The 54923-nt window shown below is 72.6% G+C and carries 54 protein-coding genes and 1 pseudogene (1 of these 55 running past the window's edge); 34 read left to right on the top strand and 21 right to left on the bottom strand.

Annotated elements, in window-relative coordinates; translation table 11 throughout:
* Nucleotides 1–1036, bottom strand: partial view of a prolyl oligopeptidase family serine peptidase gene (locus tag ACZ4NT_RS24335; protein WP_467727568.1) — the start only. Its footprint begins 1124 nt before the window's first position; the window shows 1036 of its 2160 coding nt (coding positions 1–1036); it begins with the start codon at nt 1034–1036; its stop codon lies beyond the left edge, outside the window.
* A 175-nt stretch (nt 1037–1211) separates the two neighbouring features.
* Between ACZ4NT_RS24335 and ACZ4NT_RS24330 the strand changes: the two genes are divergently transcribed.
* The 8 genes and pseudogenes from ACZ4NT_RS24330 to ACZ4NT_RS24295 all read left to right on the top strand — a co-directional run bounded on the left by ACZ4NT_RS24330 (nt 1212) and on the right by ACZ4NT_RS24295 (nt 8920).
* The gene (locus ACZ4NT_RS24330) at nt 1212–1406 is read left to right on the top strand and encodes a hypothetical protein (protein ID WP_121405797.1); all 195 of its coding nucleotides are present in this window, start codon (nt 1212–1214) and stop codon (nt 1404–1406) included.
* Nucleotides 1407–1589: 183 nt separating this feature from the next.
* A complete protein-coding gene (mshB, locus tag ACZ4NT_RS24325; RefSeq protein ID WP_467727566.1) occupies nt 1590–2516 on the top strand; it encodes an N-acetyl-1-D-myo-inositol-2-amino-2-deoxy-alpha-D-glucopyranoside deacetylase in 927 nt (308 codons plus the stop codon).
* Nucleotides 2513–2932 (top strand): DUF6113 family protein, encoded by a 420-nt coding sequence (locus tag ACZ4NT_RS24320; RefSeq protein ID WP_121405799.1) that lies wholly within the window; start codon nt 2513–2515, stop codon nt 2930–2932. The genes mshB and ACZ4NT_RS24320 overlap by 4 nt, the downstream gene beginning before the upstream one ends.
* A gap of 159 nt (nt 2933–3091) precedes the next feature.
* Nucleotides 3092–5254: a hypothetical protein gene (locus ACZ4NT_RS24315; protein ID WP_467727564.1), complete on the top strand. Its 2163-nt coding sequence runs from the start codon at nt 3092–3094 to the stop codon at nt 5252–5254.
* Nucleotides 5255–5406: 152 nt separating this feature from the next.
* A pseudogene (locus ACZ4NT_RS24310) lies at nt 5407–6379 on the top strand (ABC transporter ATP-binding protein).
* Nucleotides 6376–7116, top strand: coding sequence for an ABC transporter permease (locus tag ACZ4NT_RS24305; protein WP_121405802.1), 741 nt, complete (start codon nt 6376–6378; stop codon nt 7114–7116). Before ACZ4NT_RS24310 ends, ACZ4NT_RS24305 begins: the two are co-directional and overlap by 4 nt.
* Entirely contained in the window at nt 7113–8309 is a 1197-nt protein-coding gene (locus ACZ4NT_RS24300) for a histidine kinase (RefSeq protein ID WP_121405803.1), read from the top strand. Before ACZ4NT_RS24305 ends, ACZ4NT_RS24300 begins: the two co-directional genes overlap by 4 nt.
* On the top strand, nt 8306–8920 hold the full coding sequence (locus ACZ4NT_RS24295; protein WP_121405804.1) for a response regulator transcription factor: 615 nt from the start codon (nt 8306–8308) through the stop codon (nt 8918–8920). Before ACZ4NT_RS24300 ends, ACZ4NT_RS24295 begins: the two co-directional genes overlap by 4 nt.
* Before the next feature lie 16 nt (nt 8921–8936).
* Here ACZ4NT_RS24295 and ACZ4NT_RS24290 read toward each other — a convergent pair whose 3' ends face one another.
* Nucleotides 8937–9788 (bottom strand): transglutaminase-like and tetratricopeptide repeat-containing protein, encoded by an 852-nt coding sequence (locus ACZ4NT_RS24290; protein WP_121405805.1) that lies wholly within the window; start codon nt 9786–9788, stop codon nt 8937–8939.
* A gap of 17 nt (nt 9789–9805) precedes the next feature.
* Nucleotides 9806–10846 carry a GNAT family N-acetyltransferase gene (locus ACZ4NT_RS24285; protein ID WP_121405806.1) on the bottom strand — a complete coding sequence of 347 codons (1041 nt, stop codon included), beginning with the start codon at nt 10844–10846 and terminating at the stop codon, nt 9806–9808.
* Nucleotides 10847–10986: 140 nt separating this feature from the next.
* Here ACZ4NT_RS24285 and fdxA point away from each other — a divergent pair, with 140 nt between their 5' ends.
* Entirely contained in the window at nt 10987–11307 is a 321-nt protein-coding gene (gene fdxA, locus ACZ4NT_RS24280; protein ID WP_019058397.1) for a ferredoxin, read from the top strand.
* 142 nt (nt 11308–11449) lie between these two features.
* Entirely contained in the window at nt 11450–12544 is a 1095-nt protein-coding gene (locus ACZ4NT_RS24275) for a bifunctional succinyldiaminopimelate transaminase/glutamate-prephenate aminotransferase (protein WP_121405807.1), read from the top strand.
* Between the two features lie 69 nt (nt 12545–12613).
* Here the strand turns inward: ACZ4NT_RS24275 and ACZ4NT_RS24270 are convergent, their stop codons facing one another.
* Both ACZ4NT_RS24270 and ACZ4NT_RS24265 read right to left on the bottom strand, forming a co-directional pair.
* Nucleotides 12614–13057: an ATP-binding protein gene (locus tag ACZ4NT_RS24270; protein ID WP_121405808.1), complete on the bottom strand. Its 444-nt coding sequence runs from the start codon at nt 13055–13057 to the stop codon at nt 12614–12616.
* A gap of 342 nt (nt 13058–13399) precedes the next feature.
* The gene (locus ACZ4NT_RS24265; protein ID WP_467727560.1) at nt 13400–14374 is read right to left on the bottom strand and encodes a VldE C-terminal domain-containing protein; all 975 of its coding nucleotides are present in this window, start codon (nt 14372–14374) and stop codon (nt 13400–13402) included.
* Between the two features lie 85 nt (nt 14375–14459).
* Between ACZ4NT_RS24265 and dapE the strand changes: the two genes are divergently transcribed.
* Together dapE and ACZ4NT_RS24255 are read left to right on the top strand one after the other, a co-directional pair.
* Nucleotides 14460–15539, top strand: coding sequence for a succinyl-diaminopimelate desuccinylase (gene dapE, locus ACZ4NT_RS24260; protein WP_121405809.1), 1080 nt, complete (start codon nt 14460–14462; stop codon nt 15537–15539).
* Between the two features lie 110 nt (nt 15540–15649).
* On the top strand, nt 15650–16408 hold the full coding sequence (locus ACZ4NT_RS24255; protein ID WP_121405810.1) for an LOG family protein: 759 nt from the start codon (nt 15650–15652) through the stop codon (nt 16406–16408).
* 33 nt (nt 16409–16441) lie between these two features.
* On the opposite strand, the gene folP is transcribed toward ACZ4NT_RS24255, so the two are convergent.
* Nucleotides 16442–17302, bottom strand: a complete 861-nt coding sequence (folP, locus tag ACZ4NT_RS24250; protein WP_467727557.1) for a dihydropteroate synthase — start codon at nt 17300–17302, stop codon at nt 16442–16444.
* A gap of 156 nt (nt 17303–17458) precedes the next feature.
* Between folP and ACZ4NT_RS24245 the strand changes: the two genes are divergently transcribed.
* Both ACZ4NT_RS24245 and ACZ4NT_RS24240 read left to right on the top strand, forming a co-directional pair.
* Nucleotides 17459–17809 carry a DivIVA domain-containing protein gene (locus tag ACZ4NT_RS24245; protein ID WP_121405812.1) on the top strand — a complete coding sequence of 117 codons (351 nt, stop codon included), beginning with the start codon at nt 17459–17461 and terminating at the stop codon, nt 17807–17809.
* On the top strand, nt 17806–18384 hold the full coding sequence (locus ACZ4NT_RS24240) for a DNA-3-methyladenine glycosylase I (RefSeq protein WP_121405813.1): 579 nt from the start codon (nt 17806–17808) through the stop codon (nt 18382–18384). The genes ACZ4NT_RS24245 and ACZ4NT_RS24240 overlap by 4 nt, the downstream gene beginning before the upstream one ends.
* A 25-nt stretch (nt 18385–18409) precedes the next feature.
* Here the strand turns inward: ACZ4NT_RS24240 and chcB are convergent, their stop codons facing one another.
* A complete protein-coding gene (chcB, locus tag ACZ4NT_RS24235; RefSeq protein ID WP_121405814.1) occupies nt 18410–19216 on the bottom strand; it encodes a 2-cyclohexenylcarbonyl CoA isomerase in 807 nt (268 codons plus the stop codon).
* Between the two features lie 363 nt (nt 19217–19579).
* On the opposite strand from chcB, the gene ACZ4NT_RS24230 reads away from it, so the two are divergent.
* A complete protein-coding gene (locus ACZ4NT_RS24230; RefSeq protein WP_003966491.1) occupies nt 19580–19747 on the top strand; it encodes a DUF3117 domain-containing protein in 168 nt (55 codons plus the stop codon).
* A gap of 144 nt (nt 19748–19891) precedes the next feature.
* Here ACZ4NT_RS24230 and ACZ4NT_RS24225 read toward each other — a convergent pair whose 3' ends face one another.
* Nucleotides 19892–20590: an O-methyltransferase gene (locus ACZ4NT_RS24225; protein WP_121405815.1), complete on the bottom strand. Its 699-nt coding sequence runs from the start codon at nt 20588–20590 to the stop codon at nt 19892–19894.
* Nucleotides 20591–20804: 214 nt separating this feature from the next.
* Between ACZ4NT_RS24225 and sigE the strand changes: the two genes are divergently transcribed.
* The 5 genes from sigE (at nt 20805) to ACZ4NT_RS24200 (ending at nt 26134) form a co-directional block, all read left to right on the top strand.
* Nucleotides 20805–21506 carry an RNA polymerase sigma factor SigE gene (gene sigE, locus ACZ4NT_RS24220; protein WP_121405816.1) on the top strand — a complete coding sequence of 234 codons (702 nt, stop codon included), beginning with the start codon at nt 20805–20807 and terminating at the stop codon, nt 21504–21506.
* Complete coding sequence (locus ACZ4NT_RS24215) at nt 21503–22483, top strand: anti-sigma factor (protein WP_121405817.1); 981 nt, start codon at nt 21503–21505, stop codon at nt 22481–22483. The genes sigE and ACZ4NT_RS24215 overlap by 4 nt, the downstream gene beginning before the upstream one ends.
* 161 nt (nt 22484–22644) lie before the next feature.
* Nucleotides 22645–24579, top strand: coding sequence for a S1C family serine protease (locus tag ACZ4NT_RS24210; protein WP_467727554.1), 1935 nt, complete (start codon nt 22645–22647; stop codon nt 24577–24579).
* Between the two features lie 195 nt (nt 24580–24774).
* Nucleotides 24775–25215 (top strand): sec-independent translocase, encoded by a 441-nt coding sequence (locus tag ACZ4NT_RS24205; RefSeq protein ID WP_467727552.1) that lies wholly within the window; start codon nt 24775–24777, stop codon nt 25213–25215.
* A 262-nt stretch (nt 25216–25477) separates the two neighbouring features.
* Nucleotides 25478–26134, top strand: a complete 657-nt coding sequence (locus tag ACZ4NT_RS24200; protein WP_121405820.1) for a hypothetical protein — start codon at nt 25478–25480, stop codon at nt 26132–26134.
* A gap of 87 nt (nt 26135–26221) precedes the next feature.
* On the opposite strand, the gene ACZ4NT_RS24195 is transcribed toward ACZ4NT_RS24200, so the two are convergent.
* Genes ACZ4NT_RS24195 through ACZ4NT_RS24185 form a run of 3 tightly spaced genes read right to left on the bottom strand, consistent with a single transcriptional unit; the run spans nt 26222 to nt 29272 of the window.
* On the bottom strand, nt 26222–27355 hold the full coding sequence (locus tag ACZ4NT_RS24195; protein ID WP_121405821.1) for an Mrp/NBP35 family ATP-binding protein: 1134 nt from the start codon (nt 27353–27355) through the stop codon (nt 26222–26224).
* Nucleotides 27356–27399: 44 nt separating this feature from the next.
* Entirely contained in the window at nt 27400–27984 is a 585-nt protein-coding gene (locus tag ACZ4NT_RS24190) for a DUF1003 domain-containing protein (RefSeq protein WP_121405822.1), read from the bottom strand.
* Nucleotides 27974–29272 (bottom strand): magnesium transporter MgtE N-terminal domain-containing protein, encoded by a 1299-nt coding sequence (locus ACZ4NT_RS24185; RefSeq protein WP_467727549.1) that lies wholly within the window; start codon nt 29270–29272, stop codon nt 27974–27976. The genes ACZ4NT_RS24190 and ACZ4NT_RS24185 overlap by 11 nt, the downstream gene beginning before the upstream one ends.
* Before the next feature lie 188 nt (nt 29273–29460).
* Here ACZ4NT_RS24185 and ACZ4NT_RS24180 point away from each other — a divergent pair, with 188 nt between their 5' ends.
* Entirely contained in the window at nt 29461–30219 is a 759-nt protein-coding gene (locus tag ACZ4NT_RS24180; protein ID WP_467727547.1) for a hypothetical protein, read from the top strand.
* A gap of 40 nt (nt 30220–30259) precedes the next feature.
* On the opposite strand, the gene ACZ4NT_RS24175 is transcribed toward ACZ4NT_RS24180, so the two are convergent.
* On the bottom strand, nt 30260–30805 hold the full coding sequence (locus tag ACZ4NT_RS24175) for a hypothetical protein (protein ID WP_467727545.1): 546 nt from the start codon (nt 30803–30805) through the stop codon (nt 30260–30262).
* A gap of 45 nt (nt 30806–30850) precedes the next feature.
* A complete protein-coding gene (locus ACZ4NT_RS24170; protein WP_121405825.1) occupies nt 30851–31963 on the bottom strand; it encodes a magnesium and cobalt transport protein CorA in 1113 nt (370 codons plus the stop codon).
* A gap of 517 nt (nt 31964–32480) precedes the next feature.
* On the opposite strand from ACZ4NT_RS24170, the gene ACZ4NT_RS24165 reads away from it, so the two are divergent.
* A complete protein-coding gene (locus tag ACZ4NT_RS24165; RefSeq protein ID WP_121405826.1) occupies nt 32481–33065 on the top strand; it encodes a suppressor of fused domain protein in 585 nt (194 codons plus the stop codon).
* Between the two features lie 42 nt (nt 33066–33107).
* On the opposite strand, the gene ACZ4NT_RS24160 is transcribed toward ACZ4NT_RS24165, so the two are convergent.
* Nucleotides 33108–34361, bottom strand: a complete 1254-nt coding sequence (locus tag ACZ4NT_RS24160) for an MFS transporter (RefSeq protein ID WP_467727542.1) — start codon at nt 34359–34361, stop codon at nt 33108–33110.
* 163 nt (nt 34362–34524) lie between these two features.
* Between ACZ4NT_RS24160 and ACZ4NT_RS24155 the strand changes: the two genes are divergently transcribed.
* The 3 genes from ACZ4NT_RS24155 (at nt 34525) to ACZ4NT_RS24145 (ending at nt 37229) form a co-directional block, all read left to right on the top strand.
* Nucleotides 34525–35166, top strand: coding sequence for a DUF6758 family protein (locus ACZ4NT_RS24155; protein ID WP_121405828.1), 642 nt, complete (start codon nt 34525–34527; stop codon nt 35164–35166).
* 130 nt (nt 35167–35296) lie between these two features.
* The gene (locus tag ACZ4NT_RS24150; protein ID WP_467727539.1) at nt 35297–36166 is read left to right on the top strand and encodes a PHP domain-containing protein; all 870 of its coding nucleotides are present in this window, start codon (nt 35297–35299) and stop codon (nt 36164–36166) included.
* A 457-nt stretch (nt 36167–36623) separates the two neighbouring features.
* Nucleotides 36624–37229 (top strand): MarC family protein, encoded by a 606-nt coding sequence (locus ACZ4NT_RS24145; protein WP_121405830.1) that lies wholly within the window; start codon nt 36624–36626, stop codon nt 37227–37229.
* Between the two features lie 127 nt (nt 37230–37356).
* Here the strand turns inward: ACZ4NT_RS24145 and ACZ4NT_RS24140 are convergent, their stop codons facing one another.
* A complete protein-coding gene (locus tag ACZ4NT_RS24140; RefSeq protein WP_121405831.1) occupies nt 37357–37509 on the bottom strand; it encodes a hypothetical protein in 153 nt (50 codons plus the stop codon).
* Between the two features lie 236 nt (nt 37510–37745).
* Here ACZ4NT_RS24140 and ACZ4NT_RS24135 point away from each other — a divergent pair, with 236 nt between their 5' ends.
* Nucleotides 37746–38642 (top strand): NYN domain-containing protein, encoded by an 897-nt coding sequence (locus ACZ4NT_RS24135; RefSeq protein WP_183116996.1) that lies wholly within the window; start codon nt 37746–37748, stop codon nt 38640–38642.
* Nucleotides 38643–38673: 31 nt separating this feature from the next.
* Here ACZ4NT_RS24135 and ACZ4NT_RS24130 read toward each other — a convergent pair whose 3' ends face one another.
* Both ACZ4NT_RS24130 and ACZ4NT_RS24125 read right to left on the bottom strand, forming a co-directional pair.
* Entirely contained in the window at nt 38674–39606 is a 933-nt protein-coding gene (locus tag ACZ4NT_RS24130) for an alpha/beta fold hydrolase (protein WP_467727536.1), read from the bottom strand.
* Between the two features lie 834 nt (nt 39607–40440).
* Nucleotides 40441–42879: a DEAD/DEAH box helicase gene (locus ACZ4NT_RS24125; protein ID WP_467727534.1), complete on the bottom strand. Its 2439-nt coding sequence runs from the start codon at nt 42877–42879 to the stop codon at nt 40441–40443.
* Nucleotides 42880–43154: 275 nt separating this feature from the next.
* Here ACZ4NT_RS24125 and ACZ4NT_RS24120 point away from each other — a divergent pair, with 275 nt between their 5' ends.
* Nucleotides 43155–43904, top strand: a complete 750-nt coding sequence (locus ACZ4NT_RS24120; RefSeq protein ID WP_121406424.1) for a ferritin-like fold-containing protein — start codon at nt 43155–43157, stop codon at nt 43902–43904.
* 157 nt (nt 43905–44061) lie between these two features.
* On the opposite strand, the gene ACZ4NT_RS24115 is transcribed toward ACZ4NT_RS24120, so the two are convergent.
* From ACZ4NT_RS24115 to ACZ4NT_RS24100, 4 genes are all read right to left on the bottom strand, one after another.
* Nucleotides 44062–44331, bottom strand: coding sequence for a hypothetical protein (locus tag ACZ4NT_RS24115; RefSeq protein WP_121405834.1), 270 nt, complete (start codon nt 44329–44331; stop codon nt 44062–44064).
* 170 nt (nt 44332–44501) lie between these two features.
* Nucleotides 44502–44729 carry a DUF3107 domain-containing protein gene (locus tag ACZ4NT_RS24110; RefSeq protein ID WP_121405835.1) on the bottom strand — a complete coding sequence of 76 codons (228 nt, stop codon included), beginning with the start codon at nt 44727–44729 and terminating at the stop codon, nt 44502–44504.
* Nucleotides 44730–44872: 143 nt separating this feature from the next.
* On the bottom strand, nt 44873–45514 hold the full coding sequence (locus tag ACZ4NT_RS24105; RefSeq protein ID WP_121405836.1) for a TetR/AcrR family transcriptional regulator: 642 nt from the start codon (nt 45512–45514) through the stop codon (nt 44873–44875).
* Between the two features lie 168 nt (nt 45515–45682).
* The gene (locus ACZ4NT_RS24100) at nt 45683–45904 is read right to left on the bottom strand and encodes a hypothetical protein (RefSeq protein ID WP_121405837.1); all 222 of its coding nucleotides are present in this window, start codon (nt 45902–45904) and stop codon (nt 45683–45685) included.
* Nucleotides 45905–46167: 263 nt separating this feature from the next.
* Between ACZ4NT_RS24100 and ACZ4NT_RS24095 the strand changes: the two genes are divergently transcribed.
* The 7 genes from ACZ4NT_RS24095 (at nt 46168) to ACZ4NT_RS24065 (ending at nt 54773) form a co-directional block, all read left to right on the top strand.
* Nucleotides 46168–47193 (top strand): alpha/beta fold hydrolase, encoded by a 1026-nt coding sequence (locus ACZ4NT_RS24095; protein WP_121405838.1) that lies wholly within the window; start codon nt 46168–46170, stop codon nt 47191–47193.
* A gap of 8 nt (nt 47194–47201) precedes the next feature.
* Complete coding sequence (locus tag ACZ4NT_RS24090) at nt 47202–48788, top strand: DUF3152 domain-containing protein (RefSeq protein WP_467727530.1); 1587 nt, start codon at nt 47202–47204, stop codon at nt 48786–48788.
* Nucleotides 48789–48844: 56 nt separating this feature from the next.
* On the top strand, nt 48845–48937 hold the full coding sequence (locus ACZ4NT_RS24085) for an Ms4533A family Cys-rich leader peptide (protein WP_355781599.1): 93 nt from the start codon (nt 48845–48847) through the stop codon (nt 48935–48937).
* Between the two features lie 170 nt (nt 48938–49107).
* On the top strand, nt 49108–50829 hold the full coding sequence (locus tag ACZ4NT_RS24080) for an ABC transporter substrate-binding protein (RefSeq protein WP_121405840.1): 1722 nt from the start codon (nt 49108–49110) through the stop codon (nt 50827–50829).
* A 4-nt stretch (nt 50830–50833) separates the two neighbouring features.
* A complete protein-coding gene (locus tag ACZ4NT_RS24075; protein ID WP_121405841.1) occupies nt 50834–51826 on the top strand; it encodes an ABC transporter permease in 993 nt (330 codons plus the stop codon).
* Nucleotides 51823–52839: an ABC transporter permease gene (locus ACZ4NT_RS24070; RefSeq protein WP_467727527.1), complete on the top strand. Its 1017-nt coding sequence runs from the start codon at nt 51823–51825 to the stop codon at nt 52837–52839. The genes ACZ4NT_RS24075 and ACZ4NT_RS24070 overlap by 4 nt, the downstream gene beginning before the upstream one ends.
* Nucleotides 52836–54773 carry a dipeptide ABC transporter ATP-binding protein gene (locus tag ACZ4NT_RS24065; protein ID WP_467727525.1) on the top strand — a complete coding sequence of 646 codons (1938 nt, stop codon included), beginning with the start codon at nt 52836–52838 and terminating at the stop codon, nt 54771–54773. The genes ACZ4NT_RS24070 and ACZ4NT_RS24065 overlap by 4 nt, the downstream gene beginning before the upstream one ends.
* The last annotated feature ends 150 nt before the right edge of the window (nt 54774–54923 follow it).

The raw sequence follows: 54923 nt of genomic DNA, 5'->3' as shown, positions 1-54923 counted from the left end.
GTTCACCGAACGCCAGCACCCGTGCGCCACCCTCGTCGGCGATCCGCACCAACTGCCCGCCGGGGCTCCAGCACGGCACGCCGGGGAAAAGATCCAGCCATTGTGGATCTTCGTCCGCGTGCACCATCCGGGTCGCCCCGGTGTCCGGGTTCACGGCCAGGAACAGCTGGCTGCGCTGGTCCCGCGCCTGGACCAGCACGAGCGGCGCACCCGCCGCTGACCAGTGCACATGCGCCAGATACGGGTAGCGCGCCCGGTCCCACTCCACCTCCGTGCGCGAGCCGTCGAGACCGGCCACGAAGAGCCGCACCTCGGCGTTGTCGGTGCCCGCGGACGGGTACGCGACCTGCTGCGGATCCCGCTCGGGGTGCGCGGGATCGGCGATCCACCAGCGCTTCACGGGCGCGTCGTCCACTCGCGCGACCAGCAGCCGGTCCGACTCCGGGGACCACCAGAAACCGCGCGAACGCCCCATCTCCTCGGCCGCGATGAACTCGGCCAATCCATAGGAAACCGTCGCCGACTCCGGCTCCGCCAGCGCCCGGTCGTCCGCACCCTCGGCGTCGACCACGCGCAGCGCGCCGCCCGCCACGTAGGCGATCCGTCGCCCGTCCGGCGCCGGGCGCGGGTCGATCACCGGCCCCGGGACCCGGAGTTCACTGGCCGTGCCGGCTCGCAGCTCGGCCGTGAAAAGCCGCCCTGACAAGGAGAAAGCCGCCAACTCCACGGCGGCGTCGGTGGCGTAGCCGACGATCCCGGCACCGCCCTCGCGGCTGCGCTCGCGGCGCGCCCGCTCCAGCGCGGACAGCCGCTCCGTGCCGCCGCCGAGCAGGGTCGACGGGTCGGCGACGACGCGCTCCCCGCCCTCGGAGACATCGAGGACCCAGAGCAGATTCGCCCGGTCCGTGCCGGAGCGGGAACGCAGGAACACGACGCGTGAACCGTCGGGGGACACGGTGAAAGCGCGGGGGGCGCCGAGGGTGAACCGCTGGGTACGCGCCTGCAGGCGCGGGAAGGAAAGGGACTCCGTCGTCATGCCCTGACCATATTGGCCATGCGCCCCCTTGTGCGGCCGTGCGCCGATCGATGCGCGCGTACGGATAGTTATGATCACTAGCGCTGCGTGGGTATGAACCTGCTGGCTGCTGTATGGGTTTACCGACCCCCCGTTCGACCCCCCTAGTCCCTGGGATCTTTGGAGGTGAGCCGCCGTGGCACTCTCGATTTCGGCGGTGGTGCTGCTGGCGATCATCGTCTTCATCCTGGTCAAGAAGTCAGGACTGAAGGCCCCTCACGCCATCGTGTGCGTCCTGCTCGGCTTCTACCTCGCCTCCTCGACGGTCGCACCGACGATCAACGAGCTGACGACGAACATCGCGGGCATGATCGGCAGCATCAAGTTCTGATCCGCGGCCGATCCGCGCGGCCTGGGCCCGGAGCGACCCCTCCGCGGCCCATCGCCGTTCCCGGCTCCGGCCGGCCCCGGACGCGTACCCCGCGAAGCGCGCCGCCGACAGCCCGGACACCGCCGGACGAGGCAGCCCGCCCACCGGAAGCCGTAGGGGGAGCCGCCTCGTAGGGTGGGACCCATGACGGAACTGCCCGACCGGCGTCTGCTCCTGGTGCACGCGCACCCGGACGACGAGTCGATCAACAACGGCGCGACCATGGCCCGGTACGCGGCCGAGGGCGCCCAGGTGACGCTGGTGACCTGCACCCTCGGCGAACGGGGCGAGGTCATCCCGCCCGAGCTCGCGCACCTCACGGACGGCGCCCTCGGCGAACACCGTCTGACCGAGCTGCGTACGGCGATGCGGGCGCTCGGCGTCGAGGACTTCCGCCGGCTCGGCGGCACCGGCCGCTACCGGGACTCCGGGATGATGGGCGGCCCCGAGAACGAGGATCCGGGCTGCTTCTGGCAGGCGGACGTGGACGACGCCGCCGCCCATCTCGTCGCGGTGGTCCGCGAGGTGCGCCCGCAGGTGCTCGTCACCTACGACCCCGACGGGGGCTACGGGCACCCGGACCACATCCAGACCCACCGGGTGGCCATGCGCGCCGCCGACCTGGCCGCGGACGCGGGCTTCCGTCCCGATCTGGGCGAGCCCTGGGCCATCGCCAAGGTCTACTGGAACCGCGTGCCGCGCTCGGTCGCCGAGGAGGCGTTCGCCCGTCTGCGCGCCGCCCTGCCCGAGCTGCCCTACACCCGGTCCGCCGAGATCGGCGACGTGCCGGGTGTCGTCGACGACGCGGTCGTCACCACCGTCGTCGACGGCTCCGCCTACGCCGCCGCCAAGGCCGACGCGACGCGGGCGCACGCCACGCAGATCGAGGTGACGGAGCCCTGGTTCGTCCTCTCCAACGAACTCGCCCAGCCCCTTTTCACCACCGAGTACTACGAGTTGGTGCGCGGGGGGCGTGGCGGGGCGCGTGAGACGGACCTGTTCGCGGGCGTCGCGGACGCCGGCGCGGGCGAGGGCGTGCGGACCGGGCGGCGAGAGGCGGAGACCCGATGACCTCCACGGGACGGCAGGGCAGCGCCCTGGCCCAGCCGTTGCAGCGGCCCTCCGCCGGACGGATTGCCGCCGGCCTGGGGCTGTTCGTGCTGGGCGCCCTCGTCGGGGCGGCCGGGGCGCTCGTGCAATCCGGCTGGTTCCCGGGCGGGTTGCTGCTCGCCCTGGCGGGTGCGGCCGGGCTCTTCCTCGGCGGCGCACGGGCACTCGGCACCAGGGCCGGAGCCGTCGCGCCGGCCGTCGGCTGGACGCTCGCCGTCGTCCTGCTCACCGCCAGCCGTCCCGAGGGCGACTTCCTCTTCGGCGCGGGGCTCGGTTCCTACCTCTTCCTGCTCGGCGGGATGGCGGTCGCTGTGATGTGCGCCACCCTCGGGCTCGGGCGCCAACCGGGCGCCCCGGACGTCCGACTTGGGAAATGACGTACCACTTCGCCGTATCGGACAGGTGCGGGTCCCGTGGGGGTTTCTCCGGCGGGCGCGGTCCGCGCGTGGAGACGGACAGTATGGTGGTGCGCGCCGCCGAGCTGCCCGAGATGAGGTCGAGTAAACGGGCGGCGGAGCCAACCGGGAGAACCTGCCTTGAGTCGTGAAACTGACAGTTCGTCCTCCGGGCCCAACGGGCGCGGCGGAGCCGCGTACCCGTCGGGGACGCCGCCGTACGGGACCCCCACGGCTTCCGAAGACGGTACCGACGCGGGCCGTTCGGCCACGCAGCCGGAGGAACGCAAGACCGAGACCACGCTGACGACCCGGATCCGGATCAACATCCCCGGATCGCGGCCCATCCCGCCGGTCGTCGTCCGTACGCCGATGGCCGACACCGACGTGTCCGCCGAGAGCGCCGAGAGCGCGGCCGCCGACCCCGAGACGACCGGTTCCATGCGTCTGCCGGCGGTCGCCTCCGGCCCGCCCGCGCCCGCCGGGGACGGCCCCGGCGAGCCCTCCGCTCCGGCCGAGGAGAAGACCAGCGACTGGTTCGCACCGCGCAAGTCGGCGGCGCCCAAGGGCGGACCGGGCGGCGGCTCGACCAACGGGGCGGGGCTGCCCACGGGTTCGGCGCCCGCCGGACCCGGCACCCCGTCCGGCTCCGGGCCGTCCTCCGGCGCGGCGCCCGGCATGTCCCCCAGGCCGCAGGGTGCCGGCGGACCGGGCGGCGCGCGACCCGGCGGCCCGGCTGCCGGCGGCGGTCCCCGGGGCGGCCAGGGCGGTGCCCGCCCCGGCGGTACGAACGGTGCGGGCCTGCCGGGTGCCACCGGCGCCGGTCCCGTTGCTCCCGGCCACGGCGGCGGCACCGGTTCCTTCGACGTCTCCGGTGCCCTCGCCGGGCCTCCGTCCGGCGGTGAGCCGCGCCGCGACGACCTGCCGTACTTCTCCGACGACGACCGGCGCGGCCCCGCCGGGCCGACCGGCGGTCCGGTGACCGGCGACGGCCCGCTGGTGCCGCCCGCCGGCCCCGGCGCGGGCCCGCGTGGCCCGGGCGGCCCCGCCGGTCCCGGCGCCCCCGGCGCGGGGCCCGGCGGACCGGGCATGGGCCCCGGCGGCGGTCTCAGCGACGACACCGCGATCCTCACCCCGCAGCGGCCCGCCCCCGAACCGGGCGGCCAGGGCTACGGCGCCAACGACAACGTCTCCGGGCACACCGTGACGAGCGGCATCCCGGTCGTCCCCGCCGCACAGGCCTCGCCGTTCGGAGCGGGACCGGGCGGGCACCCCGACGGGCCGCTGCCGCATACGCCCCCGAAGCTGCCCGACCCCGCCCCGAAGCCGGCCGCCTCCGCCAGGCCCGCCAAGAAGAAGGGGCGCAACAAGCTGGTGCTGCTGGGCGTCGGCGTGCTGTTCCTGGGCGGTGTGGCGTACGGCGCCGGGCTGCTCATGAACCACTCGGACGTGCCCAAGGGCACCACCGTGCTCGGCGTCGACATCGGCGGCGGCACCCGCGACGAGGCGGTCAGGAAGCTCGACGACGCCTTCGGGGACAACACCAGGAAGCCGCTGCAGCTGTCGGTCGACGGCGACACGGTGTCCCTCAAGCCGGACCAGGCGGGCCTCCAGCTCGACAGCAAGGCCACGGTCAGCGCCGCGGCGGGCAGCGACTACAACCCGGTGTCCGTGATCGGCTCCCTGTTCGGGCAGCAGCGGGTCGTGGAGCCCGTGATGCCGGTGGACGAGGAGAAGCTCCGGGCCGCGCTGGAGCGCGCCGCGGGCGGTTCCGGCTCGGGCGGTGACGGCACGATCAAGTTCCAGCCCGGCAAGGCCGTCGCCGTGTACGGCAAGGCGGGCAAGGGCATCGACGTCGCCTCGTCGACGCAGGCCGTCGAGAAGGCCTACCGCAGCCAGGTGGAGTCCGGCACGACCACCCCCGTGAAGGTGCCGACCACCACCCGGCAGCCGACGGTCCCGGACGCCGAGGTCGACCGGATGATGAAGAAGTTCGCCGAGCCGGCCATGTCCGGGATCGTCACGGTGCGCACGGACGCGACCCACACGGTCTCGTTCAGCCCGCAGAACTCCCTCTGGAAGTTCCTCCGGGTGAAGGCGCAGGACGGCAAGCTGGTCGACTACTACGACAGGGCGGCCCTGACCAAGCTCTACGGCAACACCTTCGACGGCGTTCTCGTCACCCGCGGCACCGGCAAGAAGACCGCGGTCACCGTGGAGGACGTGATCAGCGCGCTGCGTCCGGCGCTGATGTCCAAGAACGCCGCGGACCGGGTCGCCGTGATCGACACCGACCCGAGCTAGTCACGCGGGTCACGGCACCGGCCGACGGCCGGTGACAGGGGTGTCCGGCCGTCGGCCGGGCGCCCCTGCGCGTTCTCCGGGCCGGCCATGACATGTGTCATCCCCGACCGAGGACAGCTCGCACTGCCGGGACGGCACCGCGCGCCGCCACGATGGATCGCATGACAACGACTGCGACGGCCACCTCCCCGGTGGTCGTGTTCGACCGGGTGCGCAAGACCTACGGGGGAGTGCGGGCCGTGGACGGCCTGTCGCTCGCGCTGCACCCCGGCGAGACGGTGGCCCTGCTGGGCCCGAACGGCGCCGGCAAGTCGACGACCCTCGACCTGCTGCTCGGCCTCAGGAACGCCGACGGCGGCACGGTCCGGCTGTTCGGCACCGGCCCCCGCGAGGCCGTCGTCCGCGGCCGGGTGGGCGCCATGCTGCAGAGCGGCGGGCTGATGGACGAGGTGACGGTCGGTGAACTGGTGAAGCTCGCCTGCGCGCTGCACCCGAAGCCGTACCGCGTCACCGACGTAACTGGCCCGCGCGGGCGTCGCGCAGATCGCGGACCGCCGGGTCGACAAGCTCTCCGGCGGCCAGCAGCAGCGCGTACGGTTCGCGCTCGCCACCGCCGGGGCCGCCGACCTGATCGTGCTGGACGAACCGACGACCGGCATGGACGTCTCCGCCCGGCAGGCCTTCTGGGCCACCATGCGCGAGCAGGCCGACCAGGGCCGTACCGTCCTCTTCGCCACCCACTACCTGGAGGAGGCCGACGCGATCGCGGACCGGGTGCTCGTGCTCCACCGCGGCCGTCTGCTGGCCGACGGCACCGCCGCCGAGATCAAGGCGAGGGCGGGCGCCCGCCGGATCTCCTTCGACCTTCAGGGGCCGATCGACGAAACCCCGCTGCGGGGGCTGCCGTTCCTCACGTCCCTCGACATCTCGGGGCACACCGTGCGCATCCAGTCGGCCGACGCCGACGCGACCGTCCACGCACTGTACGGACTCGGCGTGTACCCGCGCGGTCTCGAAGTGGCCGGACTCGGCCTGGAGCAGGCCTTCGTGGCCATCACCGCGGCCGAAGAGGCCGCCACCGACGAGCGGACGGCCGACGCGGTCGAGGGAGCGATGCCGAAGTGAACGGCCTCATCCGTCTGGAGATCGTCCGCGCCCTGCGCAACCGCAAGTTCCTCTTCTTCTCGGTGGTCTACCCCTCGGCGCTCTTCCTGATCATCGCCGGCGGCCAGGACGGCAGCACCGTCGTCGACGGCACCGGGCTCACCCTGCCGACCTTCTTCATGGTCTCCATGGCCTCCTTCGGCGCCCTGACGGCCGTCCTCATGGGCAACAGCGAGCGCATAGCCAAGGAGCGGGAGAGCGGCTGGGTACGGCAGTTGCGGCTGACCGCACTGCCGGGCCGCGGCTACGTGCTGGCCAAGACGGCCGGCACGGGCGTGATCAGCCTGCCGTCGATCGTGATCGTCTTCGTGGTCGCGGCCACCGTCAAGGACGTACGGCTGGACGCCTGGCAGTGGCTCGCGCTCACCGGCACCATCTGGGCCGGCAGCCTCGTCTTCGCGGCGCTCGGCGTCGCCCTCGGCTACCTGGCGAGCGGCGACGCGGTCCGTCCCCTGACGATGCTCGTCTACTTCGGCCTTTCGATGCTCGGCGGCCTGTGGATGCCGGCCACGACCTTCCCCGACTGGTTGCAGAACATCGCCGAGTGGCTGCCCACGCACGCGTACGCTGCCCTCGGTCAGGCCATCGAACGGGGCGACGCCCCGCACACCGCGGACCTCGCCGTACTCGCCGCCTACTTCGTCCTGTTCGCGGGCGGCGCGGCGTGGCTGTACCGGAAGGACACCCTGAAGGCGTGAGCGGCGTCGGCATCGGGCAACGCCCGGACAACCGCAGGCAGAAGCTGGTCAAGTCCGTGTGGACCGGCATCTGGCTGGTCTACCTGAGCGCGCCCGTCACCGACCTGCTGCACGGCGGGCACAGCACCGGTGTCACCGTGCTCGGCTGGCTGGGCCTGGTGGTCTTCGTGGCCTGGTACTGGGCGCTGGTCTTCCGCACCGGACGCGGTGAGGGCGAACGCCTGGTCCTCGGCTCCCTGGCGGTGCTGGCGGCGGAGTCCTCCGTCCTCGCCCTCACCCTGGGCCGGGAGTGGCTGGTGCTGTTCGTGTACGTGTCGATCGCGTCCGGCGCCGCCCTCCCGCTGCGGACGGCACGTCTGACCATTCCCGCCGTGTCCGCGCTGATGGCGGGGCTCGCCCTGGTCGTCCCCGACGGCACGGCCTATCTGGCGGGCCTGCTCATCCCGGCGTTCCTCGGCGGGTTCGCCATGACGGGGGTGCGGGAACTGCTCCGGACGACCATCGCGCTCCGCGAGGCCCGCGCCACCGTCGCCCAGCTCGCCGCCAACGAGGAGCGGCTGCGGCTCGCCCGCGACCTGCACGACCTGCTGGGTCACTCGCTCTCCCTGATCACGCTGAAGAGCGAGCTGGCGGGCCGGATGCTGCCCGGCCAGCCGGAGAAGGCGGCCCAGCAGGTCGCCGACATCGAGAGCGTCAGCCGCCAGGCACTCGTGGACGTGCGGGAGGCGGTCACCGGCTACCGGCGGCCGAGGCTGTCGGGTGAACTGGCGGGAGCGCGGGTGGCGCTGACCGCCGCCGGCGTCACCGCCGAACTGCCTGCCGAGCCCGTCCTCGGCGAGGTCGCCGAGGAGAGCGAGTCGGCGCTCGCCTGGACACTGCGCGAGGCGGTCACCAACGTCGTACGGCACAGCGGGGCGCGGCGCTGCTCGGTGGAGCTGCTCCGCCGCGAGACCCTGGACGGCCCGGTGCTCGAACTCTCCGTCGAGGACGACGGATCCGGCGGCTCGGGCAAGGGCCCGGGGAACGGGCTCTCCGGCCTCGCGGAGCGGCTGGAGAAGGCGGGCGGAACGCTGGAGGCCGGCCGGTCGCGGCGCGGGTTCCGGCTGGTCGCCCGGGTGCCGGCGGGGGCCGTGGCGGGGCCGGGCGGCGACCCCTCGGAGGTGCCGGACGACGCCGTAGGATCCGGGGCATGAGCCGTACGATCAAGGTCCTGCTCGCCGAGGACCAGTCGATGGTCCGCGAGGCACTGGCCGCCCTTCTGGGCCTCGAACCCGACATCGAGGTCGTCGCCCAGGTGGCGCGCGGTGACGAGGTGGTGGCCGGGGTCCGCGCGCACGACGTGGACGTGGCGCTCCTCGACATAGAGATGCCGGGCATGACCGGCATCGAGGCCGCGGCCCGGCTGCACCGGGAGTTCCCGGCTCTGAAGCTGGTCGTCCTCACCACGTTCGGGCGGCCCGGCTATCTGCGCAGCGCCATGGAGGCCGGCGCCGACGCGTTCCTGGTGAAGGACGCCCCGGCCGCCGAACTCGCCCAGGCGGTACGCAAGGTGCTCGCCGGGGAACGCGTCATCGATCCCACGCTCGCCGCCGCCGCGCTCGCCGAGGGAGCGAATCCGCTGACCGTCCGCGAGCGCGAGGTGCTGCGTGCGGCGGCCGACGGCTCCACCAACGCCGAACTCGCCGCGGCCCTGCACCTGTCCCAGGGGACGGTCCGCAACTACCTGTCCACCGCGATTCAGAAGCTGGCGGTCCGCAATCGTGCGGAGGCGGTCCGGACGGCGCGGGAGAAGGGCTGGCTGTAGCCACGGAGCCCGGTCGTCAGTTGAGCATCGCCCGCGCTGCCCGGGCCTGTTGGCGCACCCGGTCGGCGGCCGGTTCGTCGACCGCCGCGACCACGTCGGCGTACGCGTCCAGTTCCGTGGCCCCGGTCAGGAAGTCGCCGCGCTGCACCAGCAGTTGGGCCCGGTCGTAGCGCAGCCTCGCGGGGTGCGAGGGCAGCAGCAGGGACAGCTCCACGGCCCACAGGGCGACGTCGGACCGCTCGGGACGGGTGGCGGCCCAGGCGCGGATGTTGTTGAGGATGCGCAGGACGACGTCGAGCGGGTCGGCGGGTTCGAGCATCGACGGGTCGAGCGGCGCTCCGGTGGCCCCGGCGACGAGCAGCTCGGCGTCCGGACCGGTCAGCACCCGGCCGCCGTCGAAGGGGTCGGCCAGCACCTGCTCCCCGGGCGGCCCGAAGCCCACCACGAAGTGCCCGGGCAGCGCGACCCCGTACACCGGTGCCCCTGCCCGCCGCGCGACCTCCATCCACACCACGGACAGCAGGATGGGCAGCCCGCGCCGGCGCCGCAGCACCTCGTGCAGCAGGGACGACTCCAGCCGCTGGTAGTCGCCGGGCGTGCCGTGGAACCGGCAGCGGGTGCCGAGGAGCTCGGCGAGCGCGGCGGCCCAGGCCCCCGGGCCGCCCGGCCGGAACGGGAGCCGCCCAGCCAGCCGGTCCAGCTCCATCTGCGCCGCGTCCATGCCCGCCTCGTCCAGGGCCCCGTCCGCGGCGGCGCCCACCAGCAGACACAGCAGCGCGAGATCGGGACGTTCCGAGCGCGCCTCGTCGGCGAACCTCCGTCGTACCTCGGCGGCTCGTTCCGGCTCCGGGGGGTGCGGGGGACGCATGGCAGCCTCGTGTCCTCTCACGCCGTCGGGGGACGGCCGTCACCGGGGGCCCGCGGCTCGTCGGCCGCCCGCGGGGCGCGGTAGTGGTGGTAGGCGTGATGTGCCCCGAAGCCCATTCCCGCGTACAGCGTCCGTGCTGCCGCGTTCTCCGCCTCCACCTGGAGCCAGGCCGCCGAGGCGCCCTCCTCCAGCGCGCGCCGGGCCAGCGCGGCCATCACGGCCGTCCCCAGCCCCCGCCGCCGGTGGGCGGGGTCGACCTCGACGGCCGCGAAACCGGCCCACCGTCCGTCCACCACGCACCGCCCGATCGCGGCCGGCGCCTCGCCGGGCGCACCGGGCACCGACGCGAACCACACGGAAGGGCCGCTGCCCAGCACCGACAGCGCCACCTCGCTCAGGCCCTTGCGCCGGTACCGGCTCAGCCACGCCTCGTCCGCATCCCGGGACAGCACCACCTCGGGAGCCTCGCGGTCCCCGACCGGGGCGAGCGAGCCGGTCCACAGCTCGGCCGTCACCTCACGGCGCCAGCCCCGCGCCTCCAGTTCCGCGCACAGCAGCTCCTGGGTGCCCTCGGCCCCCGTGGCCGTCTGGACGTACGCGGGCAGCCCCCGAACGGCGTACCAGTCGCGTACCGCCGCGAGGGCCTCGTCCAGCGGCCGGCCCGGATCGCCGAGCGGCAGCACCGAGTTGGCCCGCCGGGTGAACCCGGAGGCCGCCCGCAGCTCCCACTCGCCGAGCCCCTCGCGCTCGACCGGCTGCCAGGCCCGGGCGGCGATGCGCGCCAGCTCCGCGTAGGAGGCCGCGGGGCCCCGGCGCCGCGCCGGGGCGGACGGCACGACCTTGCCCGCGACCAGCGCCGATTCCGGAATGCGGACGCTCTCGCCGGTGCGTCGTGTGATCAGCAGCACACCGTCGTCCCATGATGTGAGAACGCCGACCGTGTCGGTGAACTTCTCTTCCGTGTCTCCGTCCTCGTTCAAGCGGCGTACGGAGACGCGTTTGCCCACGTCAGCAGTGGTGATGCGGACCTCAAGGCGGCCGGCCGCGGAGATTTCCACAGGTCAGTTCACCCCTCCTGTTCGGATCATGCCCAGGAACGGAGATACTAGGGGCGGGCATCGACGACGCCGCGCTCCCGCGCGCCAGGCGGCGGAGCCTGAGGAGGCCCGCCAGCGCCCTATCGAGGAGGAACGACAGCGTGACCTACGTCATCGCGCAGCCTTGTGTCGACGTCAAGGACAAGGCGTGCATCGAGGAGTGCCCGGTCGACTGCATCTACGAGGGCTCCCGGTCCTTGTACATCCACCCGGACGAATGCGTCGACTGCGGAGCCTGTGAGCCGGTGTGCCCGGTCGAGGCGATCTTCTACGAAGACGACACTCCGGAAGAGTGGAAGGACTACTACAAGGCGAACGTCGAGTTCTTCGACGAGCTCGGCTCGCCCGGTGGTGCCAGCAAGCTGGGACTGATCGAGCGCGACCACCCCTTCGTCGCAGCGCTTCCGCCGCAGAACCAGTAAGCGGCCCGGATCCGCGCCGCCCCGGTCCCGTACGGCCTCGCTGCCGTACGGGACCGAGGTGTTTGGCGTGCGAAACGGCCGTACCCGCGTGAGTGCGACCCGCAGGCACGGGTCGCACGGACGAGAAAGTGAGCCCGCCCCCGTGTCCGCAGTCTCCGACCGGCTCCCCACGTTTCCCTGGGACAAGCTGGAGCCCTTCAAGGCGACGGCCGCCGCTCATCCGGGCGGCATCGTCGACCTGTCCGTCGGCACGCCGGTCGACCCGGTGCCCGAGCTGATCCAGAAGGCTCTGGTCGCCGCGGCCGACTCGCCGGGCTATCCCACGGTGTGGGGGACCCCCGAGCTGCGGGACGCGATCACGGGCTGGGTGGAGCGGCGCCTCGGCGCACGGGAGGTCACGCACCACCACGTGCTGCCGATCGTCGGCTCCAAGGAGCTGGTGGCCTGGCTGCCGACCCAGCTGGGCCTCGGCCCCGGGGACAAGGTCGCCCACCCGCGCCTCGCGTACCCGACGTACGAGGTCGGCGCCCGCCTGGCCCGCGCGGACCACGTCGCCTACGACGACCCGACCGAGCTCGACCCCACGGACCTCAAGCTCCTCTGGCTCAACTCGCCGTCGAACCCCACCGGCCGCGTCCTGGCCAAGGACGAGCTCGTCCGCATCGTCGCCTGGGCCCGCGAGCACGGCATCCTGGTGGTCTCCGACGAGTGCTACCTGGAACTGGGCTGGGAGGCCGACCCCGTCTCGGTGCTGCACCCGGACGTGTGCGGCGGCTCGTACGAGGGGATCGTGTCGGTCCACTCGCTCTCCAAGCGGTCGAACCTGGCGGGCTACCGGGCGGCGTTCCTCGCCGGTGACCCCGCGGTCCTCGGTCCGCTGCTGCAGATCCGCAAGCACGGCGGCATGATGACGTCCGCGCCGACCCAGGCCGCGGTGGTGGCGGCCCTCGGCGACGACACCCACGTCCGCGAACAGCGCGAGCGGTACGCCGCCCGGCGCACGGCCCTGCGCGCGGCGCTCCTCGGACACGGCTTCCGCATCGAGCACAGCGAGGCGAGCCTGTACCTGTGGGCCACGCGGGACGAGTCCTGCTGGGACACCGTCTCCCACCTGGCCGCTCTCGGCATCCTGGTGGCGCCCGGCGACTTCTACGGACCCGCGGGCGAGAGGTTCGTCCGGGTGGCCCTGACGGCGTCCGACGAGCGGATCGCCGCGGCGGTGGCCCGCCTGGCCTGAGAGCCGGGCGCGGAGACGGCGAAGGGGCCCGGGGAGTTCCCCGGGCCCCTTCGCCGTGCGGTCCCGGTGTCAGCCGAGCGGCAGACCCTGGGTCGGCAGGCCCTGGGAGGGGAGGCCGCCCTTGGTGAGGGAGTCCGTCGGCAGCCCGCCGCCCGTCGCCTGGGCGGTGTCGCCGAGCAGCCCGCCGGCCGAGCCGGCCGCTTCCCCGGCCGTCTTCTGGGCGGCGGGGGCCGCCGTCTTGGCGACCTTGCCTCCGGTCTTGCCGGCGGCGGGCAGGGCCTTCTTGACGGCCTTGCTGCCGGCCTCGCCCGCCAGGCCCGTGGTCTTCTGGGCCGCGCTGTCCACGGTGTTACCGGCCTGCGCGCCGTCCAGGGCGGTCAGCCCACCGAGGTTCGGGGTGGCCGGCAGTTCGGCCGCCGCGCTGGCGGAGCCGGCCGCACCGACCACGGGCGCCGCCCCCGCTGCGATGAGCAGCGCGACGCGGGCGATCCGGCGGGTCAGGGGGAGGGACATGATGCTCCTTAGACGGGAGAAAACGTTGGTCTGTCCGACTTCGCCCGGTGGCTGACCGACTGGCTGTCGACCGAACGGCTGTGATCGTTCCGGGCTCCGGACGCAGTGACTACCGCTCGAAGTCCGCGAAGGTTGCGGTGGCCCAACGTAAAGAATTGGCAATGCGTCGCATTATCGGCTGCGGATAAAAACGGGCAAAGGCCACCCGGTCGGAAAGTGTGCCGAATCCTTACGGCCCTTTTCCCTCAAGGGATTTCGCGGATTCGGGGGTGACCGTGCGAAAACTCGCGCAGACCCCGCATCCGGGGCGGCCGGAGTACCCCCAACGGGTGAGGGCCCGCACTACTGACCAGTGATGATCCGGACCTCGGTGGTGGACCTCGCGGCCTTCTCGGCCCCCGCACTCCCGCTCGCGGTCCACTCGCTCTCGGAACGCCCCGCCGACCACTCGCGCCCCGCATAGGAGACGTGCGCGATGTGCAGCGCGGACGAATTGGCCACGGCCCAGTGGGCCAGCTCCCAGCCGCGCTGCCGGCGGCTGCCCTCCGCGCTCGTGCCCTCCGGCACCGGCACCGTCACGCCGTCGCCCGCGCCCGCTGCGCCGGACGAGGGCGACGGGGACCCCGCGCCCCGGCCGGCACCGACCTCGGCTCCCGCCACCTGGAGGACCTCGCGCCCGAAGTCCCGCACGAGCGCGGCACGCACCGCCTCCGGGCCCCCGGTCCGGGTGGCGCCGGGGCGGCCCTCGCAGGTCAGCGTGGCCGCCGCACGGCCGGTCAGCGCCGCGGCGAGCAGCGTGGCGTCCGGCTCGTGCTTCGCGTACGCCTGGGGATAGCCGCTGCGCTGCACCCGCTGGGCGGCGACCGTGAGCGGCAGCCGCGAATAGCCCGGCACCTTGGCCAGGTGCGTGTAGAACTCGCCCGCCGCGTACGCCGGGTCCATGATCTGCTTCCGGGTGCCCCAGCCCTGCGAGGGCCGCTGCTGGAACAGGCCGAGGGAGTCCCGGTCGCCGTGGCGGATGTTGCGCAGCCCCGACTCCTGGAGCGCGGTCGCGAGCGCGATCGTGACGGCACGCTCGGGCATGCCGCGCGTGGTGCCGACCGCGGTGATCGTCGCCGCGTTCACCGCCTGCTCCGGGGTGAACTCGTACGAGGCGCCGTCGCCCTTGCCCGAGACCACCTTGCAGCGGGGCGCGCCGGTGCCGCCGGTGACGTACTGCACGGCGAGGTAGCCCGCGAGCGCGAGCAGCACCGCGACGGCCGCCCCGAAACGGAGGAGGCGGCCGCGCCGGGAGGAGGTGGGGGACGGCTCTGGCACGTCGTACAAGGTACTGGAGGCCCCTGTGACAGGGGTGCGGGGCTGTGGACGGAGGGGTCCGGAGCGGCGCGTTAGGCTCGGCGCCATGGCCGATACCCCGCTTGACCTCACGCTGGACGCTGCCGAGCTCACCGCCCAGCTCGTCGACTTCCCCTCGGAGAGCGGCAGCGAGAAGCCGCTCGCGGACGCCGTCGAGGCCGCGCTGCGCGCCCTGCCGCACCTGACGGTCGACCGGCACGGCAACAACGTCGTGGCCCGGACGAACCTCGGCCGCGCCGAGCGCGTCGTTCTCGCCGGTCACATCGACACCGTGCCGATCGCGGGCAACGTGCCGTCCCGGCTCGACGAGGACGGCGTCCTGTGGGGCTGCGGCACCTGCGACATGAAGTCCGGGGTGGCGGTGCAGCTGCGCATCGCGGCCACCGTCCCCGAGCCCAACCGCGACCTGACCTTCGTCTTCTACGACAACGAGGAGGTCGCCGCCCACCTGAACGGCCTCAGGCACGTGGCGGAGGCCCACCCCGACTGGCTCGCGGGCGACTTCGCGATCCTGCTGGAGCCGACGGACGGCCAGGTGGAGGGCGGCTGCCAGGGCACCCTCCGGATGCTGCTCAGGTTCACGGGGGAGCGGGCGCACTCCGCGCGCGCGTGGATGGGCTCCAACGCCATCCACGCCGCGGCCCCCGCCCTGGCCAGGCTCGCCGCGTACGAACCCCGCAGGCCGGTGGTGGACGGCCTGCAGTTCCACGAGGGCCTCAACGCGGTCCGCGTCGAGGGGGGCGTGGCCACGAACGTCATCCCCGACGCCTGCACCCTCGTGGTCAACTTCCGCTACGCCCCGGACCGCAGCGAGGCCGAGGCGGAGGCCTTCGTCCGTGACTTCTTCGCCGACTGCGGGGTGGACGAGTTCGTCGTCGACGACCACACCGGCGGGGCCCGCCCCGGGCTGACCCACCCGGCCGCCGCCGCCTTCCTGGCGGCCGTCGGCGGCGAGGCCCGCCCCAAGTTCGGCTGGACGGACGTCGCCCGCTTCAGCTCGCTCGGCGTGCCCGCCGTGAACTACGGCCCCGGTGAACCGCTGCTGGCCCACAAGGTCGACGAGCGGGTGAAGGCGTCCCTCGTCCCCGAGGCCGAGGAGCGGCTGCGCGCCTGGCTGACGTCCTGACAGCCCGGTCCCGCGGCACGGCGGTTCACGGCGGACATGCGCAGGTCCCCCCTCCGTAACCCGCGTAGATCTACGCTGGGGTGGAACTACCGCAAGCGGAGGGAGCGGACATGGCCACCGGCAACCCCGAGGGCAAGAACCGGCCACCGGAGGAGCAGCAGCTGGGACCGGTGCTGCGCAGGCGGGACCAGGTGCAGGCGAGCACCACGGACCAGCGGCTGCTCGACGAGCGTGCCCCTTCCGACTGGGTGCACACCGACCCCTGGCGGGTCCTGCGCATCCAGTCGGAATTCATCGAGGGCTTCGGCACGCTGGCCGAACTCCCGCCCGCGATCAGCGTGTTCGGCTCGGCCCGCACCCCGGCGGACTCCCCGGAGTACGCGGCCGGTGTCGAACTGGGCCGCGGCCTGGTCGAGGCCGGCTTCGCCGTGATCACCGGCGGCGGACCGGGCGCCATGGAGGCCGCCAACAAGGGCGCCTGCGAGGCCAAGGGCATCTCCGTCGGCCTCGGCATCGAGCTGCCCTTCGAGCAGGGCCTCAACCAGTACGTCGACATCGGCCTGAACTTCCGGTACTTCTTCGTCCGGAAGATGATGTTCGTCAAGTACGCCCAGGGATTCGTGGTGCTGCCCGGCGGGCTCGGCACCCTCGACGAGCTCTTCGAGGCACTCACCCTCGTCCAGACCCAGAAGGTGACGCGCTTCCCCATCGTCCTCTTCGGCACGGAGTACTGGGGCGGCCTCGTCGACTGGCTCAAGAACACCCTGATCGCCCAGGGCAAGGCCTCCGAGAAGGACCTGCTCCTGTTCCACCTGACCGACGACGTGGACGAGGCGGTCGCCCTGGTCTCGAAGGAGGCGGGCAGGTAACGGGCACAGCCCACCCGCCCCGCCCGCCGGGCGCTACGCCAGTCCCCGGCGGGCCACGGCGGGCGGACGGCGGCCCGCGATGGACGCGACCATGTCCAGCACCTGACGGGTCTCCGCCACCTCGTGGACGCGGTACACCTGCGCCCCCAGCCACGCCGAGACCGCGGTCGTCGCCAGTGTCCCGATCACCCGCTCCTTGACCGGCCGGTCCAGCGTCTCGCCCACGAAGTCCTTGTTGGACAGGGAGACGAGCACCGGCCATCCCGTGTCCACCATCTCGCCCAGGCGCCGCGTCGCCTCCAGGCTGTGCCGGGTGTTCTTCCCGAAGTCGTGCCCGGGGTCGATCAGCACCGACTCCCGCGGCACGCCCAGCGACACCGCGCGCTCCGCCAGCCCGACGGTCACCCGGAGGATGTCGGCCATGACGTCGTCGTACACCGTCCGGTGCGGACGCGTCCGCGGCTCCGAGCCCCCCGCGTGCGTGCACACCAGCCCGGCCCCGTACCGCGCGGCGACCTCCGCCAGCCGCGGATCGACCCCGCCCCACGCGTCGTTCAGCAGATCCGCGCCCGCCTCGCAGACCGCCTCGCCGACCTCGTGCCGCCAGGTGTCGACGCTGATGACCACATCGGGGAACCGGCGCCGGACCTCGGCGACGAAACCGACCGTGCGGCGGGCCTCCTCCTCGGCGGTGACCTCCTCGCCCGGCCCGGCCTTCACCCCGCCGATGTCCACGATGGCGGCACCCTCGGCCACCGCCTGCTCGACCCGGGCCAGCGCCGGCTCGTCGAGGAACGTCGCGCCCTGGTCGTAGAAGGAGTCCGGGGTCCGGTTCACGATCGCCATGATCACCGGCTCGTGCGCGTCGAATTCACGCCTGCCCAGCCTGAGCATCCCCTGTGACCTCTCCTCGTGTCCTCGTGGTTCCCGCTGTTCGACCGCCTGCGACCCTAGCTGTCAGAGTCGCATGGCACGATCGGACCCTGACACTTCCGATACTTTCCACGTCGGCGCGCCCCGCGCCGGCACCAGAGCGTGGGGACCTCAGCGATGTTCATGTTCTTGTTCCTGGTCGTCGCGCTCGCCGTCGTGGTCGCCGCGGTCACTCTGTCCGTGGTGGGCGGCGGCGAGAGCGGCCCGCTGACCGAGGTCCCGCCCGAGCGGCTGGACGATCCCCTGCCGCAGCACCGCCCGGTGACCCGCGCCGACGTGGACCTGCTGCGCTTCCCCCTCGCCGTCCGCGGCTACCGCATGGCGGACGTGGACGACGCCCTGGGCCGCCTCGCCGCCGAACTCGCCGAGCGGGACGCCCGGATCGCCGACCTGGAGGCCGCACTCGCGGGTGCCCGTGCCTCCGTCACCACCTCGCTGCGCAAGCACACCGAGGACGAGGACCGGTGAGCGCCGCCCTGCCCGGCACCGACGGGAGGCTGCGCTGCCCCTGGGCGCTGTCGACCGAGGACTACGTGGCGTACCACGACGAGGAGTGGGGCCGTCCCGTCCGCGGTGACGACGCCCTGTACGAGCGGCTGTGCCTGGAGGCCTTCCAGTCGGGCCTGTCCTGGATCACCATCCTGCGCCGGCGCCCCGGCTTCCGCGCCGCCTTCGCCGGGTTCGAGATCGCGAAGGTCGCGGCCTTCACCGAGGCGGACGCCGAGCGCCTCCTCGCCGACCCGGGCATCATCCGCAACCGCGCCAAGATCGAGGCGACGCTCGCCAACGCGCGCGTGCTGGCGGACTGGGCGCCGGGCGAGCTGGACGAGCTGATCTGGTCGTTCGCCCCCGAAGCGGCCTCCCGCCCCGCGCCGCGGACCCTCGCCGACGTGCCCGCCGTCACCGCCGAGTCCACCGCCCTGTCCAAGGAGCTCAAGAAGCGCGGCATCCGCTTCGTGGGGCCGACGACGGCGTACGCGCTGATGCAGGCGTGCGGCCTGGTCGACGACCACCTGGCGGACTGCGCGTCCCGGGGCCGCTGACCGCCCCGGGACCGCCGACCGGGGGCTAGCGCCCCAGGTACTTCGGCTTCTCCTTGTCGATGAACGCCTGCACGGCGATCGTGTGGTCCTCGGACGCGCCCGCCCGGGACTGGAGCTCGTCCTCCTTCTCCAGGGCCTCGTCCAGGGAGTGGGAGAGGGCGTAGGCGACGGACTCCTTCAGCGCGGCGTACGCGAGCGTCGGGCCCTCGGCGAGCCGGCGGGCCACCTTGACCGCCTCGGCGGCCAGCTCGGCGGACGGCACGATCCGGTTGGCGATGCCCAGCTCGTACGCCTCCTGCGCGGAGATGCTGCGCGGGAAGAGCAGCAGGTCCGCGGCGCGGCCGGGTCCGACGACCCGCGGCAGGGTCCACGAGATGCCCGAGTCGGCGGTCAGCGCCACCCCGGCGAAGGAGGTGTTGAAGGCCGCCGTGTCCGCGACGATCCGGTAGTCCGCGGCGAGCGCGAAGCCGAAGCCCGCTCCGGCCGCGACGCCGTTCACCGCCGCCACCACGGGCTTGGCCGCCCCGGTCAGCGCCCGCACGATCGGGTTGTAGTGCTCCTGCACCGTGCTCATGACGCCCTCGCCGCTGCCCGACTCGCGCGCCGCGAGCAGCCCGCCGACGTGTTCCTTGAGGTCCTGGCCGACGCAGAAGGCCCGGTCGCCCGCGGCGGTCAGCAGGACGGCCCGGACGGCGTCGTCCGCGGCGGCCTCCTGCGCCGCGTCCCGGAGGGCGACCTTGGTCGCGACGTTCATCGCGTTCATCGCCTCGGGGCGGTTCAGCGTGATCGTCGCCAGTCCGTCGCTCACCTCGTAGAGCACGGTGTCGGCCATGGTGGGTCCCCTCCGGTGTCGCGGCTCGTCGTACCGGTCGGTACGCACTGCTTCCGAGGACAGCATGGCGGAGATCGCGGACGGCGGCGCGGGCCGGACATGTGACCTGCGTCAAAGAATTCCGGCGCGGGAAAGTCCGTGCGGCGGCGCAGTATCGCAGCCACATCGCCGAATTGAGTGGTTTTGCTCAAGCGCGTTGCGCAAGCGATGCCGACTGATGTTGGTCATCGGGTCCTGAGATGCGGGATAATGGCCTGGAAGCAATGTGTTCGATGCCGGTGACGTGTGTCCTATGAGGGGACGTGCGTGCCCTCCTAAGGGGCCGTCGGCGACGATGAGCTGGTTTCAGGAAGGGGAACGAGCATGGCGGCCATGAAGCCGCGGACGGGCGATGGCCCGCTCGAGGTGACCAAGGAGGGGCGGGGCATCGTCATGCGCGTTCCGCTCGAAGGCGGCGGTCGGCTCGTCGTCGAGCTGACCCCTGACGAGGCCGACGCGCTTGGCGACGCCCTCAAGAAGGTCGTCGGCTGACGCGGAACGCGACCCTACCCTTTGCAGTCGTCCCGGCATCGTACGCGGTGCCGGGACGCTGTTGTGTGAGGGGTTCACGGCCCGCTCGCCGGCGCCGCAACCCCGGCGTAACACCTGGTCAGCGGCCTGCCGGGCGGTCCCGGGTCAGCGCTTGACGGCGCAGAGCAGGCCGTCGCCCACCGGGAGCAGCGAGGGCACCAGCTCCTGGCTCTCGCGCACCGCGCGCAGTAGTTCCCGCAGTCGCCCGACCTCGGCGGGCTGCGGTCCCGAGTCCACCGTGCGGCCGTCCGCGAAGACTCCCTCGAAGACCACGAGCCCGCCCGGGCGCAACAGGCGCAACGATTCAGCGAGATAGTCCAGGCACTCCAGACGGTCGCCGTCGCAGAAGACGAGGTCGTATCCGCTGTCCGCGAGCCGGGGCAGGACCTCCAAGGCGCGGCCCGGAATGAAGCGGGCCCGGTTGCTGGCGAAACCGGCGGCGCGGAAGGCCTGGCGGGCGAACTGCTGGCGCTCCGGCTCCGGATCCACGGTGGTCAGTACCCCGTCCGGCCGCATGCCGTGCAGAAGATGAATTCCGGAGACTCCGGTTCCGGTTCCGATCTCCGCCACCGCTTTCGCGTCCACGGTGGCGGCGAGCAACCGCAGCGCGGCACCCGTGCCGGGCGACACCGAGCGCAGGCCTGATTCGCGGGCCCGGTCGCGGGCCCAGCGCAGCGCCTCTTCCTCGGCGACAAAGGCGTCGGCGAACGCCCAGCTCGTCTGCCGGTTGCCGGTAATGACCCTCTCCTGTCCCCGTAGTTGCCTGGCCGTGACTGTATCCGTTGCCGTCGGGAACCCGCAGATGGGACCAGGCGTTTAGAAGAGTGCGGAAGGCAGTGGGGGGACGCTGATGGAGCAGGACACCGAGCAAGTGCTGACGCAGCCGCAGAAGCGCGTATCAATTTCTCGTAAAACCGCTTATCCGGAGCTAACGGGCGAGGTGGCTATGGTAGGGGCTCCACTGGACACCACCAGAGCCGACAGGGGAGGTGCGGCTGCGCCTGAGGATCGGGGAGGAGTGCTGCGGCGCTTTCTCAGGTCGGCGGGTGAGCCGAAATCCGTGATTGACACCGCTGACCGTTCCCGCACCGCAGGTTCCGCACAGACCGCGACTTTCGCCACCGATGCGGACTCGCAGGCGTGGACTCCGCCCACCTGGGAGGAGATCGTCAGCACGCACAGCGGCCGGGTCTACCGGCTCGCCTATCGCCTGACCGGCAATCAGCACGACGCCGAGGACCTCACCCAGGAGGTCTTCGTCCGTGTCTTCCGTTCGCTGTCGACCTACACGCCCGGCACCTTCGAGGGCTGGCTGCACCGCATCACCACGAACCTCTTCCTGGACATGGTGCGCCGCAAGCAGCGCATCCGCTTCGACGCCCTCGGCGACGACGCGGCCGAGCGCCTCCCCAGCCGCGAGCCCTCGCCCCAACAGGTCTTCAACGACGCGCACTTCGACGCCGACGTGCAGCAGGCGCTGGACACCCTCGCGCCCGAGTTCCGCGCCGCGGTCGTCCTCTGCGACATCGAAGGACTCTCGTACGAGGAGATCGCCGCGACCCTCGGCGTCAAGCTCGGCACGGTCCGCAGCCGGATCCACCGCGGCCGCTCCCAGCTGCGCAAGGCCCTGGCGCACCGGTCTCCGGAAGCCCGCGCCGAGCGCCGCGGCTTCGCCGTCACGGGAGTCCCCGCGCTGGGGGGAGGGGGCGCGACCGCGTGAGTGGATCCCGGCCCGACCCCGCCGAACGGCGTGTGGCAGATCAGCACCTCGGGGACCGACTTTCCGCCCTGGTGGACGGAGAGCTCGGTCATGACTCGCGCGAGCGGGTCCTGGCCCACCTCGCGACCTGCGCGAAGTGCAAGGCCGAGGCGGACGCGCAGCGCCGCCTGAAGAACGTGTTCGCGGAAGTGGCTCCGCCGCCGCCCTCCGAGAGCTTCCTGGCCCGCCTGCAGGGACTCCCCGGTGGAGGCGACTCCGACGACGGCGGCTCCCCGCTGGGCCGGAGCGGCTTCGGCGGAAGACTTCCCGGCTCCGACCGTCACTCGGGCGTCACCGGGGTCTTCGGAGTGCCGGGTGACTCCTTCGGCTACGTGCCCACGGGACCGCACGCCGACGTGCTGCCCTCCTCGGGGCGCGGCTTCCGCATCCACGACGTCGGCCGCCCGGACACCGACCGGTCGGCCTCCCGCGGGCTGCGCTTCGCCTTCGCCGCCGCGGGCGCGGTGTCGCTGGCCGCCGTCGCGCTCGGCGGGGTGTCCACCGGCGTCGCGGGCGACACCACGGACACGCGCGGTGGCTCCGGCTCCGGCAGCAATGTGACGCCGCTGCGTTCCCAGGGCACCGGCGGCGCGACGACTCCCGACTCCCAGCGCCGGCGGTCCGCCGCTCCCCTGCTCGCCCAGGGCCAGCGATCGCTCGGTGACGGCCCCGTCATACCCACCTCGCTGTCCGCGCCCCTGCTGCCCGGAGTCCCTACTCCGCCGTCGGGCCAGGAAGCCATGCACACGCTGGCCACCCCCATCGTGGCCGGTGCCGCCGCCATGTCCCCGCTCATACGTCCGCTCGCCACGGCCCAGCCCACCGAACCGGCCACCTGGTCGGCGTCGTGGGACGTCGTGCGGCCGGGCCTGCTCACCGCGTCGCCGTACACCTCGTCCCCCTCTCCCTCCCCGACCTCCCCCCGTTCCGCCCGCTGACCCCCGACCGCCGGCCGGGCCCCGGCCGTTGTCTGCGCGGTGACCCGTGAACCTGGTTGAATCCTGGGTGGGCCGCGCCCGCGGGAGGGATCCGGGCGCGGAGTCGACAATCTGCGGTGACCGCCGGTGCCGTCGTGCCGCGGGCCGGGTGTGGGGAGAGCATGGACCAGGGGAAGCCCGCGAAGGAGAAGTGGTGGAACCGGCCCCGGCCGCAGGACGCGGGGACCGACCCGGCCACGGACCGGGTGGAGCCTCCGGAGGCCGCCGGGACGGTGCCTTCCGCGCCCCGGGACGCGGCGCCCGCTCCGGCCGGGCCAGCGGAGACGGAGCCGGCGAGCGAGGCCACCGCGGACGGTGACTTCGAACTGCGGCGTCCACGCCCCGCAGGCACCGGTTCCGGTGGCGACTTCGAACTGAGCCGACCCGAGCGGGCGGCCGCGCCGGGCGAGTCCGCCGAGGGCGACTTCGAGCTGGAGAGCCCCGCCCCGACGTCCGGCCGGCCGGACGCGGTGCCTCCGCAGACGGCCGGCACCGTACCGACGCAGGACGCGGGCGCCGTGCCCCCGGGCACCCCCGTCCAGGAGGGCGCCGAGTCGCCGGGCGTGGCCGGTGCCGTACCCCCGCCGGCGCCCGGTGCCGTCCCGGGCCCCGCGGCGGCCCCCGAGCGTCCTCGGGCGCTGCACGCACCCGACCCCTACGGCACCCCTCCGTACGGACACCCCGGGCCCTGGGCACCCGCTCCGCCGGTCCAGCACCCCGGGGCCACTCCGGCCCAGGGCACGCACGTGGCGCCCGCCGTGTCGGCTCCGCCGGTCCAGCACCCCGGGGCCGCCCAGACCCCCGGCACGCACGTGGCGCCCGTCCTGCCCGCCGCGGAGGGCGGGGCGGCGGCCGCGCCGGGTCCCTGGCGGAACTACGACCCGTGGGCCGCGTCCAAGCCGCTCCAGCAGAACGGGGCCGCCGTCGCCACCACCTCCCAGCGGCGCCGACGGGCGAAGCGGATCATCGTCGGCGGCGCCCTCCTCGTCGCGCTGGTCTCCGGCGGCGTGGGCGGCCTCGTGGGCGCCTATCTGGAGCGCAACGGCGGCATGGTCGACGTCGAGCTCCCCCAGGCCGGGAAGGAGCCGAGCGGCCGGGCTCCGGGCACCGTCGCCGGGATCGCGGCGGGCGCCCTGCCCAGCGTCGTCACCCTGCACGTGAGCGGCTCGGACGCCCAGGGCACCGGCACCGGATTCGTGCTCGACGGCTCGGGCCACATCCTCACCAACAACCACGTGGTGGAGCCCGCCGGGACCGGCGGGGAGATATCGGTGACCTTCAGCGGCGGCCAGACCGCGACCGCCGAGGTCGTCGGACGCGACAGCGGCTACGACCTCGCCGTCGTCAAGGTCGGCTCGGTGAGCGGACTGGAGCCCCTGCCGCTGGGCAACTCGGACAACGTGCAGGTCGGCGACGCCGTCGTCGCCATCGGAGCCCCCTTCGACCTTCCCAACACCGTCACCTCCGGCATCATCAGCGCCAAGGAGCGGCCGATCACCGCGGGCGGCGAGAAGGGCGACGGCAGCGACATCTCGTACGTCGACGCCCTGCAGACGGACGCGCCCATCAACCCCGGCAACTCCGGCGGCCCCCTTCTCGACTCCAAGGGCCGTGTCGTCGGCATCAACAGCGCCATCCGCTCGGCCGACAGCGGCTCCGACCTGGAAAGCGGTCAGGCCGGTTCGATCGGGCTCGGCTTCGCCATCCCCATCAACCAGGGCAAGCGCGTCGCCGAGGAGTTGATCAACACCGGCAAGGCGACGCATCCGGTGATCGGCGTCACCCTCGACATGGAGTACGGCGGCGACGGCGCCCGGGTCAACACCAAGGCCGAGGGCGGCGGCGCACCGGTCACCCCCGGCGGCCCGGGCGACCGGGCCGGCATCGAGGCGGGCGACGTGATCAAGGAGGTCGACGGCAAGCCCGTCCACTCCGGCGAGGAGCTGATCGTCAGGATCCGCGCCCACCGGCCCGGCGACCGTCTCGACCTCACCCTGGACCGCGACGGCACCGACAGGCGGCTCACCCTGGTCCTCGGCTCCGCCGACGGCGACTGACGGCACCTTCACAGGCGGGGCCCACCAGCCCGCCCGTTCCCCGCGACCAACGGCGGACATCGCGGGGAACGGGCCGTGTACACGAAGCCGGGAGGCCCGGGACAGTACCGGACGGACGGGATCGGCGGGTACCGTGGACCCGGCCCGGACCACGGAAGACCTGCCGAGGGCCGAGGACATCGCAAGGAGCTTCAGGTGTTCAATGACATAGGACCGCTCGAGCTGGTGACGCTCGTTGTCCTCGCCGTGCTCGTCTTCGGTCCGGAGAAGCTCCCGAAGATGATCCAGGACGTCACGCGCACCATCCGCAAGATCCGCGAGTTCTCGGAGAGCGCGAAGCAGGACATCCGCGAGGAGCTCGGCCCCGAGTTCAAGGACTTCGAGTTCGAGGACCTGAACCCCAAGACCTTCCTGCGCAAGCAGCTGGACAACGACGAGCTGGGGCTCAAGGAGATCCGCAACGGCTTCGACCTGAAGAAGGAGATGGCCGAGGTCACGGACGCGGTGCACAGCCGGGACGCCGAGTCCTCCGCCGACGCGTCGAACGGCAGTGCGGGCGGCTCCGTCGACATGACGAAGAAGCGCGAGAAGCTCGACGCGGACGAGCGCCCGCCCTTCGACGCGGACGCCACCTGACCTTTCGCACACCCTCCCGGGGGCGTCCCTCCGTCGCGCGTCCGGGCCGCAGCCCCTGTGTGTACGTGATATGAGTCATACACGTACGCCCTCGTTCACGGCCCGAATCGGCCGCGCACGCGACCCACGCGCCGGGCGGCTTCCCGGCTGCTCGCAACGGGGTGGCTATGCTGCCCAGTTGTTGTGCGGACCAGGTGTGAGCGAGGACGCCCGCGGGGGGCGGGCCGCTCGGGTCCAACAAGAGCGAGGAGGCGTCCGGGAGATGGAGACGACAAGTCGGGTAGGCGCGCAGGCGCCGGCCGCGGAGGGCGGACAACAGGTCCCCTCCGCCCGGCGCACGGTCGACGGCTACCTGCTCGCGCCCTTCCCGTGGTACGGCCTCGACGAGGCCTTCACGGGTCCGCGCTGGCTGATGCAGGTCGGTACCTCGGCGGACGGTGCCGTCGAGCACGGGTCGATCGGGCACGGCGACGAGCCCACGGTGCGCAGCGAGTCCACCGAGGACAAGGAACGGTTCGCGGTGGTCGTCACCGTCGCGGCCAGCCCCGTACGGCGTAGTGCCGACGGCACGGGAATGCTGGAGGCCACCTCGGTCTCCTCGGCGGCCTGGCTCGCCGGGGTGGGGCTGCTCTCGTTCACCTGGCCGGGGCAGATGGACCACACCCTGCGGGACGACTGGCTGGACCAGCAGACCGAGACCGCGTGGGTCCTCGCCGACGACCTGACCGGCTCCGACTGGTCCACGCTGTCGCTCCCCGTGGACGGCGTCCCCACGCCCTTCCACTACCGGGAGTCGGAGTTCGGCTGGGTGCTGGCCGGCTCCACCCAGGAGGGCGTGCACGTGGGCGCGTACGGGCGGGGGATGAGCGCGTACGGGCTCGGCTTCTCGATGATCAAGGACATCGCCGCGTACGCCTAGGACACGAAGGTCCCGGGTGCCGGAGGGCGCCCGGGGACGCCGAAGGGGGCACCGTCGTCGGACGGTGCCCCCTTCGGCGTACCGGGGTCAGAACTTGTTGCGCGGGGTGATGCCCAGCGACATGCCCGACAGGCCGCGCTGACGGCCGCCCAGCTTGCCCGCGATGCCCCGCAGGGCGGCGCCCGCCGCGGAGTCCGGGTCGGACAGCACCACCGGCTTGCCCTCGTCGCCGCCCTCGCGCAGGCGGACGTCGATCGGGATGGAGCCGAGGACCGGCACCGTCGCCCCCGTGGTGCGCGTGAGGCCGTCGGCGACGGTCTGGCCGCCGCCCGTGCCGAAGACGTCGACCATCTCGCCGCAGTGCGGGCAGGGCAGCCCGGACATGTTCTCCACGACGCCCACGATCTTCTGGTGGGTCTGGACGGCGATGGAGCCGGCCCGCTCGGCGACCTCGGCGGCGGCCTGCTGCGGGGTCGTGACGACGAGGATCTCCGCGTTCGGGACCAGCTGCGCGACCGAGATCGCGATGTCGCCGGTACCCGGGGGCAGGTCGAGGAGGAGGACGTCCAGGTCGCCCCAGTACACGTCCGCCAGGAACTGCTGCAGGGCGCGGTGGAGCATCGGGCCGCGCCACACCACGGGCGCGTTGCCCGGGGTGAACATGCCGATCGAGATGACCTTCACGCCGTGCGCGGACGGCGGCATGATCATGTTCTCGACCTGGGTCGGGCGGCCGTCGACGCCCAGCATGCGGGGCACCGAGTGGCCGTAGATGTCGGCGTCGACGACGCCCACCTTCAGGCCGTCCGCCGCCATCGCCGCGGCCAGGTTCACCGTCACCGAGGACTTGCCCACGCCGCCCTTGCCGGAGGCGACCGCGTACACCCGGGTCAGCGAGCCGGGCTTGGCGAAGGGGACCTCGCGCTCGGCCTGGCCGCCGCGCAGCGCGCCGGCCAGTTCCCGGCGCTGCTCGTCGCTCATGACGTCCAGCGTGACGTCGACGCGCGTGACGCCCTCGACCGCCTGGACCGCCTCGGTCACGTTGTTGGTGATGGTCTCGCGCATCGGGCAACCGGAGACGGTCAGGTACACCGCGACCGCGACCGCGCCATCCGCACCGATCTCCACGGACTTGACCATCCCCAGTTCGGTGATGGGTCGGTGGATCTCGGGGTCGTTCACCGTCGCCAGCGCTTCGCGCACCGCGTCTTCCGTAGCCATAGCCACGATGGTACGGCGCCGGACGGGGGAGCCGGAAAGCCCTCTCACCGGTCGTCTACGTCACGTCCGCGCATGTGCTCCGCCGGGAATACGACCCGGCCGTCCCCGTGCCGCTCCTCCAGCTCCTTGACCACGTCCTGGAGTTCGGAGCGGATCCAGTCCCGCGTGGCCACCTCCCCGAGGCCCACCCGCAGCGCGGCGATCTCCCGGGTCAGGTACTCGGTGTCCGCGATCGACCGCTCGTTCTGCTTGCGGTCCTGTTCGAGATTGACCCGGTCGCGGTCGTCCTGGCGGTTCTGCGCGAGCAGGATCAGCGGAGCCGCGTAGGAGGCCTGGAGCGACAGCATCAGCGTCAGGAAGATGAACGGGTACTGGTCGAAGCGCAGGTCCCGGGGTGCGGCGATGTTCCACACCACCCACACCACCACGACGGCGGTCATCCAGACGATGAACCGGCCGGTGCCCAGGAACCGGGCGATCCGCTCCGAGAGCCGCCCGAAGGCCTCCGGGTCCCATTCCGGCAGCAGCCTGCGGCGCCGCGGCAGCGGCTGGTCGAGCCGGTTGCGCGGGCGGGGAGCGGCGGTCGACCCCGAGGGCGCCCGCTCGCGGGAGTCGCGGTCAGGCGCCATGAGCGGCTCCCGTGCCCTCGCCCGCGGGCACCTCGTCGAGGTGGAACTCCGTCTCGCGCCAGTCGTCCGGCAGCATGTGGTCCAGGACGTCGTCCACGGTCACCGCACCCAGCAGCGAACCGCTCTCGTCGACGACGGGTGCCGCGACCATGTCGTACGTGGCGAAGAAGCCGGCCACCACGGGCAGCTCCGCGCCCGGCGCCAGCGGCTGCAGATCGTCGTCGACCAGCGCGCCGACGAGGGTGTACGGCGGGTCGCGCAGCAGCCGCTGGAAGTGCACCGTGCCGAGGTACTTCCCGGTCGGCGTCTCGTCCGGCGGGCGGCACACGTACACCTGGGCGGCGAGGGCCGGGGAGAGGTCGGCGTTGCGGACCCGGGCGAGGGCGTCGGCGACGGTCGCGTCGGGGCGCAGCACGATCGGCTCGGTGGTCATCAGACCGCCCGCGGTGCGGTCCTCGTACGCCATCAGCCGCCGCACGTCCGCCGCCTCGTCCGGCCGCATCAGCGCGAGCAGCCGTTCCTTGTCCGCCTCGGGCAGCTCGCCCAGCAGGTCGGCCGCGTCGTCCGGGTCCATCGCCTCCAGCACGTCCGCCGCGCGCTCCTCCTTGAGCTTGCCGAGGATCTCGATCTGGTCGTCCTCCGGGAGTTCCTCCAGCACGTCGGCGAGGCGGTCGTCGTCCAGCGCCGCCGCCACCTCGGCACGCCGCTTCGACGACAGGTGGTGCAGCACGTTCGCCAGGTCGGCGGGGCGCAACTGCTCGAAGGTGGCGAGGAGGCTCTCCGCGCCCTGCCCGTGCTCCTCCAGAGAGAAGCCGGTGACGGCGGACCACTCGACGGTCAGCGTCTCGCCCTTGGCGCGCCGGAAGGCCCCGCTCTTGCCCTTCCGCACGAAGACCCGGTCGATCTCCCAGTCACGGCGGGCGGGCAGCTGCTGGACCGACACGTCGAGGACGGTCACCTCCTCCCCGCTCTCGGCGAGCCGCACCCGCCGGTCGAGCAGCTCGCCGAACACGAGCCGTTCGGTGGGCCGCTGCTCGAAGCGCCGCACGTTGAGCACACCGGTGGTGATGACCTGGCCGGACTCGATGCCGGTGACGCGCGTCATCGGCAGGAAGATGCGGCGGCGCGTGGACAGCTCGACGACCAGGCCCAGCAGCCGGGGCGGGCGCCGGCCGACGCGCAGCATGGCGACGAGGTCGCGCACCCGCCCGACCTGGTCGCCGTTGGGATCGAAGACGGCGGTGCCGGAGAGGTGCGAGACGAAGATCCTCGGGGCGCCTGCCGCCATGCCCCCGCCTCCTTCACGTACGGAACGCTATGTGCCTCGATGTCCGCTCGGATGGGCTTCAGGCTAGCCCGTCCCGGTCGGATACGCCCTGGTGAACGGTGCGGACGGACTGCCTCCGAAGGGCCCGGCCGACCCCGGTACGCTGCCGTACGCCGTTGAGGACCCCCGCACGAGAGGCAGCCCCACCTGTGACTGCAATTCCCCAGGGCCGTACCCGCAGCGCCGTACTGCTGGGCGCGGTGTGCGCGCTGGTCGTGACGGGGACGGGACTGACGGGGTGCAGCAGTGAGGACCCGGACGCGGGCACCAACGGGGTCGGCAAGCTGTCCGCCGACAAGATCCAGAGCAGAACGCGTACGGCCGCGAACGCGGCGGAGGCGGTGCGGCTCTCGGGAACCGTGGTGACCAACGGGCGCACCTACCGACTCGACATGCGCCTCAAGGACGACGGCGGCACGGGGTCGGTCACCTCCAAGGGGGCGACGTTCCGGCTGCTGCGGGTGGGCGAGCACCTCTTCCTGAAGGCCGACGCGGAGTTCTGGACCCACCAGGACGGCTCGGGCGACGACGCCGGTTCGGACGCCGAGGCCGCCGACAAGCTGGAGGGCATGTACGTGAAGGTCCCGACCGGGGACCCCGCCTACAAGCGCTTCAGCGGTTTCACCGACAAGGACGTCCTTCTCGACGGGCTGCTCACCCTGCACGGCGCCCTCGCCACGGACGGCCGCCACGAGGTGGGCGGCACGCGCACCGTGCGGATCAGCGCCGGCAAGGGCTCGGGCGGCAGCCTCGACGTGTCCCTGGAGGGGAAGCCGTACCCCCTCCTCCTGGTCCGGGCCGGAGACGCCGGCACGCTGCGCCTCACCGACTGGGGCGAGGACTTCGCCCTGGCGGAGCCCTCGAAGAAGGAGACGGTCGACTACGGGCAGCAGCTGCCCGCCTCGTAGCCGCCGCGTGCCCGGTGGCCGGGTGTCCCGATGTCCCGCGCTAGCGCTTGCGCCGCTTGAACAGGAGCCGGGGCAGGCCGGCGGGGGCGGGCCTGCGGGTCGTCGCCGGGGTCGGGACCGGCGGCGCCGCCAGCGAGCCGTCCGGGAGCGCACCCGTGGTGCCCCTCGGTTCCAGGCGCAGCACCCGGCACTCGTTCGCCCAGCGCTCGGGCATGGCCTCTCCGTCCGGCGCGTTCAGCCGCTTGCCCTTGAGGTCGGCGACGGCCGCCTCCCACTGCGGGGAGCGGGGCGCCAGCTCCACGACCCCGGCGGCCCAGGACACCAGCCGTCCGCCCTTGTCCTTGCTGCGGACGGTGACGACCGCGTCGCCCCCGTCGGCCAGTCCCGGCAGCGGCTGCTCGCCGGGCCCGTCGCCGACCAGGCACACCGCGCCGTCGTGCCAGACGTGCCACAGGGCCCGCGCGGGCGCCTGGTGGCCCCCGGGGAGGTCCGGCTCGGGTGCCACCCGGCCGGCCGTCACCCAGATCAGCCCGGACTTCTTGGTGGCCTCCTCGACGAGGGCCTGGTCGAGCAGCTTCTCCGTCATGGGGGCAAGACTATCCAGCGCCCCCACGCCGCTCCCCGGCCCCGCTCAGAGCCAGCCGTTGCGCTTCAGCGTGCGGTGGATGCCCAGGCAGATGACCACGGTGATGCCCATCACCACGGGGTAGCCGAAGCGCCAGTGCAGCTCCGGCATGTGCTCGAAGTTCATCCCGTAGACCCCGCACACCATCGTCGGTACGGCGATGATGGCGGCCCAGGACGTGATCTTGCGCATGTCCTCGTTCTGCGCGACGGAGGCCTGCGCCAGGTTCGCCTGCAGGATCGAGTTGAGCAGCTCGTCGAAGCCGATGACCTGCTCCTGCACCCGGACCAGGTGGTCGGCGACGTCCCGGAAGTACTTCTGGATGTCGGGGTCGATCAGCCGCATCGGCCGCTCGCTCAGCAGCTGCATGGGACGCAGCAGGGGCGACACCGCCCGCTTGAACTCCAGTACCTCGCGCTTGAGTTGGTAGATCCGCCCGGCGTCCGTGCCGCGCGGGGTGCCCTTGCGGCCCGGCGAGAACACCTCGGTCTCGACCTCGTCGATGTCGTCCTGCACGGCGTCGGCGACCGCGATGTACCCGTCCACGACGTGGTCGGCGATCGCGTGCAGCACGGCCGAGGGCCCCTTGGCCAGCAGCTCGGGGTCGTCCTGCAACCGGTGCCGCAGTGCCCGCAGCGAGCCCTGCCCGCCGTGCCGGACGGTGATGAAGAAGTCCCGCCCGGTGAAGCACATGACCTCGCCGGTCTCCACCACCTCGCTGGTGGCGGTGAGTTGGGTGTGCTCGACGTAGTGGATGGTCTTGAAGACGGTGAACAGGGTGTCGTCGTACCGCTCCAGCTTGGGCCGCTGGTGGGCCTGCACGGCGTCCTCCACGGCCAGCGGGTGCAGCCCGAACTCGCTGGCGATACCCGCGAATTCGGCCTCGGTCGGCTCGTGCAGGCCGATCCACACGAAGCCGCCGTCGCGCCGCACCTGGCGCATCGCCTCGTGCGGGGACAGCTGCTCGGAGGCCTCGACGCGCGCACCGTCGAGGTAGACCGCGCAGTCGACCACGGCGGACGGGGTGGCCGGGTCGCGAGTGGCGTCGTACGAGCCACTGTCCTTGCGCAGGGAGGGGCGCGGACGAACCGCTGCGCGGAGGTCGCGGATCATCGACATGGCAGGCTCCTTAACAACGGAGGCCGCCGGCGACGGTTGGAACTGCCCGGAATGGGGACGTCCTGACTGCGGAATGTTTGGCACGTCCACAAAGCGGGGAGCACCGCACCGTCGCGGTGGCAGCTTCGCTACTGATTCAGATCAGACGGATCAGTCGGATGGATCAGGCGGAAACGAAGTGCTCTTCCGTCGGTGCACCGGACAGACAAAGATGCGAGCGCGAGAGGCGGCAGCAGGCAGAGCCAGAGCTACGTCAGCGGCCGGAAGAGCGGGTGGTACTGCACGGTCGACTTCGGTCCATTGCAGCCCCACCTCCTCCGGCCGGTCCCCCGTGAGGGACGATCCATCCCCCGTAGGGGAGTCTCATGCGTCGAGGCTCGAGAGCGACGCTTCTGCGTGCTGCCCCGACCAGCGGCCAAGACTATCAGCGCACGGAAGCGTCAAGCCGCCGCTTTGCCCGTTGTTGACACGTGGTCCGGGATCCTCGCGGGGTGAACCCGCCGCCTATGCTCGGCGTATGGCAGATGTTCTTCCGCTGGTCGAGGCTCGGTTGCGCTCCGCGCTGGGCGAACCGGACGCGCGCGCCGCGGTCACCTTTCTGGGCACGGACCGCATCGAAGTGCTGCGCTTCACAGCGGGCGACCTCGTCCGCTACGCGACCCTCGGCATGTCGCTGCAGCCGATGACGGACCCGACCGCGGCCCTCGCCGACCCGGTCAAGGGGCCGCGCGCCGAGCTGGTCCTGTCGGTGCGCGCCGGCGGCGCCGACACCGACAAGGTGCTCCGCCCGCTGGCCGTACTGGCCGCCTCCCCGCAGGTGGAGGGCCTCGTCGTGGCCCCCGGCGCCTCGCTGGACGTGGGCGAACCCCTGTGGCCGGGCGCGCCGTTCACGTCCGTACTGGTGGCCGAGTCGGGCGGCCTGGTGGAGGACCTCGAACTGGACGCGCCCGCCGATCCCGTACGGTTCCTGCCGCTGCTGCCGATGACCCCGAACGAGGCCGCCTGGAAGCGGGTGCACGGCGCGGGTGCCCTCCAGGAGCGCTGGCTGACCAGCGGAACGGACCTGCGCGATCCACGGCGCACGTCCGTCCCGCTCGACTGAGCCGAGCCGGCTGAGGCCGGGTCAGTCCCCGGCCCGCGCGGCTCAGTCGGCGAAGACCGTCACACCGTCCTCGATGGCGTGCCGCGGCTCCAGGTCCTCCGCCTCGTGGGTCAGCGCGGCGCGCCGGACGAGGACCACCACCGCACCCAGCACCGCCGTGACCGCCGCGACCACGAACGGCACGCGGACGTTGCTCCACTCCTCGATCTTCGGCGCGAAGTAGGGCGCCGCGGCCGCCGCGAACCAGCGCACGAAGTTGTAGCCGGCACTCGCCACCGGGCGCGGCGCGTCCGAGACGCCGAGCGCCAGCTCCGTGTAGACGGTGTTGTTCACGCCGATGAAGGCTCCGGACAGGATCGTGCAGACCACCGCGGTCGTGTGGTCGCCGTAGCCGAGCACGAGGACGTCGGCGGCGAGGAGCACGAGTGAGCCGTCGAGCACCTTGAGCGAGCCGAACCGGGCCTGCATCCGGGGTGCCACGATCACCGAGAAGACGGCCAGCAGCAGACCCCAGCAGAAGAACACGGCACCCGACTTGTACGGGGTCATGTCCAGCACGAACGGGGTGAAGGCCAGCACGGTGAAGAACGTGTAGTTGTAGAAGAACGCCGAGGCGGCGGCCGAGGCGAGCCCGCCGTGCCCGAGCGCCCTGATCGGGTCGAGCAGGGAGGTCCTGCGGGCGGGCTTCGGCTGCTCCTCGAGGAACGCCGTGATGCAGAGGAAGCCGATCGCCATCAGGACGGCGGTGCCGAAGAACGGGTAGCGCCAGCTCGCGTCCCCGAGCAGCGCGCCGAGCAGGGGCCCGCACGCCATGCCGAGGCCGAGCGCCGACTCGTACAGCAGGATGGCCGCGGCGCTGCCGCCCGCCGCCGCGCCGACGATGACCGCGAGGGCCGTCGAGACGAACAGGGCGTTGCCGAGCCCCCAGCCCGCGCGGAAGCCGACCAGTTCGCCCACCGAGCCCGAGGTGCCCGCGAGTCCGGCGAAGACCACGACGAGAGCGAGTCCCGCCAGCAGCGTCCTGCGGCCGCCGATCCGGCTGGAGACGAAGCCGGTCACCAGCATCGCGACCGCCGTGATCAGGAAGTACGAGGTGAAGAGCAACGACACCTGGTCGGCCGTGGCGTCGAGGCCCCTGGCGATGGAGGGCAGGATCGGGTCGACGAGCCCGATGCCCATGAAGGCGACGACGGCCGCGCCGGCGGTCGCCCAGACGGCCTTCGGCTGGCGCAGGATTCCGCCGGCCCCCGAGTCGAAGGGATCCGCCTCCGCGGGCCCTCCCGTGCTGCTGTCCATGCCTGCTCCTTCGCTGCTCGCGGGGAGATCGTTGTCGCATACACAGAATAAGTTAGCTCGGCTAATTAATGCAAATACCATCTACTTCCTCGGTGTGAAGGGCACACGCCGGACGGGTGATCGTCCTTGACGCGGCGCAGGACGGGGAGGACCGTTGGGGCCTATGAGGGGCGAACCCAGTTGCCCGAAGTGTGGTGGCCGGGTCAGGGCTCCCGGCCTCTTTTCCGACTCCTGGCAGTGCGATGTCCACGGGACGGTGCATCCGTTGCAGCCCGTGATCCCGCCCAGCGTCGAGGCTCTCGGTGTCGTGGTGCACCGCGCGCAGGTTCCGGTGTGGATGCCGTGGCCGCTGCCGGTCGGCTGGCTCTTCACGGGCGTCGGCTGCGCGGGCGACGACCGCAGCGGCGGCCGCGCGACCGTGGTGGCCTGCTCGGGTCCCGGCCCGCTGGGCGGGATGGGGGAGCTGGTCCTCGTCGCCGAGGAACTCGGCGTCGGCCTCGGCGCGCGGTACGCGGGCGTCGACGGTCCCGACCCCGGCCCGTATCTCGACGTGGAGAAGCCTCCCCAGGCCAAGGTGCTCGCGGCCGGCCGGCCGACCCCGCTCTGGCTGGTCTCCGGCTCCCCGGCCGACCGGGCCGTCTTCGCGGGCGAGGCCCGCGGCCTGTGGCTGTGGGCCGTCGTGTGGCCGGAGCAGTCGGGACTGCTGATGTACGACGAGCTGGTGCTGACGGATCTGCGCGACGCCGGCGCGGAGGTGGACCTGCTGCCGTGCGGCGCGCTGTCTCCGCGGATTCTGGAGCCGTAGGCGGTCGGGGGCTCCGGGGCCTTCGAGGCGTAGGGGGCGCACCCGGGTAGCGGGTGTGACAGGGGAGTGCTGGATTCCCGTTATCCTTGAGCAGCCCCCTTCCGTCCCGTCACCGCTTGGAGTCCGCGTCGTGCGCATCGATCTGCACACCCACTCCACCGCCTCCGACGGCACGGACACCCCCGCCGAGCTGGTCCGCAAGGCCGCCGCCGCCCGGCTGGACGTCGTCGCGCTGACCGACCACGACACGACGCGGGGGCACGCCGAGGCGATCGCCGCCCTCCCCGAGGGGCTGACGCTGGTCACCGGCGCGGAGCTCTCCTGCCGTCTCGACGGCGTCAGCATGCACGTACTGGCGTACCTCTTCGACCCCGAGGAGCCCGATCTGCTCGCCGAGCGGGAGCTGGTCAGGGACGACCGGGTGCCGCGCGCCCGCGCCATGATCGACAAGCTCCGGGAGCTCGGCGTCCCGATCAGCTGGGAGCAGGTGGCGCGGATCGCGGGCGAGGGCTCGGTCGGCCGCCCCCACGTCGCCTCCGCCCTGGTCGAGCTGGGCGTCGTCCCCACGGTCGGTGACGCCTTCACCGGGGAGTGGCTGGCCGACGGCGGCCGGGGCTACGTCCCCAAGCACGAGACCGACCCCTTCGAGGCGATCAGGCTGATCAAGGGGGCGGGCGGCGTCGCCGTGTTCGCCCACCCCGGTGCGGCCAAGCGCGGCAGGACGGTCTCGGACGGCGCGATCGCCGAGCTGGCCGCCGCCGGACTCGACGGCATCGAGGTCGACCACATGGACCACGAGCCGGCCACCCGGGCCCGGCTGCGCGGCCTCGCCGCCGAGGTCGGGCTGCTCACCCTGGGGTCCTCGGACTACCACGGCAGCCGTAAGACGTGTGCGCTCGGCGAGTACACCACCGACCCCGAGGTCTACGGGGAGATCACCCGGCGGGCCACCGGGGCGTTCCCCGTGCCCGGGGCGGGTGGAGGCCGCCGCTCCGTCTAGGTTCCGATTTCCCGGCGCTCCTGGTCCTGGTCCCGGTCTCCGCAGGTCGGTTTGCCGGTACTCCGGTCACCGGATCGGCGCCTCGGTCCCGGCTTCGCGGCTCACGGCTTCCGGTGCTGCGGTCTTCCGGTTCCGGTGCCTCGGCCTTCGGCTCCGCCGCTTCGGCTCCGGTGCGCCGGTTTCCGGCGGTGACCGCACTGGCGCGGCTGCGGGCCCCGTCATGGTCTCGATTCGCTTCCGGCTGCGGTCTCGGTTTCGGCATCGGTTTCGGGTCGATGCTGACGGTGGCCGCGGTGCGTTCGCGGCTCCGCCCCGGCCGGTCGGCCGTACCGGAGCTTCGGCGAGCGCCGCCGCCCGGCCCCGCCTGTCGCCGGGCCTCGGCACCCGCTCCCCGAGACGCCTTCCCCGGCGCGCCCCCGTCCCGTCCCATCCCCTTCGCACCCAGCAAGGCACCACCGTGTTCGACGTCGCCGTATTCGGCTCCCTCTTCCTGACCCTCTTCGTGATCATGGATCCCCCCGGGATCACCCCGATCTTCCTCGCGCTCACCGCCGGGCGCCCCGGCAAGGTGCAGAAGCGCATGGCCTTCCAGGCCGTCTGCGTGGCCGGCGGCGTGATCGCCGTGTTCGGACTGCTCGGGCACCAGATCCTGGACTACCTGCATGTGTCCGTCCCGGCACTGATGATCGCGGGCGGGCTGCTCCTGCTGCTGATCGCCCTCGACCTGCTGACCGGCAAGACCGACGAGCCCAAGCAGACCAAGGACGTCAACGTCGCCCTCGTACCGCTGGGCATGCCGCTGCTGGCCGGTCCCGGTGCCATCGTGTCCGTGATCCTCGCCGTCCAGAAGGCGGACACCGTGTCCACGCAGGTGTCCGTGTGGGCGGCCATCCTCGCCATCCACGTGGTGCTGTGGCTGGTGATGCGCTACTCGCTGCTGATCATCCGCGTCATCAAGGACGGCGGCGTCGTGCTCGTGACCCGCCTTGCGGGCATGATGCTCTCCGCGATCGCCGTGCAGCAGATCATCAACGGCGTCACGCAGGTCATCCAGGGCGCCTGAACCGGGCGGGGAGCCCCTCGGGGTCCCGCGGGCGCGGGCAACGCGCGAAGCCCCCGCGCGGCGTCTGCCGTGCGGGGGCTTCGAAGTCTGCGGTGTGTCCGCGGGTTACGTGGCAAACGCCCGCGGGTTACGAGGCAGTCGAGTCGGCCGGGCGGATCCAGAGGCGCTGGCCGATGGCCGCTGCCTGCTGAACGATCCGGTTGACGGAGGCGGCGTCCACGACGGTCGTGTCCACGGGGGTTCCGTCGACATCGTCGAGTCGCATGATTTCGAAGCGCATGGGCTTCTCCCTTCGTCTGGTCATCCTCCTGAGGAGAACTACTGATGAGTGAGGCGTGAGGCGTGGGTGCCCCGTCGCTTCCTACGGATACAACGGGATGCGTGTTACAAACATTCCCTACGCTAAGGAAAATTTTCGAGAACCTAATTACTGACCGGTAAGGCTCTCTCGGGGCCGCCGGGGGACCGAACGGGACCGGTTGTGTTCGCAGCGTGACCGCCGGGACAATAGAGGCAATGAACGACGACCTCGCGGCGCTCGGCGGCCGCATCGACCGTACGAACGAGCTGCTCCAGCGCATGCTCGCCGAGGTGGCGAAGACGCCCTCGACCCACGCGATCTTCGTCGACGCCGGCTATCTCTACGCGGCCGCGGGACGGCTCGTCGCGGGGACCGAGGACCGTCGGGCCTTCGACCTCGACGCGGAAGGCCTCATCGAGGCGCTCATCGACCGGGCCCGCACGATCTTCGCGGACAGCAGGCTGCTGCGCGTCTACTGGTACGACGGCGCCCGGCGCCGCATCCACACCGCCGAGCAGCAGTCCGTCGCCGAACTGCCCGACGTGAAGGTCCGCCTCGGCAACCTCAACGCCAACAACCAGCAGAAGGGCGTGGACTCGCTGATCCGCAGCGACCTGGAGTCGCTCGCGCGGCACCGCGCCATCAGCGACGCCGCGCTGCTCGGCGGCGACGAGGACCTGGTGTCCGCCGTCGAGGCGGCGCAGGGGTACGGGGCGCGGGTCCACCTGTGGGGGATCGAGGCGCCCGAGGGCCGCAACCAGGCCGAGCCGCTGCTGTGGGAGGTCGACAGCCAGCGGACGTTCGACCTCGACTTCTTCAAGCCGTACGTGTCCCGGCGCACCGGCGCCGCGTACGAGGGCAGCGGGGCGGCCCGGCCCGCGCGGGAGGACGTGCGGTTCGTGGGGGCGCAGATCGCCGCGAAGTGGCTGGCGGCGCGGGGGCGGGAGGCGCTCGTCGAGCTGCTGCCCGGTCATCCCTACCTGCCGGGGTCCGTCGACCAGGACCTGCTCGTGGAGGCCGAGGGGATGCTCCAGTACTCCCTGCGGGGGCAGGCGGATCTGCGGCGGGCGCTTCGGGACGGGTTCTGGTCGCATCTCCAGGCGCAGTACTAGGGGCGCCCTCCAGTAAGGGGGCGCCCCTCTGCTAGGGGAGGGCGCCTTCCTGGGTCTCGCAGCGGTTCCAGAAGCCGGCCAGGGCCCGGGCCGTTTCCTGCGGCTGGTCCGTGTTCGGGGAGTGCTCGGCTCCGTGGACGACGGTGCGGTGGGCGCCGAGGCGTACCGCCATGTCGTCCAGGAGGGGCACCGGCCAGGTGTCGTCCCGGGCGCCGGAGACCACGTGCATCGGGAGGGGTACGGCGGCGAGTTCGGCCACGCGGTCGGGCTCCGTGCACAATTGACGGCCGGTCGCGATGAGTTGGGCGGGGCTGTTGCTCAGCCAGCGGCGGCGGAGGTCGTCTCGGTCGTCCAGACCCGCGTCGAGGTCGGCGGAATCGAGGTCGTCGTGCGCGAGGGTCGCGGGGTCGGTCTCCTCGGGGGGTTCCATCGCCTGGATGGCCTCCCAGACGTCGGCCATGCTCATCACGGCGAGGGCGTCGCGCAGCAGCTTCACGCGCTGCTGCTGCGACGGTGAGATCTGGGCGGGGCCGGACGACATGAGGGTGAGCGACCTGAACGGGGTCGGGTCCAGCAGCACCGCGGCGCGGGCGATCTGGCCGCCGAGGGAGTGGCCGACGATGTGCAGGGGGGTGCGGAGGGCGGTCGCCTGTGCCAGTACGTCCAGCGCCAACTCGCTCTGCGCGTAGGGAGATTCGTCGTCGTGGGGGCCCGGGGTCTCGTACTGGCCGCGTCCGTCCACGGCGACGGTGCGGTATCCGGCGGCCGCCAACGGCTCGTGCAGCGCGATGAAGTCCTCCTTGCTTCCGGTGAAACCCGGGAGCAGCAGGGCGGTTCCTCTCGGCGGTGCGTCCGGCGATGCCGCCGTCGGGGCGGCGTCGAGTACGGCGAACTCGCCGCGGGGGGTCGCGAGGCGGTACGCGCGGACACCGGGCGGCGGGGCGAAACTGGGCGGCCTGCTCATGGTTCGAGGCTACGGGGTGCGGTGGGGCGCGGCTTGTCCGGTGGGTGCGTGGCCTGTGCGGTGGTGCGTTGTCGGTGCGGGTGCGCTGTCGGTGGGGTGGGTGGGTCGGGGCCGTGCCGGTACATCCGCTCGTCGCCGGTTGGCACCTCTGTCCGTTACCGGCGTGCCTCGGTGGGGTGTGGCCCCGTCTCGACGGGCATGTGATGTACCGGCACGGCCCCTTGCGCCGGAGGGCGGCTGCGGGCTCGTACGGATTGCGCTGCGGGTGGTGGGGGGCCCGCGCACTGGCGTCTGCGGGCGCGTACTCAAGCGCTGTCGGGCAGTGGGTGGGTCGGGGCCGTGCCGGTACATCCGCCCGTCGCTGGTCGGGCACTGAGGTCCGTTACCAGCGTGCCTCGGTGGGGTGTGGCCCCGTCTCGACGGGCATCTGATGTACCGGCACGGCCCCTTCCGTGCACTGGCGGCTGCGGGCGCGTACCGATTGCGCTGCGGGCACGCGGTGCAGGGGGGCAGTCGGCCGCCTCCGCTGCGGGCAGGCGTGCCGCTAGGGGCGGCACGGGTGGGCGCAGGCGGCTCCCCGTTGGCGCCGGGTTCGCCGTCGCACCCCGGCGCGCCAGCCGGGATCAGGGGTGCTGGTGGGCGTGGGGGAGGGGCCCAACCGGGCGCGACGCCGGGGGCTGTTGTACGAGGGGGAGTGGCCCACCCAGGCTGTGCCCCCGTAGGCGCCGGGTTGGCCGTGCTGCGCCGGGGTCGGCCGGAGAAGCGGATGGCGATGCTCGTGGAGATGCCGATGGCCCGGTCCCGCTGGGCGGGGCCGGGCCATCGACGTGGGGATCAGCTGTCCGCGGACTCCGTCGCGGCCACGGCCTTGCGCGTACGCCGACGCGGCTTGGCCTCGGGCTCCTCGGCCGTCTGGGCCGGGATCTCGGCCTCGACGGTGGCGACCGCCGCCTTGCGGGTACGCCGCTTCGGCTGGGCCTCCGCTGCCGCCTCGGCGACCGCCGGCGTGGCGGCCTTCGCACGGCTGCGGCGCGGCTTGGCCTCCGCGGCCTCGGTCGAGGCCTCCACCGTGGCGTCGGCCGCCGTCGCGACGGCCTTGCGGGTGCGACGCGGCTTAACGGGGGCCTTGGCGGCACCCTCGGCCGTGTCGACCGCGGTCTCCGCGGCCTTGCGAGTCCGCCGCTTCGGCTTGGCCTCGGGCTCCTCGGCCGTCTGGGCCGGGATCTCGGCCTCGACGGTGGCGACCGCCGCCTTGCGGGTACGGCGCCTCGGCTTGGCCTCGGCGGCCTCCGCGGTGTCCACGGCAGTCTCGGCGGCCTCCGCCGCCGTGGCCTTGGCGCGGGTCCGGCGCGGCTTGGGCTCCACGGCCTCGGCCGTGTCCACCGCGGTCTCCGCGGCCTTGCGGGTGCGGCGGCGCGGCTTGACCTCGGTGACCTCAGCGGCCTCGGTGGCCTTCGCGGTCTCGACGACCTCGACGGCGGCGGGCGCCTCGGCGACCACGGCCTCCGTCGTCTCCGCGGTCCTGCGGGTGCGGCGGCGGCGCGGCTGCGCGGGTTCCTCGGTGACGCCCTCGGCGGTCGCCACGGCGGCCTCGGCCGACGGCTGCGCGACCACGGTCTCGGCGGCCGCGACCGGCTCCCCGGACGCCCCGTTGCGGGTGCGGCGGCGACGGCGCGGGGTACGGGGCTCGGTCGCCTCCGTGGTCCCGGCCGCCTCGGCGGGCCCGGTGCCCGTCACGGCGGGAGCCGCGGAAGTCTCCTCCAGCGGCGCTCCGTTGCGCGTACGGCGACGGCGACGCGGCGTACGCGCCGGACGCTCACGCTCGCTGTCGCGCACCGGGGCCGGAGCGGCGGTGCGGCCACCACGGCCACCACGCTGCCCACGCCCACCGGTCTCGCCCAGGTCCTCGACCACCTCGGCCGAGAGCCCGGCGCGGGTCCGCTCGGAGCGCGGCAGGACACCCTTGGTGCCGGCCGGGATGTTCAGTTCCTCGAAGAGGTGCGGGGACGTGGAGTACGTCTCCGGCGGGTCCGGGAAACCGAGGTCCAGCGCCTTGTTGATGAGCTGCCAGCGCGGGATGTCGTCCCAGTCGACGAGCGTGACGGCGATGCCCTTGGCGCCCGCGCGGCCCGTACGGCCGATGCGGTGCAGGTACGTCTTCTCGTCCTCGGGGGACTGGTAGTTGATGACGTGCGTGACGCCCTCGACGTCGATGCCGCGGGCGGCCACGTCGGTGCAGACGAGGACGTCGACCTTGCCGTTGCGGAAGGCGCGCAGCGCCTGCTCGCGGGCGCCCTGGCCGAGGTCGCCGTGGACCGCGCCGGAGGCGAAGCCGCGCTGCTGCAGCTGGTCGGCGAGGTCCGCCGCCGTCCGCTTGGTGCGGCAGAAGACCATCGCGAGACCGCGGCCGTCGGCCTGCAGTATGCGCGAGACGATCTCGGGCTTGTCCATGTTGTGCGCGCGGTAGATGTGCTGCGCGGTGTTGCGGACCGTCGCGCCCTCGTCGTCCGGCGACGTCGCGCTGATGTGCGTGGGCTGCGACATGTACCGGCGGGCCAGGCCGATGACGGCACCCGGCATCGTGGCCGAGAACAGCATCGTCTGACGGCGGGCCGGCAGCATGTTGATGATCTTCTCGACGTCCGGCAGGAAGCCGAGGTCGAGCATCTCGTCGGCCTCGTCGAGGACGAGGGACTTGATGTGCTTGAGGTTCAGCTTCTTCTGGCCCGCGAGGTCCAGCAGACGGCCCGGGGTGCCGACGATCACGTCGACGCCCTTCTTCAGGGCCTCGACCTGCGGCTCGTACGCACGGCCGCCGTAGATGGCGAGAACGCGCACGTTGCGGACCTTGCCCGCGGTCAGCAGGTCGTTCGTCACCTGGGTGCACAGCTCACGCGTCGGGACGACGATGAGTGCCTGCGGGGCGTCGGTGAGCTGCTCGGGCTGCGCCCGGCCCGCCTCGACGTCCGCGGGGACGGTGACCCGCTCCAGGAGCGGGAGGCCGAAGCCCAGCGTCTTGCCCGTGCCGGTCTTGGCCTGGCCGATGACGTCCTTGCCCGTGAGGGCGACGGGGAGCGTCATCTCCTGGATGGGGAAGGGACTGAGAATGCCGACGGCCTCGAGGGCTTCGGCGGTCTCGGGAAGGATTCCGAGGTCTCGAAAAGTCGTAGTCAGGGTGCTGCCTCTTCTGTGTACGCGGTGCGAGGCGAGCGCGGGGGTCGTGTCTGGACCGTGCCGGGGACGTCGGCCGCTTGCGGGCTGGCCGAGTGGCATGGGACCACTGCCGACGCTCGAGCGCTCGTACCGCTGAGGGTTCCTCCGGCTGCCGTACGCAATGTGCCGTACGGACGTGGAGGTCTGTCGGGTCGGAGCCGATCGGGCCTCCGACCGGGCATCCTCATTCACGCGGCCCGTCGAATACTCGCCGGGCGCATTACCACCATACCCCGGAATCGCGCACATGCGATGGCCGATCCGGTCACATGGTCGTCGTCACACTGATTGACCAGGGACTTCCGCGCCGCGGTGAGCGGGCTATTGTGCGCTTCATGACGACGCCTGACAACGCCGCTGCCACCCCCGCCGAAGCCACTCCCGCGGCCACCGGAGTCGCCGCCCAGAACTGGGACACGGCCTCCGCCGACCCTCAGTACCGCGCCGCCGTCGTCGACCTCCTCGGAGCGCTCGCGTACGGCGAGCTGGCGGCGTTCGAGCGGCTCGCGGAGGACGCCAAGCTCGCGCCCACCCTCTCCGACAAGGCGGAGCTGGCGAAGATGGCGTCGGCCGAGTTCCACCACTTCGAGCAGCTGCGCGACCGGCTGGCCGCGGTCGGCGCGGAGCCCACCGGCGCGATGGAACCCTTCGTGGCCGCGCTCGACGGATTCCACCGCCAGACCGCGCCCTCGGACTGGCTGGAGGGGCTCGTCAAGGCGTACGTCGGCGACTCGATCGCCAGTGACTTCTACCGCGAGGTCGCCGCGCGCCTCGACAGCGACACCCGGGGCCTGGTCCTTTCCGTCCTCGACGACACCGGTCACGCCAGCTTCGCGGTCGAGAAGGTGCGGGCCGCGATCGACGCCGATCCGCGCGTCGGCGGCCGGCTCGCGCTGTGGGCGCGCCGGCTGATGGGCGAGGCGCTGTCCCAGTCGCAGCGGGTGGTCGCCGACCGCGACGCCCTGTCGACGATGCTGGTGGGCGGCGTCGCGGACGGCTTCGACCTCGCGGAGGTGGGCCGGATGTTCTCCCGGATCACCGAGGCGCACACCAAGCGGATGGCCGCACTGGGGCTGGCGGCCTGACCGCCACCAGAACGACGTGAGTGTCCGGCGAGCCGCCGGGATTGCGGCGGCTCGCCGGACACTCACGCGTCGGACACGGGGGACGCCGGCGGCCCGGGAGTCGGGCCGGACCGGCGTCCGTCGGTTCGGGAGGCGCCGGGTGGCGGCGGTTACGCGCCTACGCCGGCGCCGAATGGCGGCGGAATCTCTCCGCCGGGCGGAGCAGCAGCGACAGCGAGGCGGCCGAGACCGCGACCGCGCCGACCAGGGTCAGCAGGAAGTGGCCGGGTCCGAGCGCGCTGTGGGTCAGGAAGGCTCCGAAGAGGGCTCCGGCGACGCCTGTCGACAGCACCAGACTGTGCGTCGGGAGCCGGTGGGACAGGCGATGCGTCGCCGCCCATGCGAGGGCGAGACCGAGGATCGCGGAGCCGAGCGCTTCCAAAAACATGGTGGGTTCCCTCCCGCACGGCTGGGGCAAATCGGTCGTAGTCGATCTACCCCCGAGGCGCCGAAAGCAACCCTCTCCTGTGGGGGAGATGTGCTCCGTCTGTGCAGTTCAGGTCATGAGAAAGGGGCCCGGCGGCATCGGCCGCCGGGCCCCTCTCCCGCTGTCTCGAACTACAGCGCGCTGAAGCCCACCTTGCGCGTGGTGGGCTCGCCGAGCTCCACGTACGCGAGACGGTCGGCCGGGACCAGGACCTTGCGGCCGTGGTCGTCCACGAGGCTCAGCAGCGCCGACTTGCCGGCCAGCGCCTCGGACACCGCGTGCTCGACCTCCTCGGCGGTCTGACCGCTCTCCAGAACGATCTCGCGGGGCGCGTGCTGCACGCCGATCTTGACCTCCACGGCTTTGTCCCTCCGACGGTCAGTGATGTGCGCGTTCCTCCGCGCCGTACGCAGCACACATTAGCCCGGTGAGGGGACGTACACGTTCCGTCCGAGCACGCCATCAGCGAACAGCGGACGGGAACAAACGCGCCCGCCGTACGTCAGTGCTGTTCGCTGCCGTGCAGCGGGAAGCCGGCGATACCCCGCCAGGCCAGCGACGTGAGCAGCTGGACCGCCTGGTCGCGCGGCACGCTGCGGTCGCTGTGCAGCCAGGACCGGGCCACCACCTGGGCCAGGCCGCCGAGACCGGAGGCGAGCAGCATCGACTCGGCCCGGGACAGGCCCGTGTCCTCGGCGATCACGTCGCAGATGGCCTCCGCGCACTGCACCGTGACCCGGTCCACGCGCTCGCGCACGGCCGGCTCGTTCGTCAGGTCCGACTCGAAGACCAGCCGGAAGGCGCCGCCGTCGTCCTCGACGTACGCGAAGTAGGCGTCCATCGTGGCGCGCACGCGCAGCTTGTTGTCGGTGGTCGAGGCCAGCGCCCTGCGCACCGCTTCCAGCAGGGACTCGCAGTGCTGGTCCAGAAGGGCCAGGTACAGGTCGAGCTTGCCGGGGAAGTGCTGGTAGAGGACCGGCTTGCTGACGCCCGCGCGTTCGGCGATGTCGTCCATCGCCGCCGAGTGATATCCCTGGGCAACGAAGACTTCCTGGGCTGCGCCGAGGAGCTGGTTGCGTCGGGCACGGCGCGGCAGGCGTGTGCCCCGCGGGCGTGCCGCCTCTGTCTGCTCGATGGCTGTCACGCCGCCTCCCAAAATCGTCCACATGCGGTGTGCGCCGCGCCGCCATCGTACTTTTCGGTAACCCCCGTGTGCGCGGTACGGACGGACAATTTCACGGACCGGACGGGGGCGATAGCCGCGCAGACGACGTCAAACAGGGGCAGGGCGGTCAGGGGGTCCACCTTCTCGTCATCGGTAGTCGTCCTCGTCGAGGGTGACGACGCGTGCCTGTTCCACCAGGTCCGCCTCGTTGGCGCTGCTCGGGTCGGCGCCGGTCAGCGGATCGTCCCGGTCGGGTGCCACCTCCGCCTGCTGCTCGGCGGCGTCGGCCTCCGGGGTCTCCTCGTCGATCCCGTCGGTCGTCTCCTCGTCCTCGAACGTCTCCGGATCCGTGGGGTCGATGGTGGCCATGGCGCGGGCTCCCTTCCTGTCGCTTCGTCGCACTCCCCGCTCGGTGAAGCAGGGGCCACGTATGGGTGCCCTGTTTCGAGCCTAGGAGACACCCGATCCGGACGCGATGCGATTCGGGGGCCGATCGCCGCCCCGCGGGCGACCAGTGGCGGGCTGCGCGCTTTCCGTGTTCCGCCCGCCCGGTGTCCCCGCCGCGCGGCGGGGAGGGCTCTGTGACGGCGAACACATGAGCCACTGCGTGATCGTCTCGTAACATTGCCCGCATGTCTTCGACCGAGCTGCCTTCCGTGCTGGCCAACACCGTCACGCCACGGGTCGGTTCCGTACGGGTCGCGGAGGGCGAGCGGCTGCGGTCGGTCGGCCTGCCGGGCGTCACCCTCACGGTGCGGTCGAGGCCCCCGGCCCGGGACGGACTGCCGCCCGCCCTGTACGTGCACGGGCTGGGCGGTTCCTCCCAGAACTGGTCGGCGCTGATGCCGCTGCTCGACGGGATCGTGGACAGCGAGGCACTGGACCTGCCGGGCTTCGGGGACTCGCCGCCGCCGGACGACGGGGACTACTCGGTCACCGGGCACGCGCGCGCGGTCATCCGCTATCTCGACTCCTCCGGCCGCGGCCCGGTCCACCTCTTCGGCAACTCGCTCGGCGGAGCGGTCACGACACGCGTCGCGGCCGTCCGCCCCGATCTCGTCCGAACACTCACCCTGGTCTCGCCCGCGCTTCCGGAGATCCGCGCGCAGCGCACGGCGTGGCCGACGGCGATGCTGGCGCTGCCCGGGGTGACGGCCCTGTTCACCCGGTTCACCCGGGACTGGACCGCCGAGCAGCGCGTCCGGGGCGTCACGGCGCTCTGTTACGGCGACCCCTCGACGGTCACGCCGGAGGGCTTCCGCAACGCGGTCGAGGAGATGGAGCGCCGGCTGGCCCTTCCCTACTTCTGGGACGCCATGGCGCGCTCGGCACGCGGCATCGTGAACGCGTACACGCTGGGCGGCCAGCACGGGCTGTGGCGTCAGGCCGAGCGGGTGCTCGCGCCGACGCTGCTCGTCTACGGCGGCCGCGACCAGTTGGTGGGGTACCGCATGGCCCAGCGGGCCGCCCGTGCCTTCCGCGACTCCCGGTTGTTGACCCTGCCGGACGCCGGGCATGTCGCGATGATGGAGTATCCCGATACGGTGGCCACGGCATTCCGTGAACTACTGGTCGACGCGGGCGAACTCGACGGGTCGGCGGTCACGGACGCCCCGTCCGCAAGGGACGGGGTCGGCAGCGCGGGCGCGGGGAGCTGAGGCGGGGCGTGGGACGTCACAGCCGTCGTGGGCGGGCCGACAAGGGCGACGCCGGCGGCAAGGCCGACGGCAAGCCGGTCGTTCCGAGAGTGACGCTGCCCTCCGCCGGAACGGCGGGGCAGCCACCGGGGGCGGGTGCTCCGCCCCGGGGGGTTCCGCGGCTGCCCGACGGCACTCCCGCCCGTGGTGTGCCGCGTTTTTCCGACGGCACGCCCGCGCACGGGATGCCTCGTCTTCCCGACGGCCCGCCCGCACGGGGAGTAGCTCGTTTCCCCGACGGCACACCTGCGCACGGGACGCCCCGCTTCGCCGACGGCACGCCCGCGCACGGCGTCCCGCGGCTGCCCGACGGGACTCCCGCCCGTGGTGTGCCGCGCTTGCCCGACGGCACGCCCGCGCGCGGCATGCCCCAGGTGCGGGGCGGTCACCCCGAGCAGCGTGAAACCGGCGGCGGCTGGGGGGAGTTGCGGACCGGGGCGCCGGCGGCGGGCGTCGTCGCCGGGTACGGCACGGGCCCGGGCGGGTTCCACGCGGCTCCGCACGGCATGCCGCAGGGCGCGCCGCCCTCCGGACGGTCCGGACCCGGCATACCGCCACAGCGGCAGGAGGCGGCCCACCGGCGCGGCCCGCTGCAGTCCTACGTGGACGCGTTCGACGAGGACGACGACCTCTTCGCGCCCCGCGGGGCCGACGGACACCCCGCCGACCCCCTGGCCGCGCTCGCCGGCCCGGAGGCCGACGCCGACCGGACGGTGCCGGCACGGACCGGGCTGCCCGAGCGGGTGAGGGGCGGCAAGGGGCGGACGTTCGCCGGGATCGCGGCCGCCGCCGTCACGACCGTGCTGGCGGTCGTCGTCGCCGGGCAGGCCGCCGACGGCCGTGCGGACGGCACCGTGCGCCCGCAGGCCGCCGGGGGCGCCGGCCGGGACGCCCGCGACTCCGCCTCGCGCGGCGACCACCGTCCGACGCCCACCGGGACGCCGAGCGTGGTGCCGCTGACGTACGACCAGAAGATGGCCGAGACATACCCGCTCGGGGCGAAGCTCAAGGGGACCGGGAAGTTCGACGCGGTCCTCGGCTTCGACAAGGCGCCCGGCAAGGGGCGCAAGTACACCTACCGGGTCGACGTGGAGCAGGGGCTGGGGCTCGACCCGGAGCTCTTCGCGCAGGCCGTGCAGAAAACCCTCAACGACGACCGGAGTTGGGCGCACGACGGCGCCCGTACCTTCGAGCGGATCTCGTCCGGCAGGCCCGACTTCGTGATCACTCTGGCGAGTCCGGGGACCACCGCCGAGTGGTGCGCCAAGTCCGGACTCGACACCACCGAGGACAACGTGTCGTGCGACTCGGCGGCCACCGACCGCGTCATGATCAACGCCTATCGCTGGGCCCAGGGCTCCGAGACCTTTGGTGACCGGATCCACTCCTACCGGCAGATGCTGATCAACCACGAGGTCGGTCACCGGCTCGGCTACGGCCATGTGACCTGCGACAAGGACGGCGACCTCGCGCCCGTCATGCAGCAGCAGACCAAGTTCCTCGACCATGACGGAATCCACTGCAAGGCCAACCCCTGGCAGTATCCCGGGAGTTGACGCGAGCCCCTCGGGCCGCGTTGACATCAGGCGAAAGTTCGTTCATATTTCTCCGCATGTCGCCTCGTCACGCCTCCGCATGCGCCGCCCTTGAGCTGGCGCTCATCGGTGTGACCGCGCTCTGCGTGGCCGACATTCACTGTCGCTGACGCCCGCCCCCGGCGCGTGCGTCGCGTTCCCCTTTTTCGGGTTCCGTCTGTCTTCACGGCCGTTCTCTCGACGCGCTTTTCGACGCCCGGGGCGAGCTCTGCTCAAGTTCGTCTCACCCTGTGCCGTTCCGTCTCGCCATGCGGGACATTCCTCGAGAGGTCGTCTTCCGATGCGTCAACCGTCCCTCATAGCGCGCCGCGTGGCCGCGGTGTCCGTCAGCCTGGCCGTGGCAGCGGGTGCCGCCGCCTGCGGCCCTGAGGACAACGATGCCAAGAGCACCGGAGGCGACTCCAAGCCGCAGAAGGGAGGCACGCTGACGGTCCTGAACGCCAATCCGCAGGAGGACTTCGACCCGGCCCGCCTCTACACCTCGGGCGGCGGCAACGTGCCCTCCCTGGTCTTCCGCACGCTCACCACCCGCAACCGCGAGGACGGTGCGGCCGGCGCCGAGGTCGTCCCCGACCTCGCCACCGACACCGGCCGCCCGAGCAAGAACGCGACCGTCTGGACGTACACCCTGAAGAAGGGCCTCAAGTACGAGGACGGCAGCGCCATCACGGCCGCCGACATCAAGTACGGCATCGAGCGCTCCTTCGCCGCCGAGCTCTCCGGCGGCGCCCCCTATCTGCGGGACTGGCTGATCGGCGGCGCCGACTACCAGGGGCCGTACAAGGACAAGGGCAAGGGCCTCGACTCGATCGAGACCCCGGACGAGCGCACCCTCGTCTTCCACCTGAACAAGCCCGAGGGGGAGTTCCCCTACCTCGCCACGCAGACCCAGTTCACGCCCGTCCCGAAGGCCGAGGACAACGGCACCGAGTACGAGAAGCACCCCGTCTCCTCCGGCCCGTACAAGGTCGTCAAGAACGAGAACGACGGCGAGCGGCTGATCCTTGAGCGCAATCCGCACTGGTCCGCGGCGACCGACGAGGAGCGCAAGGCCTACCCCGACAAGATCGACGTACGGTCCGGGCTCGACTCCTCCGTGATCAACCAGCGGCTGTCGGCGTCCCAGGGCGCCGACGGCGCGGCCGTCACCACGGACACCAACCTCGGTCCCGCCGAACTCGCCAAGGTCTCCGGCGACAAGGAACTCGCCGCGCGCGTCGGCACCGGGCACTTCGGCTACACCAACTACATCGCCTTCAACCCGAAGGTGAAGCCCTTCGACAACCCGAAGGTGCGCCAGGCGATCTCGTACGCCGTCGACCGCTCGTCCGTGATCAACGCGGCCGGCGGGTCCTCGCTCGCCGAGGCCGCGACGACCTACCTGCCGAACCAGAAGTCCTTCGGCTACACGCCGTACGACCACTTCCCGGCCGGCAAGTCCGGCAACGCCGCCAAGGCCAAGGCACTGCTGAAGGAGGCCGGTTACAAGAACGGGCTGACGGTCACGCTCACCCACTCCAACGCCAAGGACTTCGAGACCAGCCCGGAGATCGCGACGGCCATCCAGGACGCCCTGAAGAAGGCCGGGATCACGGTCAAGCTCCAGGGCCTGGAGGACAACGACTACTCCGACACCGTCCACAGCGCCAAGACCGAGCCCGGCTTCTTCCTCGCCCACTGGGGTGCCGACTGGCCCTCCGGCGGTCCCTTCCTCGCCCCGATCTTCGACGGCCGGCAGATCGTGAAGGACGGCGCCAACTTCAACACCGGCTTCCTGGACGACAAGTCCGTCAACGACGAGATCGACGCGATCAACAAGCTCACCGACCTCGACGAGGCCGCCGAGCGGTGGGGCGCGCTGGACAAGAAGATCGGCGAGCAGGCGCTGACCGTGCCGCTGTTCCACCCCGTCTACAAGCGGCTGTACGGCAAGGACGTCAAGAACATCGTGATCAGCGACTGGACCGGCGTGCTGGACATCTCCCAGGTCGCGGTGAAGTAGCCCGATGAGCGAGGTACTTGTGGCCTCGGAGGCCGCCGGGACGGATCCGTCCGTCCCGGCGGTCTCGGGGGCCGGGCAGTTCTGGCGGCGGCTGCGTGCGCAGCGCGCCGCCCTCGTCGCGGCGGCCGTCGTGGCGCTTCTGGTCCTGGTCGCGCTCGCCGCACCCCTCCTCACGGCGATCGAGGGCCAGGACCCGACCACCTACCACCCCTCGCTGATCGACTCGGCGCGCGGTGGGGTTCCCCTCGGTTCCCTCGGCGGCGTCAGCGGCGACCACTGGCTCGGCGTCGAGCCGCAGACCGGCCGCGACCTCTTCGCCCGGCTCGTGTACGGCGCCCGGGTCTCCCTCGGCGTCGCGCTCGCGGCGACCCTGGTGCAGGTCCTCATCGGTGTGGTGGTCGGCGTCGCCGCGGCCCTCGGCAGCCGGTGGGTCGACCAACTGCTCAGCCGGGCCACCGACATCATCATCGCGCTGCCGCTGATGATCGTGTCCCTCGCCCTGCTCGCGATCGTGCCCGGCGGCTTCCCGCGGCCCGTCCTCGTCGCCCTGATCATCGGGCTGGTGGCCTGGGGCTCGATCGCGAAGATCGTCCGCGCGCACACCCTGACCCTCAAGGAGCTGGACTACGTGGCCGCGGCCCGGCTCAGCGGCTGGGGCCCCTGGCGGGTCGCCCGCCGCGAACTGCTGCCCGCGCTCGCCGCGCCCGTCATCACCTACGCCGCCCTTCTCGTCCCCCTGAACATCACGGTCGAGGCGGCGCTCAGCTTCCTCGGCGTCGGCGTGAAGCCGCCGACCCCCTCCTGGGGGCAGATGCTCACCGCGGCGGACGTCTGGTACCAGGCGGCGCCGCAGTACCTGCTGTTCCCCGCCGGCTCCTTGTTCGTCACGGTGCTCGCCCTGACCGTGTTCGGGGACGGCGTGCGGACGGCCCTCGACCCGCGTGCCGCCTCCCGGCTGCGCGTCGGTACGGGTCGCAGGCGGGAGGCCCGGGCATGAGCGCCTTCCCCTTCTCGTCCGGCTTCGCCGGGTTCGCCGCGCGGCGGCTGGTCGGCGCCGTCGTCACGCTGCTCGCGATCTCCGTCCTCATCTACGCGGTCTTCTACGTCGCCCCGGGCGACGTCGCCCAGATCACCTGCGGCCCGCGCTGCTCACCGGCCCAGGTGCACCAGGTGGCCGAGCAGCTGAAGCTCGGCGACCCGCTCCACCTGCGCTACTGGCACTTCCTCCAGGGCATCTTCGTCGGCCAGGACTTCTCCACGGGCACGTCCGTGCGGCACTGCGGCGCCCCCTGCCTCGGGCTCTCCTACCAGAGCGACCAGCAGGTCACGGCGCTGATCTGGGCGAAGCTGCCGGTCACCTTCTCGCTCGTCCTGGGCGCCATGGTGCTGTGGCTGATCCTCGGCGTCGGCACCGGTGTGCTCTCCGCGTGGCGGCGGGGCCGGGTCAGCGAGCGGGTGCTGACCGGCATCACACTCGCCGGGACGGCCACCCCCGTCTTCGTGATCGGCCTGGTGCTGATGATCGTCGTGTGCGGTCAGTTCCAGCTGCTGCCCTTCCCGCAGTACGTGCCCTTCACCGAGGACCCCGAGCAGTGGGCCTGGAACCTGCTGCTGCCGTGGCTGGCCTTCGCGCTGATCGAGGCCGCCAAGTACGCCCGGCTGACCCGCGCCTCGATGCTGGAGACCCTCGCCGAGGACCACGTGCGCACCTTCCGCGCGTACGGCGTCGGCGAGCGGTCGATCATCGGGCGGCACGCCCTGCGCGGGGCCGTCGCGCCGGTCATCGCGCTGAGCGCCAACGACTTCGGTTCGGCGATCGGCGGCGCCGTGCTCACCGAGACGATGTTCGGCCTGCCCGGCCTCGGGCGTGAACTCGTGCACGCGGTGAACGTCGTCGACCTGCCGGTGGTCGTCGGCATGGTCCTGGTGACCGGCTTCTTCGTGGTGGTGGCCAATGCCGTGGCGGACGTGCTGTTCGCGGTGGCGGACCGACGGGTGGTGCTCGCATGAACCTGGGAAAGACCGACGCGGAGCCCACTCCGGCGGAAGCGGGCCCGGGTGACCCGGCCGAGGGGCCCGGAGGTGGCGGCCCGCTCGTCGAAGTCCGCGACCTGTCGGTCGCGTTCGGCGACCTCCTGGCCGTCGACCGGCTCTCCTTCCGGCTGGAGAAGGGGGCGGCGCTGGGCCTGGTCGGCGAGTCCGGATCCGGCAAGTCCACCGTCGCGTCCGCGCTGCTGGGGCTGCACCGCGGCACCGGAGCCCGGGTCGACGGCGTGCTCCGCGTGGCCGGCACGGACGTCCGGAACGCGTCCGACGAGGAGCTGCGGCGGCTGCGGGGCGCGAGGGCCGCGATGGTCTTCCAGGATCCGCTGTCGTCCCTCGACCCCTACTACGCCGTCGGCGACCAGATCGCCGAGGTGTACCGCGTGCACACCCGCGCGTCCCGGCGGGCGGCACGCGCGCGGGCCGTCTCCGTGCTCGACCGGGTCGGCATTCCCGACCCCGTCCGGAGGGCGCGTTCCCGCCCGCACGAGTTCAGCGGGGGCATGCGGCAACGCGCGCTGATCGCCATGGCGCTCGCCTGCGAGCCGGACCTGCTGATCGCCGACGAGCCGACGACGGCCCTCGACGTGACCGTGCAGGCCCAGATCCTCGACCTGCTGCACACGCTGCGGGAGGAGACCGGGATGGGGCTGCTGCTCGTCACGCACGACGTCGGCGTCGCCGCCGAGAGTGTGGACGACGTCCTCGTCATGCGCCACGGACGCGCCGTCGAGCACGGCACGGTCGGTTCGGTGCTGGGGTCGCCTCGGGAGGCGTACACCCGGGAACTGCTCGGGGCGGTTCCCCGGGTGGACGAGCCGCGGGTGCGGGTCGTCGGCTCTCCGGAGCGGGCGGGCGTTCCCGGGGCGCGCGGTGAGCTGCGTGACCCCGGTGCGTCGGTGTCCGTGCCGGTGCCGGTGCCGGTGCCGGTGCCGGGAGAGCCGCGGGCGGGGGCTCGCGGTCCGTCGGTGTCGGCGTCGGTCCCGGGGGAGCCGCGGGCGGGGGCTCGCGGTCCGTCGGTGTCGGCGTCGGTCCCGGGGGAGCCGTCGGGTGTGTCGCTCGGCGGAGGGCCCGATGCGGATCCCGTCGGTGAGGTCGTTCTGGAAGCGCTGGGTCTGCGGCGGGAGTTCGGCCGCGGCAAGGGCCGGTTCACGGCGGTGGACGACGTGAGCCTGACCGTCCGCCGGGGCGAGACCCTGGGCGTCGTCGGCGAGAGCGGCAGCGGCAAGACGACGCTGGGCCGGATGCTGGTCGGTCTCCTGGAGCCGACGACCGGCTCGGTCCGGTATCGCGGACGCGAACGATCCGGCGTCGGCCCGGCCGTGCAGATGGTGTTCCAGGACCCGGTCTCCTCCCTCAACCCCCGGCGCAGCGTGGGCGAGTCGATCGCCGACCCGCTGCGGGCCCGGGGCGAGCGGGACGAGGGCCGGATCCGGGGGCGCGTACGGGAGTTGCTGGAGCGCGTGGGTCTCGAACCGGCGCACTACGACCGCTACCCGCACGAGTTCAGCGGCGGCCAGCGCCAGCGCGTCGGCATCGCACGGGCCCTGGCCGCCGAACCGCGCGTCATCGTGTGCGACGAGCCGGTGTCCGCGCTGGACGTGACCACGCAGGCCCAGGTCGTCGCGCTGCTCGGCGAGCTGCAGCGGGAACTGGGACTCGCGCTGGTGTTCGTGGCACACGATCTCGCCGTCGTGCGCCGGGTCAGCGACCGGGTCGCGGTGATGCGCCGGGGCCGGATCGTCGAGCAGGGACCGGTCGACGAGGTGTACGCGTCCCCGCAGGACCCGTACACCCGGCAGCTGCTGGCCGCAGTCCCGGCGCTGGATCCGCAGGTCGCGTCCCGCCGCCGGGCCGCCCGCCGGGAGCCGTCCGAGGGTCCACCGAGCGTGGTCGCATGATCTCCTAGCGCGACGGAACGCACCCCGCGCGGGAAAGTTACGACCGTTCACCCCTTCTGGTGGGGGGGGGGGGGGGGGGGGGGGGGGGGGGGGGGGGGGGAGGGGGGGGAGTGGGAGGGGGGGTGGTACGAGCGTCAAGACCGCTTCGGT

The organism is Streptomyces sp. NPDC026417 (assembly GCF_055567695.1).
The sequence above is the reverse complement of the archived record's forward strand: the minus strand, read 5'-3'. Positions and strand labels throughout refer to the sequence as shown.

Excerpts from the sequence above, each read along its gene's own strand:
- ACZ4NT_RS24165 (WP_121405826.1), top strand. The coding sequence starts at position 32,481 with ATGGCAGATGTTCTTCCGCTGGTCGAGGCTCGGTTGCGCTCCGCGCTG.
- ACZ4NT_RS24175 (WP_467727545.1), bottom strand. The coding sequence starts at position 30,805 with ATGACGGAGAAGCTGCTCGACCAGGCCCTCGTCGAGGAGGCCACCAAG.
- ACZ4NT_RS24245 (WP_121405812.1), top strand. The coding sequence starts at position 17,459 with ATGTTCATGTTCTTGTTCCTGGTCGTCGCGCTCGCCGTCGTGGTCGCC.
- ACZ4NT_RS24170 (WP_121405825.1), bottom strand. The coding sequence starts at position 31,963 with ATGTCGATGATCCGCGACCTCCGCGCAGCGGTTCGTCCGCGCCCCTCC.
- ACZ4NT_RS24065 (WP_467727525.1), top strand. The coding sequence starts at position 52,836 with ATGAACCTGGGAAAGACCGACGCGGAGCCCACTCCGGCGGAAGCGGGC.
- ACZ4NT_RS24070 (WP_467727527.1), top strand. The coding sequence starts at position 51,823 with ATGAGCGCCTTCCCCTTCTCGTCCGGCTTCGCCGGGTTCGCCGCGCGG.
- ACZ4NT_RS24195 (WP_121405821.1), bottom strand. The coding sequence starts at position 27,355 with ATGGCTACGGAAGACGCGGTGCGCGAAGCGCTGGCGACGGTGAACGAC.
- ACZ4NT_RS24120 (WP_121406424.1), top strand. The coding sequence starts at position 43,155 with ATGACGACGCCTGACAACGCCGCTGCCACCCCCGCCGAAGCCACTCCC.
- ACZ4NT_RS24130 (WP_467727536.1), bottom strand. The coding sequence starts at position 39,606 with ATGAGCAGGCCGCCCAGTTTCGCCCCGCCGCCCGGTGTCCGCGCGTAC.
- ACZ4NT_RS24075 (WP_121405841.1), top strand. The coding sequence starts at position 50,834 with ATGAGCGAGGTACTTGTGGCCTCGGAGGCCGCCGGGACGGATCCGTCC.
- ACZ4NT_RS24160 (WP_467727542.1), bottom strand. The coding sequence starts at position 34,361 with ATGGACAGCAGCACGGGAGGGCCCGCGGAGGCGGATCCCTTCGACTCG.
- ACZ4NT_RS24155 (WP_121405828.1), top strand. The coding sequence starts at position 34,525 with ATGAGGGGCGAACCCAGTTGCCCGAAGTGTGGTGGCCGGGTCAGGGCT.
- ACZ4NT_RS24080 (WP_121405840.1), top strand. The coding sequence starts at position 49,108 with ATGCGTCAACCGTCCCTCATAGCGCGCCGCGTGGCCGCGGTGTCCGTC.
- ACZ4NT_RS24100 (WP_121405837.1), bottom strand. The coding sequence starts at position 45,904 with ATGGCCACCATCGACCCCACGGATCCGGAGACGTTCGAGGACGAGGAG.
- ACZ4NT_RS24095 (WP_121405838.1), top strand. The coding sequence starts at position 46,168 with ATGTCTTCGACCGAGCTGCCTTCCGTGCTGGCCAACACCGTCACGCCA.
- mshB (WP_467727566.1), top strand. The coding sequence starts at position 1,590 with ATGACGGAACTGCCCGACCGGCGTCTGCTCCTGGTGCACGCGCACCCG.
- dapE (WP_121405809.1), top strand. The coding sequence starts at position 14,460 with ATGGCCGATACCCCGCTTGACCTCACGCTGGACGCTGCCGAGCTCACC.
- ACZ4NT_RS24230 (WP_003966491.1), top strand. The coding sequence starts at position 19,580 with ATGGCGGCCATGAAGCCGCGGACGGGCGATGGCCCGCTCGAGGTGACC.
- ACZ4NT_RS24140 (WP_121405831.1), bottom strand. The coding sequence starts at position 37,509 with ATGCGCTTCGAAATCATGCGACTCGACGATGTCGACGGAACCCCCGTG.
- ACZ4NT_RS24125 (WP_467727534.1), bottom strand. The coding sequence starts at position 42,879 with ATGCCACTCGGCCAGCCCGCAAGCGGCCGACGTCCCCGGCACGGTCCA.
- chcB (WP_121405814.1), bottom strand. The coding sequence starts at position 19,216 with ATGGCCGACACCGTGCTCTACGAGGTGAGCGACGGACTGGCGACGATC.
- ACZ4NT_RS24200 (WP_121405820.1), top strand. The coding sequence starts at position 25,478 with ATGGAGACGACAAGTCGGGTAGGCGCGCAGGCGCCGGCCGCGGAGGGC.
- folP (WP_467727557.1), bottom strand. The coding sequence starts at position 17,302 with ATGCTCAGGCTGGGCAGGCGTGAATTCGACGCGCACGAGCCGGTGATC.
- ACZ4NT_RS24320 (WP_121405799.1), top strand. The coding sequence starts at position 2,513 with ATGACCTCCACGGGACGGCAGGGCAGCGCCCTGGCCCAGCCGTTGCAG.
- ACZ4NT_RS24115 (WP_121405834.1), bottom strand. The coding sequence starts at position 44,331 with ATGTTTTTGGAAGCGCTCGGCTCCGCGATCCTCGGTCTCGCCCTCGCA.
- ACZ4NT_RS24295 (WP_121405804.1), top strand. The coding sequence starts at position 8,306 with ATGAGCCGTACGATCAAGGTCCTGCTCGCCGAGGACCAGTCGATGGTC.
- ACZ4NT_RS24185 (WP_467727549.1), bottom strand. The coding sequence starts at position 29,272 with ATGGCGGCAGGCGCCCCGAGGATCTTCGTCTCGCACCTCTCCGGCACC.
- ACZ4NT_RS24290 (WP_121405805.1), bottom strand. The coding sequence starts at position 9,788 with ATGCGTCCCCCGCACCCCCCGGAGCCGGAACGAGCCGCCGAGGTACGA.
- ACZ4NT_RS24190 (WP_121405822.1), bottom strand. The coding sequence starts at position 27,984 with ATGGCGCCTGACCGCGACTCCCGCGAGCGGGCGCCCTCGGGGTCGACC.
- ACZ4NT_RS24085 (WP_355781599.1), top strand. The coding sequence starts at position 48,845 with ATGTCGCCTCGTCACGCCTCCGCATGCGCCGCCCTTGAGCTGGCGCTC.
- ACZ4NT_RS24210 (WP_467727554.1), top strand. The coding sequence starts at position 22,645 with ATGGACCAGGGGAAGCCCGCGAAGGAGAAGTGGTGGAACCGGCCCCGG.
- ACZ4NT_RS24270 (WP_121405808.1), bottom strand. The coding sequence starts at position 13,057 with ATGTCCCTCCCCCTGACCCGCCGGATCGCCCGCGTCGCGCTGCTCATC.
- ACZ4NT_RS24255 (WP_121405810.1), top strand. The coding sequence starts at position 15,650 with ATGGCCACCGGCAACCCCGAGGGCAAGAACCGGCCACCGGAGGAGCAG.
- ACZ4NT_RS24135 (WP_183116996.1), top strand. The coding sequence starts at position 37,746 with ATGAACGACGACCTCGCGGCGCTCGGCGGCCGCATCGACCGTACGAAC.